Source organism: Bradyrhizobium brasilense (genome assembly GCF_029714345.1).
Classification (GTDB): Bacteria; Pseudomonadota; Alphaproteobacteria; order Rhizobiales; family Xanthobacteraceae; genus Bradyrhizobium; species Bradyrhizobium australafricanum.
In genome coordinates, this window is record NZ_CP121669.1 from 8633070 (window position 1) to 8689821 (window position 56752).

The window sequence follows — 56752 nt, forward strand, 5'->3', positions numbered from 1 at the left end:
CTTACGACTTCCCGGCCGACCTGCCCGGTTACACCCGCGGCGCCGTGGTCGAGCTCAACCGCAAGGATTGGGCGGTGCGCGCCGGCGTGTTCCAGGTGCCGAACGCACCGAACAGCGACGTTCTGGTGTTCAACACCGGCGGCGCGGTGGTCGAGTTCGAGGGCCGCTATTCGATCTTCGATCAGCCCGGCAAGCTGCGCGTCGGCGTGTTCGGCAACCGCGGCAACACCGGCAATTACGCCCAGGCGCTCGCGATCGAGGACGCCAATCCGGGGCTCGACATCAACGACGTGATGGCCGGCATCCGCAAGGACAATCTGAAATACGGCTTCTATCTGAACGGCGAGCAGCAGATCGCAAAGGATGTCGGCCTGTTCGGCCGCCTCAGCTGGAACGACGGTCAGAACGAAATCCTGTCGTTCACCGATGTCGATCGCAGCGTGTCGGGCGGCCTGTCGATCAAGGGCAGCAGGTGGGGACGGGCGAACGACACGATCGGCATCGGCGGCGCGATCAACGGGCTGTCATCAGCGCATCGCGACTACCTTGCCGCCGGCGGCCTCGGTCTGCTGATCGGTGACGGCGCGCTGAACTACAGCCCGGAGCGGATCTTCGAGACCTACTACGCTTATCAGGTGAACAAGAACCTGACGCTGACCGCGGACTATCAGTTCATCACCAACCCCGCCTACAACGCCGACCGCGGCCCGGTGCACATCTTCTCCGGCCGCATCCACGGCGAGTTCTGAGGTTCACCACATCCCACGTCGTCCCGGGCAAGCGCAGCGCGACCCGGGACCCATAACCACCGCTGATTGTCGTTAGAGCGAGCCGAGGCGACAGCGAATCCAACCACACGATCCTGTGGTTATGGGTCCCGACTTTCGTCGGGACGACAGCGAGTTTGCATCGCCAGCGCGCGTAGCCCGGATGAAGCGCAGCGAAATCCGGGGGCGCTCCATCCGCGCGCGAAAAACCCGGATTGCGCTCCGCTCCATCCGGGCTACAGACTCTTCTGGCAATGGGCTGAATTGGTTCGATAGAGCAAACGCCCTCTCCCCACTCAGATATATGTAGACCCCCCGGGCTTGCCGCAAGCCCGGGGTCATCCCGTAGAACGCGCGCCCAATCGAACGGAGGAGTGCGGGATGCGGGAACATGCTGTGGTGATTGCCGGCGGAGGTCCGACCGGGCTGATGCTGGCGGGCGAGTTGGCGCTGGCGGGAATAGATGTTGCGATCGTCGAGCGGCGCGCGAGGGAGGACCTGATCGGCGCGCGGGCCGGCGGCCTGCACGCGCGCACCATCGAGGTGCTCGATCAGCGCGGCATCGGCGATCGCTTCGTCGCGCTAGGAACGCGCCATCCGGCGGTGCTATTCCATTCGCATCTGGTTCCGCTTGAGATCACCGACTTTCCGACCCGGCGCAATTTCACGCTGGGGCTCCGGCAGAACCATATCGAGCGCCTGCTCGGCGAATGGGTCGGCGAACTGGCGGTGCCGATTATCCGCGCGCGCGACGTGACCGGCTTCACGCAGGACGACGCCGGCGTCGATGTCGAACTGTCGGACGGCCAATCGCTCCGGGCACAATATCTCGTCGGCTGCGACGGCGGCCGGAGCCTCGTCCGCAAAGCGGCCGGCATCGAATTCGCCGGGTGGGATCCGACCACGAGCTGGCTGATTGCCGAGGCCGAAATGGTGGGCGAGCCGGAATGGGGCTTTCGCCAGCACGACACCGGCACCTCAGCGATCGGCAAGGCGGAGGATGGCGGGCGGGTGCGGCTGGTGCTGACCGAGCGGCAACTCGGCACCGACCGGGAGCCGACCTTGCGCGACGTCAGCGAGGCACTGGTCGCCGCGTACGGCACCGATTTCGGCATCCACAGTCCGGTCTGGATCTCGCGCTTCACCGACATGACCCGGCAGGCCGTGACCTACCGCAAACAGCGCGTGCTGCTGGCCGGCGATGCCGCCCATGTGCATCCGCCGATGGGCGGCCAAGGCCTCAATATCGGCGTGCAGGACGCGGTGAATCTGGGCTGGAAGCTCGCCCAGGTGGTCAAGCAGATCGCGCCGGACAGCCTGCTCGACACCTACGAAGCCGAACGGCATCCGGTGGCGGCCCGCGTGCTGCGCAACACCATGGCGCATGTCGCGCTCAACCGCACCGATCCGCGCACCAAGGCGCTGAACGAGATCGTCTCCGACCTGCTGCGCATGGACGAGCCGCGCAGATGCTTTGCCGCGATGATGTCCGGCCTCGGCCTTCACTACGATCTTGACGACAGCCATCCGCTGCTCGGACGCCGCATGCCCGATCTCGATCTGGTCACGGCCGACGGCCCGATGCATGTCTTCGCGCTGCTGCACCGGGCGCGGCCAGTGCTGCTGAATTTCGGCGCGCCCGACGGCATCGCCATCACGGGATGGACCGACCGGGTTCAGCTGGTCGATGCCGAGTATCGCGGCGCATGGGAGCTTCCCGCGCACGGCTCGGTTTCGGCGCCGACCGCGGTGCTGGTGCGGCCCGATGGCTACGTGGCGTGGGTCGGCGAGGGAACGCAGGCCGGCCTAACCGAGGCGCTGACCAAATGGTTCGGCGCGTCCGCTGGTACGTAATGAGCGTAGCCCCTACCCCGCCGGCTGGAACGAACCCGCGCGCGCCATCGCCCAGGCGTCGCGGAAGCGGCGGTCCTGGGTGCCTTCGAGCAGTTCGCCGGGGCGCAGCGTCGGATAGAGCTCGGCGAAGGAAGAGACCTCGGTGGTCGAAGACCGCTGCGAGAAGTGGATCGGGCGCAGCTCCTTGGTGTGCTCGAGTCCGGCAGCGGCAAGCAGCTCGGTCAGCGCGTGCAGGGTCGAGTGGTGGTAGTTGTACACGCGGTCGATCTTGTCGGGAACATAGAGCGCGCGGTTGCGGATCGGGTCCTGCGAGGTGACGCCGGTCGGACAGCGATCGGTGTGGCAGCTCAGGGACTGGATGCAGCCGAGCGCGAACATGAAGCCGCGCGCCGAATTGCACCAGTCGGCCCCGATCGCCATCGCGCGCGCCATGTCGAACGCGGTCGCGATCTTGCCGGAGGCACCGATCTTGATGCGATCGCGCGCGCCGATGCCGATCAGCGCGTTGTGGACGAAATTGACGCCCTCGCGCATCGGCATGCCGAGATGGTCCATGAATTCGAGCGGCGCGGCGCCGGTGCCGCCTTCATTGCCGTCGACCACGATGAAGTCGGGATAGAGCCCGCTCTCGTGCATCGCCTTGCAGATCGCCAGGAACTCCCAGGGATGGCCGATGCACATCTTGAAGCCGGCCGGCTTGCCACCGGACAGCTGGCGCATCTGGGCGACGAATTCCATCATCTGCAGCGGAGTCGAGAACGCCTTGTGATAGGCCGGCGAGATGCAGTCCTCGCCCATCGGCACGCCCCGGATCTTGGAAATCTCCTCGGAAACCTTCGCCGCCGGCAGCACGCCGCCATGGCCGGGCTTGGCACCCTGGCTGATCTTGAGCTCGACCATCTTGATCTGATCGTCACCCGCGACGCGTGCGAACTCGTCGGGATTGAAGGTGCCGTCGCGGTTGCGGCAGCCGAAATAGCCGGAGCCGATCTCCCAGATGATGTCGCCGCCCATCTCGCGATGATAGGGGCTGACGCCGCCCTCACCGGTGTCGTGGGCGAAGCCGCCCTTCTTGGCGCCGGCATTGAGCGCCCGCACCGCGTTCGGGCTGAGCGCGCCAAAGCTCATCGCCGAGATATTGAAGACCGAGGCCGAATACGGCCTGGTGCAGTCCGGGCCGCCGACGGTGATGCGGAATTTCTGGTCGGCCCTCGGCTTCGGCGCCACCGAGTGGTGCATCCACTCATAGCCCTCGCGATAGACGTCCTCCTGGGTGCCGAACGGCCGCTTGTCGAGCACCATCTTGGCACGCTGGTAAACCACCGCGCGGGTGTCGCGGGAGAACGGCATGCCGTCCTTCTCGCTCTCGAAGAAATATTGCCGCATCTCCGGGCGGATTTCCTCGAGCAGGAAGCGGACATGCGCCGAGATCGGGTAGTTGCGCAGCACCGCGTGGTTCTTCTGGGTGAGGTCGCGGATGCCGAGCAATGTCAGCGCGCCGAAGATGACCAGCGGGATCAGGACGATCTTGAAGACCTTGTGATCGAAAATTCCAACCAGCAGCAGGAGCGCGGTGACGACGGCGCAGATCGTCAGCACGATGAAGCGTGGCGAGAACGGAAGCAGCACTGTATCCATGAAATTCCTCCGGTCTGCCCAAATGACCTGTCGGCCGCGAGCCTAATCCAACTCGCGGAACAAGTGCACTACGGTTATACGGCCGAGCAGTCACAGATGTGACAACCGCCCGAATGGGCGGGTGCTGATACCGGTCAAATTGAAACGGTATCGCCTTTTGCACTGCAATGGAGCGCAGCGGATCGGATGCGATAACCTGCCGTCGCGGGCGCACTACCAAAATATCGAAAACAACCCCATGCAAAGGAGCCGGCTGCGGCCGGCGCTCGACACAGCGACTTGACACGTCGGGCAACTCACCGGCACAATTCCACTATTCCGAAATCGTGATGTGGGTCTGCGGCTCCTCCAACCCGTCGTCCCTGCCTAGTGCGCACTTGCGCACGGGAGCAGGGACCCATAACCACAAATGCCAATTGTTGGGCCACGCTGGAACGACGAGTCCCTTCAACAAGGTCCGCCGCGGCGTATGGGTCGCTGCTTTCGCAGGGACGACGATGGGGATGGTTCTCGATTCGAGGCGTCGCACCACGCGGTGTCATCACCCGCGCATGTGAGTGCGCTTGCAGAGGAGATGAGGAGAGAGCACCGTTCGCCTAGTGCTCGTGCGGCTGCAATTCATGCGGGATGTGCCCCGGCTTCAGGCCGTCGCCGTCGAGCCAGGCGTTGGTGGTGTCGAGTGCCCGGGTAATGTGATCGGCAGTCCGCGAGAAATCGTAGGGCGAGCCGACCAGCGGGCAGAGCGGCGGCACCACGAAGTACTCGACATCGGGCCCGATGTTCTCGAGCTCGTTGACGAGCTGCCGCGCGATCAGGAGCGTCAGCGCGTGCAGGGCATTGGCGAGCGCGCCGACCGGCGGCGCCTGGTTGGCGCAGGCATGCCCGGTCGGCAGCACGATCAGGCGTTTGGCACCGTGCCTGACCGCGACGCGGACCGGCGTGTTGCTGGAGATCGCGCCATCGGCCAGGAAACGATCGCGGTAATGCACCGGCGTGAACGCGCCGGGGATCGCGGTCGATGCGACGATCGCCTCGGCGGTCGAACCTTCCGACAGCACCACGCTGTCGCCGCTGATGATGTCTGTGGTGACGATGTGGATCGGGATCCGCGCGTCCTCGAGATTGCGGAACGGGATGTAGTCGTCGATCAGCTTGCGGACGCCGTCATGCGGGATCAGGAAGTCGCGCCGCCACAAGAAGCTCACCAGCGTCCGCCAGGTCACCGGAAACACGTCCTGCCGGTTGAGGCCGCGCCAGATCTCGGCCAGCCGCGCGACGCCCGAGACCGTCGGGTCGCCGGCGTAGAACGCGCCGTTCAGTGCGCCGACGCTGGAGCCGACCACCATGTCGGCGACCACGCCATGCGCGGCCAGCGCCTGCAGCATGCCGACCTGGATCGCGCCAAAGCTGCCGCCGCCGGCAAACACAAAGGCGGTCTTCGGTGCATCCGGATCGGTGATAGACAAGGTGCTGCTCCCAGATCGCCGCGTTCGGGAAATGGCCGCGCGGCGTTGGGGGCGTTATAGCAGCGGGGGAATGGTACAGGCCACTCATACGGTCGTCGTCCCGGCGAAGGCCGGGACCCATAACCACAAATGCAAAAGGCTGAGGCCTGATGGGGCCTCAGCCTTCGTCAAATGAACAACGGTGGTAATGGGTCCCGGCCTTCGCCGGGACGACAGCCTATTATGACTGATTAACGCTCGACGAACGCCTTTTCGATCACGAAGTGACCAGGGGTGTTGCCGCTGCCTTCCTTGAAGCCGCGCGTCTCGAACAGCTGCTTCAGCTCTTCCAGCATCGCCGGGCTGCCGCACATCATGATGCGATCGGTCTCGATGTCGAGCGGGCCCTGATGCAGGTCGCTGAACAGCTGGTTGGAGGTGATCAGATCGGTGATGCGGCCGCGGTTGCGGAACGGCTCGCGCGTCACGGTCGGGTAGTACGAGAGCTTCTCGGACAGCAGCGGCCCGAACAGTTCGTCGTCGCGCAGCTTGGCGACCAGCTCCTCGCCATAGGCGAGCTCGGAGACCTGGCGGCAGCCATGCACCAGCAGGATCTGATCGTAGCGATCATAGACCTCGGGGTCCTTGATCAGGCTGGCGAACGGGGCGAGGCCGGTGCCGGTCGACAGCAGCATCAGCCGCTTGCCGGGAATCAGGTTGTCGGTGATCAGCGTGCCGGTCGCCTTGCGGCCGACCAGGATGGTGTCGCCCTCGCGGATCTTCTGCAGCTTGGAGGTGAGCGGGCCGTCCTGCACCTTGATCGAGAAGAACTCGAGCTCTTCCTCGTGATTGGCGCTCGCCATCGAATAGGCGCGCAGCAGCGGCCTGCCGTCGACCTCGAGGCCGATCATGGCAAACTGCCCGTTCTGGAAGCGGAAACCGGAATCGCGGGTCGCCCGGAAGCTGAAAAGCGTATCGGTCCAGTGCTGAACGGAAAGAACTTTCTCTCGATAGAACGCGCTCATGGGTTTTCGTTTTCTCGACTGACCAGAATTAGAATAGTTTGATTTCTAGACGGCTCGCGACGGCGCGGAAGTGGCCGAAATCACTGAAGATCTCGGGTGTCCATTGCGCCAATGCAGGAGATAGTCAAGATCAACTGGCGTGCAATTGCGATCTCAGAATGGCAGTCGTTCGATTTCGCGCAGAGGTTCAGCGACGTCATCGTTAACACGTGGGACTGCACGTAATTTACTTGCTGAGATCGGCGTCGATCTGGCAATTAATTGCTACGAAAACCGCGGTGAAGGGAAAATGATCTCGTGGTCCTGATCAGCCAGCGAATCTTCCTGGAAACCATCAAAAAATATTGTTTGGCGCACGCGATTGCCGTCGAGGTGCGGTCCGGCGGCTGGCTGGTCACCATGACCAAGGACAACGCGCGGCGGCTCGCGATCGGCTACGACGTCGGGCTGAACAGCGCGGTCGCGCATCAGGTCGCCAATGACAAATCGGCCTGCGCGGACGTGCTGGCATCGGCCGGCGTCCCCGTCATTCCGCATACGCTGTTTTTGGGCGCGAAGCTCAGCAAGCACATCCCGGGATCGGACTCTCTGGACGCGATGCAGCGTCTGCTCGAGCAGCATCCGCAGGGGCTCGTCATCAAACCCAATGAGGGGACCTCCGGCGAGCTCGTGTTCCGCGTGACGACGCGGGCGCAGCTGGAGACCGCGGTCGCGCGCGTCCTTGCCGCGCATCCAAGTCTCGCCATCTCGCCCTATGTCGAGATCGCGGACGAGGTGCGCGTCGTGCTGCTCGATGCGCGCGCGCTGATCGTCTACGGCAAGGCGCGCCCGTCGGTGACCGGCGACGGCATAAGGTCGCTGCGCGCGCTGGCGCAGGCGAGCGCGACGGCCGAACAGCTGAAGGCCCTCTCCGAGGATTTCGATGCCGCCGCGCTCGACGCCGTTCCGCCCGCCGGCGAACAGCTCCTGCTCAACTGGCGGCACAACCTCGATGCCGGCGCGGAGCCCGTGCTGCTCGCCGATGACGCAATGCGCGAGGCCTGCGTCGCGCTCGCGATCAAGGCCGCGCAAGCCGTCGGCATCCGCTTCGCCTCGATCGACGTCGTGCGCACGGATGGCGCGTGGAAAATCCTCGAGGTGAACTCCGGGGTGAAGATGGAAGCGCTGGGGCGCCGGCATCCGGCGCTGGTCGAGGCGGCGTATTCGGCGGCGCTGGACGAAGTATTCGCGTAGGCAGCGTTTCCCCGCCCGACGACGCGGGCTCGCCGGCGCGATCCTGCACTGTGAGCGCCCGATCAGTCTTGCGGGTGCTCCTTTTCATAGGCGGCGACGATCAATTCCGATTGCTCGATCTGTGCCGTGAGACGATCGATCTCGGCTTGCGTCTCTGGAAACACGTCAGCCCCCGCCGTATTTCCGGATTCCAATTCCGCGATCAGTTCCCGGTTCTTCGCAATCTGCTCCCGGTGCCAATCGATTTCGGGATCGTCTTGCATGGGCCACCCATCGGCGAGATCTACGACGCCAGCTCTCGCAGCAGCATGGGTGGATAAACCGGCTTCTCGAAAAACTTGACGCCCTCAGGCAGCGCGCTGTCCGGGGGCCGGCCCGAGATGACCATAACGCGCACGCCCGGATCGCAATCGACGGCCAAGCGTGCAAGCTCGACGCCATCCATTTTGCCCATGAGCTTGATGTCCGTGACCACCAGCGACGGATGACGCATCTTGATGGCCAGCGCTGCCGTCTCGGCGTCTTCGCACTGGATGACGTCGAAATGGCCTTCTTCCAACAACAGCGCAATCATGTCGCGCTGGATCGTGTCGTCTTCGACCACAATTGCTATTTGACGAATTGGTCTCGCGTAAGCCATGGCGACCTCCGAACGATTAACCAGAGTTAACGAATGAGGATGCTGATGGTTCTGGTTCCCGCTTCATGAGGGACTGTTCCGGCAGACCTTTGCAAGTTCCGTGCGGAACAAGTTTGGAGGTTTCAGCGTCATTGATGGGCGACGAGCCGGACGAGCCGAATGGTTCGGGCCTGAGCAAGTGAATTCTTGCGAGATAGTGCCAGGAGGCAGAGCTCATGAAGAACGTTGTGCAGTCGGATCAGGATTCTTGCGAGCCCTACGGCGCTGACGTGACGGCTGGCGCGACAGGCTATGCGTCCTCTCGACGATGGATCGAGGATCAGGCGCTTAAACGACCCGCGCTCACCAAGCAGCCCAGGATGCGGCACGAGACGACCGATCCGCATCGCGCTCGCCTGCCGCACGACGTCATTTCCGAAATGGAAGCAGAGCTGAAGCAACAGGTCGATCGACTTGTCGCCGAACGACATTAGCTGGTGAAGCGACGAGTTCGCAGACTTCAACAGCCGAATCTTGCCTGCCGATGATGCTCCAGAGATCGCGGCGCGTGGACACTCGAAGGAAGATCCCGCCGGATCGACGGAGCTTTGATGGGAGCGATTCTTGGGCGCGCGGTTTTCCAGGTCATGGTTGTTTTGACAGCGGTCGGCATCGTTGCCCTCGCATGCATGGCGGTTCGCGGCGGCTGACGCGGGGGCGGCGGTGCAGCCGGCACCGACGTTCCGGCCGTCATTTTGATCGATTCAGCGCCTTGCTCATCCTGCGCAAGGGAGTACGCTTCCGTGCATTGATTGATCCGGAAACAGATTATGCGCAAACTTCTTTTGAGCTTCGTCGCACTTGCGGCGTTCGCCGCCGCCTTCAATCCTCCGGCCGCCAACGCGGTGTTTTGGCGCGGCGTCACGGCCCCGACGAATATCGACATCCACGGCTACCCAATCATCAAGGAGCCGCCTCCGAGCACTTGCCAGTTGATCCATGTGAACGGATACTGGGTCCGGCAGTGCCTGGATTTGTCGCGCCGCTATTGGCGGTGAGCGAAGTCGCGCCGGAATTCAGACCTCTCCCGCGAGGGGAGAGGCCGAAATTCGCGGCTAGTTCGACCCGCCCGGAGAATCGTCGAGCGCCTTGAAGGCCTCTTCGAGCTGCGGTGACAGCGCGACGTTCAGCTTCTCGCCGGTCGGCAGCCGGGCGACGAACCATTTGTTGTAGAGCGGGACGATGTCGCGGTTCGAGGCCAGCCTGCGGAACGCACGCTCGACCACGTCCTTCATCTGCGGCTCGCCCTTGCGGTACATGATGCCGTAGGGATCGTAGGACAGGTAGTCACCGGTGACGCGGAATTTGTCCTGCGACTTGTGCCGCGCGATCAGGCCGTAGAGCAGGATGTCGTCGGTCGCGAACGCATCCGCCTTGCCGTCCACCAGCATCTGGTAGGACTGCTCGTGGTCGGGTGCGGTGACGATGTTGAGGCCGAGCTTTTGCTTGGCGTCGACATTGTGCATCGCCTGCTCGTTGGTGGTGCCCTTGGTCACCACCACCGTCTTGCCCTTGAGGTCGGCGACCTGGGTGACGCCGGAGGCCTTCGGCACCATCAGCTTGGTGCCGGCCACGAACATCAGCGGCGAGAACGCGACCAGCTTGCCGCGCTCGGCATTTGCCGTGGTCGATCCGCATTCGAGGTCGATCTTCTTGTCGACGACCGCCGGAATGCGGTCGTCGGAGGTGACCTTGACGTAGTCGACCTTGAGATTGGCGTCGTCGACCTCGGTCCCGATCTCCTCGACGATCGCATCGCACAGCTCGAGGCTGTAGCCGATCGGCCGGTTGGAGTGATCGAGGAACGAGAACGGCGGCGAGCTTTCGCGATAGCCGATCCGCACCGTGTGCGTAGCCTTGATGTTGGCGAGCGTGGGGCTGAGCCCCTCGCCCGCCGGCTGTGCGGACGCCGGTGCGGCGAGCAGGCCCGCCGCCAGCAGACACGCTGACAGCAGGCATGTCGACAGCAAAGGCGCCTCAGCCCGTATCGGCCTCCAGCGGGCGCGATGCATGCGTCCCTCCCGTCAATGGCCGGCCATCACGGCGCCGGGCACCGCATCCTGCGGCACCGCGTCGTCTGGCCCAAGCTCGTGCTCGGCCTTCAGCTCGCCCTCCCACTTCGCGACCACGGCGGTCGCCAGCGAGTTGCCGATCACGTTGGTGGCGCTGCGGCCCATGTCGAGGAAGGTGTCGATGCCCATGATCATCAGCAGGCCCGCCTCGGGGATGTTGAACTGCGCCAGCGTCGAGGCGATCACCACCAGCGACGCGCGCGGCACGCCGGCGACGCCCTTCGAGGTGATCATCAGCGTCGCCAGCATCGCGAGCTGCGTGCCGACCGACATCTCGATGTGGTAAGTCTGCGCGATGAAGATGCTCGCGAAGGTGCAGTACATCATCGTGCCGTCGAGGTTGAAGGAATAGCCGAGCGGCAGCACGAAGGCCGAGATGCGCGAGGAGGCGCCGAACCTGTTCAGCCCCTCCAGCGTCTTCGGATAGGCCGCCTCCGACGAGGCGGTCGAGAACGCGATCATCAGCGGCTCGCGGATCAGCCGCAAGAGATGGCTGTAGCGTGGCCCGATCACGATAAACCCGACGACGACCAGGATGCCCCACAGGATCAGGAGCGAGAGATAGAAGCCGCCCATGAAGACGATGAGCTTCCAGAGCACGCCGAGGCCGTTCTTCGAGACGGTCGCCATGATCGCGGCCCACACCGCGAGCGGCGCGAACAGCATCACATAGCCGGTGACCTTGAGCATGATGTGCGCGAGGTCGTCGATCAGGCTCATGATCGGCTTGGCCCGTTCAGGCATCGCACCGAGCGCAACCGCGAAGAACACCGCGAACACGACGATCTGCAGAATCTCGTTCTGCGCCATTGCGTCCGCGATCGAGGTCGGGATCAGATGGGTGAGGAATTTTTCGATCGAGAACGCCGACACCGGCAGCCCGGTCGATTGCGCCTTGTCGGGCAGCGTGCCGGGGAAGTTGGCGCCGGGCTGCAGCAGGTTGACCATCACGAGGCCGAGCAGCAGCGAGACGAAGGAGGCGGAGACGAACCAGCCCATGGTCTTGGCAAAGATGCGGCCGAGCTTGGCGCCGCTTCCCATATGGGCGATGCCGCCGACGAGGGTCGCGAAAACCAGCGGCGCGATGATCATCTTGATCAGGCGCAGGAACAGCATCGCGATCAGGTTGACGTCTGCTGCGATCTCGGCACGGCTGTCAGGAAAGTAGTTGAAGACAATCGTCCCCATCGCGATGCCAAGGACCATCGCAATCAGGATATACTGCGTAAACCTGCTGGACATTCTCTTACCCCCGTCAGTTCCCGGCGGAGGGCAAGTGTGGCAGATTTACGCAGCTACGCAACACGCTTCGCGTCCAACGCGACTTTGCCGAAACGTTCCCGTTGTGGAATGCCAGCGCGCGGACTAGCGTTCATGCAGCGCACAATCTGTGCAAGGCGCTGCGCGCGTCGCAGTCAATTGCATGCGAAACGACCAACGCCAAGGGAAGGCAAAGCGAAGGCAAAGGGGGAGACACCGCCAATGAACGACACCGTCAATCGCCAGATCCTGCTTGTCGAAAAGCCGACCGGCAAGCTTGGCCCCGAGCATTTTCGTCTGACCACGGGGACGATCCCCACGCCGAAGGACGGCGAGGCGCTGGTGCGGACGCGCTACATCTCGCTCGATGCCGCCAACCGCGCCTGGATGCACGGCGCCACTTACCGCGCTGCAGTGGAAGCCAACACCGTGATGGCCGGCGGCAGCATCGCCGAGGTGATCTCGTCGAAGGATCCCGGCCTGAAGCCCGGCGACATCGTGTTCGGCGACACCGGCTGGCAGGATTATGCCGCAGTACCCGCCAAGCATCTGGCGAAGATGCCGAAGCTCGAGCCGATGACGCATCTGCTCAGCGTCTACGGCGTTGCCGGCCTGACCGCCTATTTCGGCCTGCTCCACGTCGGCAAGCCCAGGGAAGGCGAGACCGTGGTGGTGTCGGCGGCCGCGGGCTCGGTCGGCTCGATCGTCGGCCAGATCGCCGGAATCAAGGGCTGCCGTGTCGTCGGCATCGCCGGCGGCAAGGACAAGTGCCATTGGCTGACCAGCGAGCTCGGCTTCGACGCCGCGGTCGACTACAAGGACGGCGCCACCTACAAGGCGCTGCGCGCGGCGGCGCCCAAGGGCATCGACGTCTATTTCGACAATGTCGGCGGCGACATTCTGGAAGCCTGCCTGGCGCAGATGAACAATCGCGGCCGGATCGCCTGCTGCGGCGCGATCTCGCAATATGACGGCGTCCCCTCCGCGCACGGCCCGCGCGGCGTGCCCGGCCTGATCGTGGTGAAGCGGCTGATCATGCAGGGCTTCATCGTGATGGACTACATGGACCAGCGCGACGCCGCACTCGCCGACCTGCAGTCCTGGGTCGCCTCGGGCAAGCTCAAGGTGCAGGAGGACGTCATCAACGGGATAGAGAACACGCCGCAGGCGCTGATCGGCCTGCTCGCCGGCGAAAACCGCGGCAAGCGCATGGTGAAGGTGTAGCTGGGGAACATCTCCGAACCCGTCATCCCCGCGCAAGGCTTCGCCTTTGCGCGGGGGTGACGGTGTGAGAGTTGTAGCGAGTGGCCTCCCAACGTCGTCCTGGCGAAAGCCAGGACCCATAACCACCGAATTCGATTGAGAGTGCAATAGTGGCCCCAGCGTCACACAACAACAAGCGGTTGGGGTAATGGGTCCTGGCTTTCGCCAGGACGACGGTGAATACATTCACATTCTCTCAGGGTGACGGGGAGAGATCTGAATGCACTCGGCGCAGACCTAATGCACCGTGCCCGACGCCTGCGGTGCGGCTTGCGGCGCCGTCTTGCCCTTCTTCGCCTTGCGCCAGTTCTCAAAACTCTGCACCACGACGAAGAACGCCGGCACGAACAGCACGGCGAGGCAGGTCGAGGCGATCATGCCGGAGAACACGGTGATGCCGATCGACTTGCGGGCGTTGGCGCCGGCGCCGGTCGCGATCACCAGCGGCAGCACGCCGAGGATGAAGGCGAACGACGTCATCAGGATCGGCCGGAATCTCGCGCGTGCCGCGTCGATCGCCGCATCCAGCACCGACCGTCCGTCGCGCAGATGGCGTTCCAGTGCGACCTCGACGATCAGGATTGCGTTCTTGGCCGACAGCGCGATCAGCAGGATGGTGCCGATCTGGGTGTAGAGGTTGTTCTCGATATTCAGGCTCAGCAGCACCAGCGTCGGGCCGAGCAGCGACAGCGGCACGGCGAGGATCACCGAGATCGGCGCGTACCAGCTCTCATATTGCCCGGCGAGCACCAGATAGACCAGGAGCAGCGCCAGCGCGAACACGTAGTAGATCTGGCTGCCGACCTCCTTCTCCTGGTACGACATCGCCGTCCACTCGAAGCCCGAGCCGGGCGGCAGCGTCTTTGCCGCGATCTCCTCCATCAGCGCCATCGACTGGCCGGACGAGTAACCCTGCGCCGGCAGCCCGATGATGGAGGCGGACGGATAGAGGTTGTAGAGGCTGATCAGCGACGGTCCGATCGAGGGCGTGATCTTGGCGACCGTGCCGAGCGGGATCATGTCGCCGTTGCTGTTGCGCACCATCATGTTCTCGATGTCGCGCAGGCTCAGGCGGTACTGTGCCTCGGCCTGGGTATAGACCTGGAAGGTGCGGCCGAACTTGGTGAACTGGTTGACGTAGCTGGCGCCGAGATAGGACGACAGCGCCGCGAAGATCTGGTCGGGGGTGACGTGCAGGGTCTGCGTCTTGATGCGATCGACGTCGACGTCGAACTGCGGCACCATCGAGCGGAACGACGACTGGACCCGCTGCAGCGCGCTCTGGGTCTGCGCATTGGCCACGATCGCGCCGGTGACCGCCTGCAGCTTGCCGTAATCGGCATTGCCGTCGCGCAGCTCGACCTGCATGGCAAAGCCGGCGGCGTTGCCGATGCCCTGGATCGGCGGCGGCGGGATCACCAGGATGCGCGCCTCCGGAATCACCGCGAGCTTGTCGTTGAGCCCGTAGACCAGCGAGCGCAGGTCCTCGCCCGGCCCGCGCGCGCTCCAGTCTTTCAGGATCAGATAGGCGACGCCGGCATTGGCGAGGCTCGAGGAATTGTCCAGCGCCGAGATGCCGGCGATGCTGATCACCTGGTCGACGCCGGGGGTCTTGCCGGCGATCGTGGTGACCTCGTCGAGCACGTGCTGGGTGCGGTCGAGGGCCGCGCCGTCGGGCAATTGCACCGCGGCGAGCAGATAGCCCTGGTCCTCGATCGGAATGAAGCCGGTCGGCACCCGCGACAGGCCGTAGCCGGCAAGCCCGATGATGACAAGCGCAACGGCGACCGAGGTCTTGGCATGCCCGGCGATGCCGCTGACCAGCCGTGTGTAACCGCGCTCCAGCCGGTCATAGACCGCGTTGAAGCCGCGATAGAAGAAATTGCGCTGCTCGGGCGGCGCGGGAGGACGCAGCCATAGCGCGCACTGTGTCGGCTTCAGCGTCGCGGCGTTGACGGCGCTGAGCAGCGCGGTGGCGGCGATCACCAGCGCGAATTGCGCGTACATCCGCCCGGTCAACCCTGGCAGGAACGCCGCCGGCAGGAACACCGAGATCAAGACCAGCGTGATGCCGACGATCGGCGCGAACAATTCGTCCATCGCCTTGATCGCGGCGTCGTGGCCCGACATGCCGCGCTCGATATTGTGCGCCGCGCCCTCGACCACGACGATGGCGTCGTCGACCACGATGCCGATCGCCAGCACGATCGCAAACAGCGTCGACAGGTTGATGGTGAAGCCGAGCGCCGCCATGGCCGCGAACGCGCCGATGATCGTGACCGGCACGGTGGTCGCCGGCACCAGCATCGCCCGCCAGTCCTGCAGGAAAACCAGGATCACGACCAGCACCAGGAGGCCGGCCTCGAACAGGGTCTTGTAGACCTCCTCGATCGAGGCGTTGACGAATTTGGTGGTGTCGAACGGCGTGTCGTATTTGATGTCCTGCGGGAACTGCCTGGCGAGTTCCGCCATCTTCTTCTCGACGGCCTTTTCGACCTGCAAGGCATTGGCGCCCGGCGACTGGAACACGCCGATGCCGGTCGCGGGCTTCTGGTTCAGCGAGAAGATCTGGCTGTAGGTCTGCGCGCCGAGTTCGACCCAGCCGACGTCGCGGACCCGGGTGACGTCGCCGACATTGCCTGTCTTGACGATGATGTCCTCGAACTGGCTCTTGTCGTCGAGCCGGCCGTTGACGTTCAGCGTGTACTGGAACGCCTGGCCCGCCGGCGTCGGCGGCGCGCCGACCTGGCCGGCGGTGACCTGCTGACTCTGCTGCTGGATCGCCTGGATGACGTCCTGCGGCACCAGCCCGCGCACCTGCAGCTTGTTCGGATCGAGCCAGACCCGCATCGAATATTGCCCGGCGCCGAACACCGTGACGTTGCCGACGCCCGGCAGGCGCGACAGTTCGTCCCGGATGTTGATGGTGGCGTAGTTCGACAGGAACAGGCTGTCATAGGTCTTGTTCGGCGAGGTCAGCGTCACGAACAGCAGGATCGAGGTCGACCGCTTCTGGACCGTGACGCCCTGGTTCTGCACCGAAGTCGGCAGCTGTGACAGCGCGCTGGAGACACGGTTCTGCACCAGCACCTGCGCGAAATTGAGATCGGTGCCGATCTTGAAGGTCACCGTCAGCGTATAGGTGCCGTCGGCGCCGCTGTAGGACTGCATGTACAGCATGTCCTCGACGCCGTTGACCTGCTGCTCGATCGGCAGCGCCACGGTGTCGACCACCGTCTTGGCCGAGGCGCCGGGATAGCGCGTCGTCACCTGCACCGTCGGCGGCACCACGTCGGGATATTGCGCGACCGCGAGATTATACAGCGCCACGCCGCCGATCAGGATCATCAGGATCGCGATGACGTTGGAAAGGACCGGGCGCTCGATGAAGAATTTCGAGATCATGGCGCGTGCGTCCTATTTGGCGGCAGTGGGCGCCGCGTCGGCCTTCTGTACCTGCGGATCGACCTTCTGCCCGGGGATCGCGCGCAGCAATCCGGCGGTCACGATGCGGTCATCCGGCTTCAGGCCGCTCTCGATGACGCGCAGCCCCTCATCGAGCGGACCGGTCGTCACCTTGCGCTGCTCGACCACGTTCTCGGCATTGACGACCAGCACGTAGCGGCCGGCCTGGTCGCTGCCGATCGCGACGTCGGGCACCAGCAGCGCCTTGTCCTGCTTGTCGAACGGCACGCGAACGCGGACGTAGAAGCCGGGCAGCAAGGTCCGATCCGGATTTGGGAACACGCCGCGGACCGCGAGCGTGCCGGTCGACTGATTGAGGGTCGGCGAGATGTAATCAAGCTTGCCCTTGTGCGGAAAGCCGGTCTCGGTCTGCAGGCCGACCTCGACCGGCAACTGCCTGAGCTCGTTGACCGTCAGACCACGACGGCGCGCTTCATCCCGCACGCGCTGCACGTCCTGTTCGTTGACGTTGAAATTCACATAGATCGGATCGAGCTGCACGATGGTGGCAAGCTGCGTCGGCGACGTCACGCCGACCAGCTCGCCGATCGAGACCAGGTGATTGCTGACGATGCCGTCGAACGGCGCGGCCACGTTGGTGTAGCCGTAGTTGACCGCCGCGATCCTGGTGTTGACCTGGGCCTGCTGCAGGCTGGCCTGGGCGTTGTCCCGGGTAGACGTCGAGGTATCAAGGGTCGCCTGCGAGACCGCCTGCCGCTGCACCAGATCGGTCTGCCGCTTGAAGTCGAGCTCGGCCTGCTTCAGCGTCGCTTGCGCGCCGACCTCTGCGGCCTGCGCCTGTTCCAGCTTCAGCTTGTAGGTCTCCGGCTCGATCGTGAACAGCGTGGTCCCCGCCTTCACGAAGGAGCCGTCCTGATAGTTGATCGCCTGCAGGAAGCCCTGCACGCGCGCGACCAGATCGACGGTCTGGATCGGCGCGGTGTTTCCGGTGGCGTCCAGATAACGTGTGATGGCGCGCTGCACCGGCGGCGCAACCTCGACCTTGGGCGGCGGCGGCGCAACAAAACTGTTTTGCTCGCAGGCACTTAAACTGACGAAGGCCGATACGACGAACGCGATGCGCGCAAGCGGTACATTTCGCAGCCGCACAAAACTGCTCCCACCGAAATGTGCCGACGCGAGCGCATGCCTCATGTCCGAGCCTCGATTCAAATGACTAAATTTAAAGATCTCGTGACGGGCAAAAAATCCGCCTGCTTCATCCATAGCAACAATCCGCTTGCAGCGGAACTCGAAAGCGAAAATGATGCCGCTCGCCGAGGTTGCTACAATAAGACTTTTTCAGAACTCAGTTCAGTTGAGCCGGAGGCATCCGGCGCGACCAGAGGATTTATTCAGATGATCAATGCGTTGACACGAGCAACGAAGCTGTCCGCATGGCTTGCGCTTGCAGCATTCATGAGCACTGCACCGGCCTTGTCGCAGGCGCCGACCCAAGCGCAGCGCGACGCCATCAAGTCGCAATGCCGCAACGACTACATCGCCTATTGCTCAAGCGTACCGCCGGGCGGCGAAGCCTCGCTGCAATGTCTGCAGAAGAACATGGCAAGCCTCGGACCGGGCTGCGCCAGCGCGGTGAAGGCCGTCGAAACTCCGGCTGCCGCACCGAAGGCAGACTCCGCGCCCGCGGCGGCCAAGACCGAGGCTGCTCCCGCGGCAACGGCCAAGCCCGCCACCGAAGCCGCCGCACCGAAGGCGGCCGGGACGCCGTCCAACACGCAGATCTCCGCAATCCGCAGCGCATGCCGCTCCGACTATCCCAAGGTCTGCGCGGGCGTGCCGACCGGCGGCGCGGCGGCGCTGCAGTGCCTCGAAAAAAACAAGGGCAAGCTTTCGCCGGCCTGCGAGAAGGCCGTCGCCGCCGCTGGCGGCGGCGCCGCCGCGACGGCAGCACCAGCCGCGGCCCCGGCGGCTGCGCCTGCCGTGATCGCGTTGCGGCCACTGCGACCGCGCGAAGAGCTGTTCGTGCTGCGCTCGGCCTGCGGCACCGACGTCCGCTCGATCTGTGGCGGCGTCCAGCCGGGCGGCGGGCGGATCGTGCAGTGCCTTGCGACCAATGCCGGCTCGCTGTCGCCGGCGTGCCGCGACGTGCTGGCGCCGTTCGCGGCGCGATAATCCTGCTGTCACGCGACTGACCGGAGAAGGGAGCGAACAATGCTGCGTATTGCCTGACCGCCGCGCTGCTCTGCGGCGCAACCGCTGTCTACGCCCAGGAGCTGACCACCGCGCAACGCGACGCCTGCACAGGCGACTACGAGAAGTTTTGCAAAAGCGTGACGCCCGGCGGCGGCCGCATCATCGCCTGTCTTGCCAAGCAGAGCGACAAGCTGGCGCCCGCCTGCAAGAAGGTGCTGGCGGAAGCGGAAAAGAAATAGCCGCGCCGGCGGTGAGACGACAGGTGCCCGGCGATCGCCGGGGCACGGAACCGTAGCACCTTGTTGTCACCTACAGGCCAAGCATACCTCACCCGGGAGAAGGAATTTCATGCGTTCAATATTGCTGATCGCCGCAGCCCTGCTGTCCTTTGCCGCGACGATGACCTTCGAGTCCTCCGACGCCAACGCGGTCGTTTGCGCGCGCGGCGTCTATCGCGCCGGCTGCGCCGGTCCCAACGGCGCGGTCGTCGCCCGCAAACCCGTCGCCGCCGGCTGCCGCTGGGTGTGGGTCGACGGGGTCAAGGTCCGCCGCTGCTACTGAACCCTTCGGCTCCAAGCGGCTAGTCGCCGCACGCATTTTCCCTCTGGCGTTCCCGCCGGAGGGCGATTAGTCTGGACCCAAATTGTAAGTACACTGTCAATCTGGGAGGCAGACGTTGCGGATCGCCGTGATCGGCGGAGGGCCCGGCGGGCTCTATTTCGCCTATCTCTGGAAGAAGCGTCATCCCGACGCCGAGATCGACCTGTTCGAGCAGAACGCGGCCGGCGCCACCTGGGGCTTCGGCGTGGTGTTCTCCGAACAGGCGCTGGACTTCCTGCGCGCCGACGACCCCGAGACGGTCGACACCATCGCCCCGCTTATGGAGAGCTGGAAGAACATCACCCTCAATCTGCGCGGCGAGAGCGTCGAGATCGACGGCGTCGGGTTCTCCTCGATCGGCCGGCTGGCGCTGCTGACGATCCTGCAGGAGCGCGTCCGCAGCACGGGTGTCACGCCGCGCTTCGACACCGTGGTGCAATCGGTCGACGAGCTCAGGGATTACGACCTGATCGTTGCCGCCGACGGGCTGAACTCGATGGTCCGCCGCGACTTCGAGGCCGCGTTCGGCGCGTCGGTCTCGCATTCCTCAAACAAGTTCGCCTGGTACGGCACCACGAAAACCTTCGCAACGCTGTCGCAAAGCTTTGTGGCAACCGAGCGCGGCAGCTTCAACGCCCATCACTATCGCTATGCGAAGGACATGAGCACCTTCCTGGTCGAGTGCGATGCGGCGACCTGGGCCGCCTACGGCTTCGCCGACAAGAGCATCGAGCAATCGCAGGCGATTTGCGAAGACGTATTCGCCGCGACGCTGGACGGCCACCGGCTGATCTCGAACAAATCGGTGTGGCGCAATTTCCCGTGGATCTGGAACGAGCGCTGGTCGCACGGCAACATGGTGCTGATCGGCGATGCGCTGCATTCCGCGCATTTCTCGATCGGCTCGGGCACGCGGCTTGCGATCGAGGATGCGATCGCGCTGACCAAGGCGCTGGAGACCGAGAGCGACATTGGCGCCGCGCTGGCCCGCTACGAGAGCGAGCGCAAGCCGATCGTGAAGAAGCTCGTCACCGCGGCGCGGACCAGCGCCGACTGGTATGAGCATTTTCCCGCGCACATGAAGCTCGACCTGATGGATTTCGCCTACAGCTACATCACCCGCTCCGGCCGGATCGACGACGCGCGGCTGCGCGCGATGTCGCCCGTCTTCATGGCCCGCTACGCAGCCGCAAAGGGACAATCATGACCGGGATCGCCGACCAGGTTCCGCTGGACAATCCCGGTGCGCGCGAGATCGGCTTTACGATCCCCGAGCGCTACAATGCGAGCCGCATCCTGTTCGACAATCTCGGTAACGGGAATGCCGAGCGCATGGCGCTGACCGGCCCGGCCGGCACGCGGACCTATCGCGAGCTCTGCACTGAGGCCGCACGCTGGGGCCACGCCTTCCGATCGCTCGGACTGCAGCGCGGCGACCGCGTCCTGCTGTTCCTCGACGACACCCCGGCCTATCCGGCGGCATTCTTCGGCGCGGTGCGCGCCGGCTTCGTGCCACTGCTCATCAACACGCTGACGACGCCCGAGCTGCTGCAATTCTACCTGTCCGACGCCGGCGCGCAGGTCGCGGTCACCGATGCGGAATTCTGTGCGCGCTTCAACGCGGAAGCCTGCAAGGACACGCCGCTGCGTACGCTGGTCGTGGTCAACGGCGCCGCCGGCGATCACGCGGCTGCCGAAACGCGCAACGCCGCCGACTGGCTGCAAGGATTTCCGATCGAGCTCGACGCGGCCGACACGCACCGCAACGAGATGGCGTTCTGGATGTATTCGTCGGGCTCGACCGGCCGTCCCAAGGGCATCGTGCATCTGCAGCACGACATGGCCTATAGCGAGCGCGCCTTTGCCCGCAATGTGCTGAACCTAAAGCCCGGCGACATCTGCTTCTCGGTGCCGAAGATCTTCTTCGCCTATGGCTTCGGCAATTCGATCACGTTTCCCTTCTCGGTCGGCGCCGCGACGCTGCTGCTGCCGGGCCAGCCGAAGCCGGCCGCGATCTTCGCGGCCATCGGACAATATCGCCCGACCGTGTTCTTCGGCCTGCCGACGCTCTACATCTCGCTGACCAAGGCCGAGGGCGCCGAGCAAACCGATTTCTCCTCGCTGCGGATGGCGGTCTCGGCCGCCGAGGTGCTCTCGGCCGACGTGTTCAACGGCTGGAAGCGGCTCACAGGGCTCGAGATCATCGAAGGCCTCGGCTCGACCGAGGTGCTGCACGTCTATCTCAGCAACCGCGCGGAGCGAAAGAAGCTCGGCGCCGCCGGCCTGCGCGTGCCCGGCTACGAGATCATGCTGCGCGACAGCGACGGCAGCGAGGTCGGCGACAATGAGGAAGGCATCTTGTGGGTGCGCGGCGATTCCGCGACCCCGCTGTACTGGAACCGGCCGGACAAGACCGCCGAGACCGTGCGCGAGGACGGCTGGATCTACACCGGCGACCGCTTCATGCGCGACAGCGACGGCTTCCACTTCTTCCGCGGCCGCGCCGACGATCTGATCAAGATCTCCGGCCAGTGGGTCTATCCGCTGGAGGTCGAGCTCTGCCTCGCCGATCACCCCGACGTCCGCGAATGCGCCGTCTACGCCGCCGAATTGCCGGACCGGCGCATGACGCTGCGCGCCGTGGTGGTCATGAACAAGGCCGGCTTCGACACAGCCGAAGCGACGCGGCGGCTGCAGGACTACGTCAAGACAAGGCTGTTGCCGTACAAATATCCGCGCGAGGTCAAATTCATCGACGAGCTGCCGAAGACCGGCACCGGCAAGATCGACCGGCAGGCGGTGATGCGGATGTAGGGCGCCATACTTGCTGTCGTCCCTGCGAAAGCAGGGACCCATAACCACAAATGCTTGCGGCGCGAAGGCTGGGGCCCCAGCCTGCCATAGCAACAGCCTTCGGTGGTTATGGGTCCCGGATCGCGCTCGCTACGCTCGCTTGTCCGGGACGACGAGCATTAGCTGCCCCGCCATCCAGCCTCACATTCGATGTCGTCCCGGCGAAGGCCGGGACCCATAACCACAATGCTTGCGGCGCGAAGGCTGGGGCCCCAGCCTGCCATCACAACAGCCTTCGGTGGTTATGGGTCCCGGATCGCGCTCACTTCGCTCGCTTGTCCGGGACGACGAGCATTAGCTGCCCGCCATCCAGCCAAACATTCGATGTCGTCCCGGCGAAGGCCGGGACCCATAACCACAAATGCTTGCGGCGCGAAGGCTGGGGCCCCAGCCTGCCATAACAATAGCCTTCGGTGGTTATGGGTCCCGGATCGCGCTCGCTCCGCTCGCTTGTCCGGGACGACGAGTAATTAGCTGCCCAGCCCCGTGCCGCCATACAGCCAGGCGATGTCATCGCACCATTGATCCTGCGATTTCGCGCTCATGATCGCGTTGCGGATGCGGGCGTGCTCGCCTGAGGGATGGTAGACGTGTTCGCCGATCGCGCGTGACATCAGCTGCACGCGCGCGGTGCGCGGGAAGCGTTGCGCGCTGTAGGCCGCCAGCGCCGCTGCCTGGTCGTCGTGACTGGCCAGCATGTGCGACAGGCAGACCGCGTCCTCCATCGCCTGGCAGGCGCCCTGCGCAAAATATTGCAACATCGGATGCGCGGCGTCGCCGAGCAGCACCACGCGGCCGTCGATCCACTGCTCGTTCGGATCGCGGTCGCACAGCACCCAGAGCTTCCAGTTGGTGCCGTGGCGGATGATGTTCTGCGCCCGCTCATGGACGTGGGTAAAACCCTTCATCACCTCGGCCTCGGACACCGGCTTGCCGGCAACCGGCTCCGGCGCATTGTTGTGATAGGTGACGACGAGGTTGAACACTTTCCAGCCCGACAGCGGATAATGCACGATGTGGCATTTCGGCCCGGCCCACAGCGTCGCCGCGTTCCAGCGCAGGTCCTCCGGCATCTGCTCGGTCGGGATCACCGAGCGATAGGTGGTGTGGCCGGAGACGCGCGGCGGACCATCCGCCGTGACTTGCTTGCGGATGTTCGACCACAAGCCATCGGCGCCGATCAGGAGACGGCCGCCGATGCGCTCCCCACTCGCGAGCGTAGCGGTCACCGACGAACCATCCTGCTCGTAGCCTGTCACCTCGCTGGACACGCGCAGCTCGATCAGCTCGTGATTCTGGCAGGCGCGCAGGAACACACCGTGCAGATCGCCGCGATGCACCACGGCATAGGGATTGCCGAACCGCGCGCGAAAGGCATCGCCGAGATCGATATGGGTGATCTCGTCGGCGGTCAGCGCATCCATCAGCCTGAGTTGATCGATATAGACGGCCATGTTGCGCGCGGCCTCGCCGACGCCGAGATAGTCGAAGGCGTGGAACGCGTTCGGGCCGAGCTGGATGCCGGCGCCGATCTCGCCGAGCGCGGCGGCCTTCTCCAGCAGGATCGAGCGGATGCCTTTTTGCGCAAGGCCCAGCGCCACGGCGAGGCCGCCGATGCCGCCGCCCGCGATCAGGACAGGTCTCGTCTCCGCCATCAGCCTGACCTCCCGAGATGTTCGAGCGCATCCTCGGCGCGCAGCGGCACCCGCGACGCCTCGTTGTTGAGGTCGACGAGCTGGGTCAACAGCGCCAGCAACGTCTTGCGGTCGGCCGGCTTCAGCGGCTGCAGCATCCGCGCCTGCGCCTTGTCGACCGAGGGCATGATGTCGCTCAGCACCGCCGCGCCGGCCTTGGTAAGATAGAGCAGCTTGACCCGCTTGTCCTCGGGCGCCGGCTTGCGCACGATGAACTCCTTGGCCTGCAGCCGTTCGATCACATTGCCGAGCGTGGAACGGTCGAACGCGATCACCGCCGAGAGCCTCGTGGCATCGATGCCGGGATGGGTCGAGATCGTGACCAGCGCGGCATATTGCACCGGCGTCAGGTCGAACGCCCTGCACTCCTCGATGAACAGCGCGACCGCGATCTGCTGCATCCGCCGGAACAGATAGCCGGGCGCGGTATAGACCGCGTCCATGGTGACGGGCGCTGGTTTGTTATTCGGCATCGGGTTGCTTGTCCGGGGCGGCGTCGGCGAACGCCTTGATTTGCTTTGCCGCGGCCTCGGCCTCGAGCAGGCGCGGATAGGCCGAGACGTCGACACCGAAGCGCCGCGCATTGGCGAGCTGCGGCACCAGGCAGAGATCGGCCAGCGTCGGCGCATCGCCAAAGCAGAACGGGCCGGACTCCGCCGCGATCAGGGTCTCGCAGGCCGACAGTCCCTCGCGATTGGCCCAGGCCGCCCATTCCGTCACCTGCTCCTCGGGCAGGGCGAGCTGACGCAGCCGCGCCAGCACCTTCAAATTCTGCACCGGATGCGTGTCACAGGCGATCGCCTGCGCAAACGCCCGCACCTTTGCGCGCCGCAGCGGATCTTTCGGCAAGAGCGGCGGGTTGGGATTGGTCTCGTCGAGCCATTCGATGATCGCGAGCGACTGGGTGAGGATCGCGCCGGCATCGCTTTCCAGGGTCGGCACCAGCCCCTGCGGATTGATCGCGAGATAGGCTGGCGCGCACTGCTCGCCCTTACGCAGATGATGCGGCAGATGCTCCGAGGTGAGCCCCTTCAGGTTGAGGGCGATCCGGACCCGGTAGGACGCGCTGCTCCGGAAATAGCCATGCAGCTTCATCGGAACCTCCCTTGCATTATTCTGGTTTGACGCGTTTTCTTTGCGCGAACCGGTATCCGCTTCGCTCGAAAACGCCATGGCTTGCTTCATTGACGCTAGCCATATTGTCAGTATACTGTCAATTAAATTGCACCGACAAGAATGATGGGAGGCTTGCCATGGAAGCCGTGCAGAAGACCCCGGAGCGCGAGGCATTCTACAAGAAGATCGACGGCCAGAACCTCTCGGCGCTGTGGAACGTGATGAACGACCTGATCACGCCGGAGCCGAAAAGCGCCTGCCGTCCTCACTTGTGGAAGTTCGACCAGATCCGCGACTACATGAACGAGGCCGGCAAGCTGATCACGGCCAAGGAAGCCGAGCGCCGCGTGCTGGTGCTGGAAAATCCCGGCCTGCGCGGCCAGTCCAAGATCACGACCTCGCTGTTCGCCGGCGTGCAGATGGTGGTGCCGGGCGACATCGCTCCCGCCCATCGCCATGCCCAATCGGCGCTGCGCTTCGTGCTCGAGGGCAAGGGCGCGTTCACCGCCGTCGACGGCGAGCGCACCGCGATGTCGCCGGGCGATTTCGTCATCACCCCGTCGATGACCTGGCACGACCATTCCAACGAAACCAACGAGCCGATGTTCTGGCTCGACGGGCTCGACATCCCGATGGTGCAGTTCTTCGACTGCTCGTTTGCCGAAGGCGCCAAGGAAGATCAGCAGTCGATCTCCAAGCCGGCCGGCGCCAGCTTCGCGCGCTACGGACACAATCTGCTGCCGATCGACCAGAAGCGAACCTCGAAAACCTCGCCGATCTTCAACTATCCCTATGAATACACCCGCGAGGCGCTGGAGAAGGCCAAGGTCAGCGACGAGTGGGACGCCTGCCACGGGCTGAAGCTGAAATTCTCGAACCCCGAGACCGGCGATTTCGCGATGCCGACCATCGGCACCTTCATCCAGCTGCTGCCGAAGGGTTTCAAGACCGCGCGCTATCGCGCAACCGATGCGACCGTGTTCGCCGCGATCGAGGGCAAGGGCCGCACAAGGATCGGCGACCAGACCTTCGAGTGGGGACCGCGCGACCTGTTCGTGGTGCCGAGCTGGCACTGGGTCACCCACGAGGCCGATGCCGATTCCGTGCTGTTCTCGTTCTCGGATCGTCCGGTGCAGCAGAAGCTCGACCTGTTCCGCGAGGACAGGGGCAACGCGTAACAGGCGCGGCAAAGTGTAATGCTGTCGTCCCGGGCAAGCGAAGCGCGACCCGTTTCGCGGGGACAGGGGGAAGTCTCGTCGTCCCGGCGAAAGCCGGGACCCATAACCACCGCCCTCGGTGGTTAAGACGCTGCGGCCCCAGCCTGTTCTAACGACCACGCCCCGTGGTTATGGGTCCCTGCTTTCGCAGGGACGACAGCAGGGGTTGTGGCCAGCGGGGGTTGCGGCGGCAGCGTGCCCTCACCGCCAGTGCAGCAACCGCGTCTCCAGCAAATTGATCAGCTTCCCCACCGCAAGCCCGAACAGCGACAGGATCACGACGCCGGCGAGCAGCTGATCGGTCTGCATCAGATTGCCGGCCTGCAGCACGAAGGCGCCGATGCCGTATTGCGCGCCGATCATCTCGGCGCTGACGACGAGCAGCAGTGCCACTGACGCGGTGATGCGGAAGCCGGCGAGGATCGAGGGCAGCGCGCCCGGCCAGATCACGCGGCGCACGATGGCGTGGAACGGCACGTTGAAGCTTTGCGCCATCCGGATCAGGTTGCGCGGCACCGCATCGACACCGCTATAGACCGAGATCGCGGTCGAGAAGAACACGCCAAGCGCAATGGTCGCGATCTTCGGCTCCTCGCCGATCCCGAGCCACAGAATGAGCAACGGCAGCAGCGCGATCTTCGGAACTGGAAACAGCGCCGAGATGAAAGTGATGCCGACGCCGCGCGCCATCGTCGACAGCCCGATCGCGAAGCCGACCACGACGCCGGCGGCCGTGCCGATGATCCAACCGGTGCCGATCCGCATGATCGACCACGACAAGTGCTGCCACAGCGCGCCCGACATCGCGAGCTTATAGATCGCGACCGCGATCGCCGACGGCGCCGGCAGGAACAGCGGATTGACCCACCCTGCGCTGCCGGCGAGCTGCCAGACCGCGATCACAAGCGCGAGCGCGATCCAGCCGGCATGGCGGCTGCCGCCAGACGTGAAGCCGGCGCCGCGAAACGCGACCGGGCGCGTCGCTTCCGCCGATTGGTCTTTCGCTTCCTGCGGCGCGCGGTCAAGCATGCTGGACCTCGCGTTCGGCATCGATCGCTTCTTTCCGGATCAGCGACCACAGCTCACCCTGTAGCGCGGCCATCGGCCCGCGCGCATCCGTCGTGCCGCGCTCGGCGCGGGTCATCGGGATGGTCACGATTTCCCGGATGCGGCCAGGGCGGCGCGACAGCACCACGACGCGGTCGGCGAGCCGCACCGCTTCCTCGAGATTATGCGTGACATAGACCGCGCCCATCGCGCCGTCGGCGAGCAGACGCACGAAATCCTCCATCAGGAGCTCGCGGGTCTGCGAATCCAGCGCCGACAGCGGCTCGTCCATCAGCAGAATCGCGGGGCGAACCGCGAGTGCGCGCGCAATGCCGACGCGCTGGCGCATGCCGCCGGACAGTTGCTTCGGATAGGCCGCGCGAAAATCCGACAGCCCGGTGCGGCGCAGCGCATCGTCGATCACGGCGCGGCGCTCGCCGGCACTCAAGCCCGTATGCAGCAGCGGAAACGCGACATTATCCTCGACCGTGTTCCACGGCAGCAGCGCAAAATCCTGGAACACGAAGGTCAGCGGATTGAGGCTATCAGCCGGCGCCGCGCCGCGCAGTTCGGCCGCGCCTCCAGCCGGCCGCAGCAGGCCGCCGAGGATCGACAGCAGCGTGCTCTTGCCGCAGCCGGACGGACCGACGATCGCGACGATCTCGCCGGCGCGGACCGTGAAGGAGACATCGTCGAGCACGTCGAGTGCGCCGAAGCGATGGCTGATATGGTCGGCGATCAGGTCCATGGCGTCATGAACTCACTGCCAGACCCGTCACCCTGAGGAGCCGCGCAGCGGCGTCTCGAAGGGTCGACGGCCCGGATGTAGCAGTTCGGCCGTCGACCCTTCGAGACGCGCGCAAGTGCGCGCTCCTCAGGGTGACGGGGATAGAGTTGTGCACGCGGTCCCACATCAATCCGCCTTCACATAATCCTTGGCGATGATCGCGTTGGCATCGAAGCCCTTGTCCACGAAACCCTGCCCCTGCAGCCATTTGATCTGGTTGTCGAGGTTCTTCACGTCGAGCTTGCCGTCGGGATCGATATAGGCGCAATTGCCGACCACCTGCGCGACTGGCAGGTTGGTGTATTTGGCGATGATCTCGAGCAGCGGCCTGGTCTTGTCGTTGATCGGCGCCACGCCGTCCTTGATCGCAGTCAGGATCACGTCGTGATATTCGTGGTCGGCACGGGTGAGCGCGGTGAGCAGCCTGGTCACCAGCGGTGCGTTGGTCAGCGCCTTCGGCGACGCGAAGATGGCACCCAGCTGCCACGGCGTCTCGTCGCCGACCCAGCCCAAAAGTTTCGCGCCGTTGGAATCCATCAGCGTCCGCGCGGTCGAGACCGGCAGCAGCGCGGCGTCGACGGTTTCACCCTTCAGCGCCGCGGCCGCGTTCGACAGCGACTGCAGCGGCACCACCTTCACGTCGGACAGCTTGAAGCCGTATTTGTCGGCAAGCAGGCCGAGCGAATAATGGAAGCTGGAGCCGACCTGGGTCACCGCGACGCGCTTGCCGGCAAGATCCTTCGGCGTCTTGAGGCCGGCGGCGTAGGCGTTGTTGCTGGCGAAGTAGCCGATCAGGGGATAGCCGGCCTTCTCGCGGCTCATGCCGCCGATCACCTTCAGCGTGCCCTTGCCGGCGAGATTGTAGAGGCCGGCGGTGACGGCGGTGATGCCGAAATCGACATCGCCCGACGCGGTCGCGACCGCGATCGGCTGCGCCGCGTCGAAGAATTTGAGCTCGACGTCGAGCCCGGCGTCGCGGAAGTAGCCCTTGTCCTGCGCGATGAACACCGGCGCCGAGGACGACAGCCGCAAGACGCCGATCTTCGCCTTCAGGAGATCATCGGCCCGCGCGAGACCGCTCGCGGCCCACACCAGGAGACCCGCGACTGCGAGCCGCGCCCAACCCTTCATTCCGTCCTCCGCCTAGATTCCTTCGGGCACGGCCTGATCGCGGCCGATGAACGCGCCCTGTGTGCCGAGCTGTTGTTGCAACTTTTCGACGGAAATGTCGCGCGGAATCGTATTGCCCGACAGCGCCAGCGCGGCTGCGGTTCCCGCCGCCTCGCCCATCACAAAGCAGGCACCGGAGACGCGCGCCGCCGATTGCCCCTCATGGGTCATCGAGGCGCAGCGGCCCGCGACCAGGAGATTGTCGACGCCCTCCGGTACCAGCATGCGGTACGGCAACTCGTTATAGCCGCGGCTCTCCGGGATCGGCGGAAACTCGAAGATCACATCACCCGGCACATGGGATTCCTTCGGCCAACCATTGACGCCGATCGAATCCTCGAACGAGGCGCAGCCCAGCACGTCCTCGCCTGACAGCATGTAGCCGCCGATCACGCGCCGCGTCTCGCGGATGCCGAGCTGCGGCGGCAGATCGACGATGTAGGAATTCTCGAAGCCCGGCACCGTGCGCAGGAACTTGAACGCTTCGACCGCCTGGCGGCGGCCCTCGATCTCGCCGCGCGTCATGTCATCAGGATCAATACCGGAAATGGCGCCGCCATCGCTTCGCGTCACCTGGGTGAAATTCACCCGCCATTCGATCTGCGATTTCTGCGGCCGCACGATCGCCGACTTGCGCGGGAATCTGTGGGTGCCGGCGGCCTCGGCCTCAGCCATCAGCGCCGGGATGGTGCGCCAGGCATCGCCGGCCTTCGCCGGATCGATGCCGTTGAGGCGGAACATCATCGAGGGGTAGAGCATGCCGCCCTGGTTGTCGCCGACCTCATGGGGCGCCCCCGCCCACACCGCGAGATCGCCGTCACCGGAGCAATCGATGAAGATGCTGGCGCGCACCGCCTGACGCCCGGCCTTGGTTTCGACCATCAGCGCACAAATTTGCGCGCCATCCATGACGACGCCGGCGCCGAGCGCGTGGAACAGGATATCGACCTTGTGATGCGCGAGCAGATCGTCGGCTGCGATCTTGTAGGCTGCGGTGTCGTAGGCCTGCGCGAGGATCTTGCCGAGGATCAGATGCGGCGCGTTCAGCCCGCCGAGCCGGTCGATCCGCGCCAGGAGGTCGGAGGCGATGCCCTGCACCACGCGGTGCATCTCGCCGAAGATGTTGGCGTGCAGCCCGCAGAAGTTGGTCACGCCGGCCGCGGTGCCCATGCCGCCGAGAAATCCGTAACGCTCGATCAGGAGCGTCCGCCGTCCGGCACGTGCCGCGCCGACCGCTGCCGCGATGCCGGCCGGTCCGCCGCCAAGCACCACCACGTCATATTCGCCATAGACCGGGACCTGCCGCGCAGGTTCTTCGATCGTGCTCGCTCGCATCATTTCCGCCCTGAACAAAGTTGATTGGGCCAACTATGAATTGATGCAGATTACAGTACAATCCACCAAATTATGTAATCAGCTTTCGCGAATCGAGAAAGGCGAGCAAGGCAGATGGATACGCTGGTCAATCTCGAAGCCTTCCTTGCCACCGCCGATGCCGGCGGCTTCTCCGCCGCTGCGCGCAAGCTCAATGTGGCGACTTCCGTCGTCGCCAAGCGCGTCACCCAGCTCGAGGAGCGGATAGGCACCGCGCTGTTCCACCGCTCGACCCGCCAGTTGCGGCTGACCGAGGCCGGGCAGCAATATGTGCATCGCGCCCGCGGCGTGGTTGCCGATGTCGGCGATCTCTTGTCGCGGATGGGCGAGAAGCAGCGCGACCTCTCCGATCATCTGCGCGTCAAGGCGCCGACCTCGCTGACCGTGGCGCGGCTCGCCGATGCCTTCACGATCTTCCAGAAGCAGAACACAAGCGTGAAGCTCGAGATCGTGATGATCGATCGTCCGGTCGATCCGGTGACCGAAGGTTTCGACATCGCGATCGGCGCCTTCCCGCACTCCTTTGGCGGCGTGGTCGACGAGCCCTTGTGCCGGCTGCCGCGCCTCGTGTGCGCCTCACCGGCCTATCTGAAGAAGCACGGCATGCCGAAGCATCCGCGCGACCTGGTCGATCATCGCTGCCTCAGCTTCCTGCCGACCGGACCGGAATGGCCGTTCGAGGGACCGCGCGGCCGCATCAATATCCAGGTCCGCCCGATTCTCTCTTCGAACGAAGGCCGCGTGCTGACGCAAAGCGCGATCGCCGGCAACGGCATCGCGCTGCTCTCGCATTATCTGGTCGCGGACGCGCTGCGCGCCGGCGCGTTGCAACCGGTACTCACCGACTTTCCGATCCCCGAATTGTGGGTCAAGGCCGCCGTTCCCGAGCGCCGCATCGATGCCGCCGCGGTGCAGGCGCTGCTGAAGACATTGAAGAAATCGCTGTCGCAGCCGCTGTGATGCGACGCCGGCCTTGCCGTTGGCATGCCGAGCTGAGACAAGGACGCGAAAGGATCGCCCGCTTGAAACGCCTGATCTCGATGTCGTTTGGTCTCATCATCGTCGCGACGCCCGCGGCGGCGATCGAGACCTGCCGCTTCATTGAGGCCAAGGCGGAGCGCGAGGCCTGCTACCATCGGCAAGAGCAGGAGCTCGCGGCCAAGCGCAAGCCCGAGCCGACGGCGACGCGGTCGAGCGAATCGAAGACGTTCGATCAGCTGCAGCAGATGCGCCGCGACGACGAAGAGGTCTATCGCAGCATGCGCGGCATCTGCCGCGGCTGCTGAGCTTACGCGCCGCCGCCCCACCGGCCGGCGCGCTTCTCGGCGAAGGATGCAAGCCCCTCGGCTGCCTCCGCGGTCTGGCGCTTGGCCGAATGCAGATGAACGAGGCGTTTGTAGGCGTCATCGTCCACGCCCATGCCGCCGAACGAGCTTTCCATCGCGAGCTTCTTGGTCTCGGCCATCGCGTCCGGCGCGTTGCCGAGCAGCTGCTCGACGACCTTGGCGCCGGCGCTGTCGAGATCGGCAAGCGGCACCACCTCATGGACGAGGCCGATGCGGCGGGCATCCTCGGCGCCGAACCGTTCGCCGGTCAGCGCATAGCGGCGCACCTGGCGGACGCCGATCGCGTCGCAGAGCTGCGGGATGATGATCGCCGCGGTCAGGCCCCAGCGCACCTCGGTGATCGAGAACAGCGCATTGTCGGCCGCGATCACGATATCGCAGGCCGAGATCACGCCGGTGCCGCCGCCGAAGCAGCCGCCCTGCACCAGCGCAACGGTCGGGACCGGTAGCGTGTTGAGGCGCTGCACCGCCTCGAAGGTGGCGCGCGATGCCGCCTCGTTCTCCTCGAACGATTTCGGCCGCACGCCGTTGATCCATTTCAAATCGGCGCCGGCCTGGAAATGCTTGCCGTTGCCGTTCAGCACGACGACGCGCACCGGCTTGGTCGAGAGATCGTCGATCGCGGCCAGCACGCCCGCAATCAGCGCGCCGTCATAGGCATTGTTGACCTCGGGACGATTCAGCGTGACGGTCGCGACACCCCGCGCATCGAGGCTCCACAGGACTGGGCTGGCCGACATGACGTTGCTCCCTCGTTCGGCATTGCTGTTATCTTGTACTGGCCTTGCACTATGGCGAGAGCGGATGCCTTGATCCATCACTTTCGAGCGCGCGCGACCGCGCCACGCGCATGACGGGTTGCGCGATGCCCCGCGCTTGTGGAAACTGACGGGGCACGTTGCGGAGAATTGTTCCACTCATGCGTATTTGCATTTTCGGCGCGGGCGCCGTCGGCAGCCACTTCGCGGTCCGGCTCGCGCGCGCCGGCCACGATGTGGCCTGCGTGATGCGCGGGCCACATCTCGACGCGGTCAGGACCAGCGGACTGACGCTGAAGGTCGGCGATAGCAGCATCACCGCGAAGGTGAAGGCCTCAGCCGATCCTGCCGATCTGGGGCCGCAAGACATCGTCATCAGCACACTGAAGGCGACCGGCATCGGCGCGCTCGCAGCCGGGCTCCCGCCGCTGCTTCAGCGCGACACATCAATCGTGTTCGCGCAGAACGGCATTCCCTGGTGGTACGATCTCGGCCTGCCGCCGCAGCATCCCGCGATCCCGGATCTCGGCTTCCTCGATCCCGGCGGGCATTTGCGCAGCGCCGTCCCGAAGCAGCGGATCATCGGCGGTGTGATCTTTTCCTCCAACGAGGTGGTCGCGCCCGGGGTCGTCGCGAACCTGTCGCCGGACCGCAACCGCCTCTTGATCGGCGAATGCGACGACCGCCAGAGCGAGCGCATCGCCCGCCTGCGCGCGGCGCTCAACGACGCCGCGATCGAATCGCCCGAGGTCAAGCAGATTCGCGAGACGATCTGGTCGAAGCTGTTGACCAACATGTCGATGTCGGTGCTCTGCCTGCTGACCGGGCTGACCGCGCGCGGCGTCCGCGACGATCCTGACATGCAGGACGTGATCCCGCGCCTGCTCGACGAGGCCAATGCGGTGGCGACACACTATATTCCCGAGGTCAAGCGCGTCACCCGCTCAGGGCCGGCGCCGGACCACAAGCCGTCGATCCTGCAGGACTACGAACTCGGGCGCGCCATGGAGATCGACGTGCTGGTGCGCGCACCGGCGGCATTTGCCCGCGCAGCGGACATTTCGACCCCGATGCTCGACCTGATGGCCGCGCTCGCGATCCAGAAGGCGCGTGACAAGGGCCTGTATCAGGGCTGACAATCCGACCCACCACGATAACAAGCAGGGACATCGAACCATGCAAGTCAAGGACAAGGTCTGCGTCGTCACCGGCGGCGCGAGCGGGATCGGCGAGGCGGTGGCGCGGGCCTATGCGGACGCCGGTGCTCGCGGCGTCGTGGTCGCCGATCTCAAGACCTCGCGCGACCGGCTCGCCAGCGTCGCCGGCGATATCGACGGACTCGCGGTCACCGCCGACGTCGGGCTCGAGGAGGACATCAAGGCGTTGATCGCCGCCGCCGAGGACAAATATGGTCCGGTCGACGTGTTCTTCTCCAATGCCGGGCTCTCGCGCAAGGGACAAGAGACCGCGTCCGATGCCGACTGGGACGTGAGTTGGCGCGTGCATGTGATGAGCCACGTGTACGCGGCGCGCGCGCTGGTGCCCGGCATGCTCGCGCGCGGCTCCGGCTATCTCATCAACACCGCATCCGCCGCGGGGCTGCTGGCCTCGCTGAACTCGATGCCTTACGGCGTGACCAAGAACGCCGCGGTCGCGCTCGCCGAGCATCTCGCCATCCAGTATGGCGATCGCGGCATCCGCGTCTCCGTGCTCTGTCCGCAATCGGTGCAGACGGGCATGACGACGCCGGGTCCGAGTGCCGCGCGCGTCGACGGCGTGCTGCAGCCGGGCGAGGTCGCGCGCATGGTGATCGAGGCGATGGCCGAAGAACGCTTCCTGATTCTCTCGCATCCGCAGGTGCAGGAATACATGCAGCGCAAGGCCACCAACCGCGAGCGCTGGCTGTCCGGCATGCGCCGCCTGCGCGACCGGATCTATGGCGGGGTAGCGTCATAAAAACTTCGTCCGTCATTGCGAGGAGCGATAGCGACGAAGCAATCCATTTCTCGGCATGCGGCACCATGGATTGCTTCGCTTCGCTCGCAATGACGAAACTTAGTCTTCTGGAGCCGGCGCGAATCCTTCGAGCAAACCCGTGTATCTTTTCGCCCCAGGTGAGGCATAGGCACCGCGGCGCGACGTCGTCAGCTTGAGGCCGGCAAGCGCTTCCGCCTGCTTCACCGCGGCGGCCACGCCGTCGACCACGGGCACGCCGAATTGCACCGACAGCTCATGGGCAAGATCGGCCATGCCGGCGCAGCCGAGCACGATGGCGTCCGCGCCCTTGTCCAGCGCGCGGGCGATCTCCGCCTCCAGCTTGGCCTTAGCGCCCGAGCCCGGCTTCTCGAGATCGAGCACCGCGACGTCGCAGGCGGTGACCATCGCGCGGTCGGCAAAGCCGTAACGGCGCACCAGTTCCTCCAGCGGCACGATCGAGCGCGGCAGCGTGGTGACGATGCCGATGCGCTTGGCGACCTGCCCGGCGGTGACCAAGGCCGCTTCGCAGATGCCGACCACCGGATAGCGCGCCGCCGACCGCGCGGCATCCAGCCCGGTGTCGTCGAAACATGCGACGATGCCGGCATCGGCATCGGGCGTCTTCAGCAGCGCCTCGATCAGCCCGGGCACGGCGAAGGCCTCGTCATAAAAGCCTTCGATCGAGGCCGGTCCCATCGCAGATGTGACGGCGACGATCTCGGTGCTAGGTGCGGCCACCGCTTGCGCCGCGGCCGCGATGGTCGCGGTCATCGACGCGGTGGTGTTGGGATTGACGATCAGGATTCTGGTCATGGGTGGAGATTAGTAGCCCGGATGGAGCGAAGCGCAATCCGGGACGGTGTCACAGGGCGGAAGGGCCTGTCCCGGATTTCGCTTCGCTCATCCGGGCTACGCACCTACGCGTGTTTCGCTACCCATGCCGCGAAGGCATCGAGCACCTCGGCCATCACCTCGCGGTCGTTGCGGCCGGAGCGCTTGAGGACATGGAAGGAGTGGTCGGCCTCCTGCACCAGATGCAGCGTCGCCCGCGCGCCCAACCCCTTCACCACGGGCTCGAGCAGGTCGAGCTCGGCCAGCGCATCGCGCGTGCCCTGCAGGAACAGCATCGGGACCTCGACCTCGGCGAGATGCTTGGCGCGCTCGCTCGACGGCTTGCCGGCGGGATGCAGCGGAAAGCCGAGAAACACCAGCCCGCGCACGCCGGCGAGCGACGCCTTGGCCTGTGCCTGCGAGGTCATGCGTCCGCCGAACGACTTGCCGCCGGCGAACAGCGGCAGTTCGCCGCAATGACGCGCGGCCTCCCCCACCGCGGCACGCACCGTTGCCTGCGCGACGGCGGGCGGATCGGGCCGCTTGCTGCCCTTCTCCATGTAGGGAAACTGATAGCGCAATGTCGCGATGCCGCGCTCCGCCAGGCCCTCCGCGATCACGGCCATCGACGGATGCGTCATGCCAGCGCCGGCGCCGTGGGCAAACACATAGGCGCTACGGGCCTGCGCCGGCCGCAGCAGCAGCGCGGACACCGTGCTATCGTCCGAGACGGTGATCGAAAGCGGTTGTGCAGCTGACGCGTTCAAGATGACATCTCGAAGAATTGTTGCGCCGTTGTTTCTAGCCGCAGGCTTCGATGCGCGCAAATGCCGCCGCGGAGGGAACGCCGCAAGTGAACTGGCTCACAGCCAATCAACATTTCCGTTGTTAGACCAAGCGCCGCCACTGTAGGATGGCGCACATAGCATCACACGCTTAACGCGAACTCGTTTTTCGGCGAATTTTAACATCTCATCCATATCACGCGCGGGTACCGCGAACTGGGGGAACGGGGCATGCCTCGCAAGACGATATTCGTCATCGGACTGTTGATTGTCGCCGGCGTGCTCTATTTCAAGGACGACATCGAGACGGTGGCGAGCGGTTTCCGCGTCAAGGTCGTCGACTACCAGCCGCCGGCAAAGACCGTGTGGCTGGATCAGAATGTCAGCGCCGAGCGGCTGCGCTGGTTCTATCACGCCGACCAGGGCACACGGACCTTCGGCATTCCCCATGAATGGTTCATGGCGCTGGAGCAGCCGACGGTCTGGCCGCTGTTCACCGCGGCGCCGCGACTCAGCGAGACCAATTATCTCGGCCGTTTCGGCTTTATTCCGGACACGGTGATTCCGGGCAAACCCGATGCGCTGCCGATCGGCTTCGCGCAGGGCGGCCCGATGGCCGATGCCAACGGCGCGCCCTGGCGCAATCCGCACAGCAAGGCCGACATGACCGGGGTCGGCCTGACCTGCGCCGCCTGCCACACCGGCAGCTTCAGCTACCGCGGCACCGAGATCGTGATCGACGGCGGACCGGCCAACACCAATCTGTTCGAATTCCAGAAGGGCGTCGGCGTCTCGCTGCTGCTGACGCGCTTCTGGCCGGGGCGCTTCTCGCGCTTTGCCGACGAGATCCTCGGCAAGGATGCCAGCCTCGACGAGCGCATGGCGCTGCGCGGCCAGCTCGACCTCGTGCTGAAGCAATACGCCAACATCAATTCGCTGGAGAACAAGGTCGCCGCCAACAGCGTCGAGGAAGGCTATGCGCGCCTCGACGCGCTGAACCGGATCGGCAACCAGGTGTTCTCGATCGACCTGAACAATCCGAACAACTATGCCTCGCATTCGGCGCCGGTGCATTTCCCGCGGATCTGGAACGCACCGTGGTTCAGCTGGGTGCAATATGACGGCTCGATCATGCAGCCGATGGTGCGCAACGCCGGCGAGGCGCTCGGCGTCAGCGCCGAGCTCAACCTGCTCGACGAATCCAAGGGGCTTTACAAGTCGAGCGCGCGGATCGACGTGCTGCACGAGATGGAGCGGATGATCGCCGGCGAGCCGCCCAGCGAGGACAGGGGTTTTGGCGGACTTGCGTCGCCGAAATGGCCGGAGAACATCCTGCCGCCAATCAACATGGATCTCGCGAAGAAGGGCGGCGAGCTCTACAAGACGCATTGCCAGGGCTGCCACGGCCCGGCGATCGACAGCAAGGCGCTGCCCGCGAGCGAAGCCTTTGCGCTGTTCAAGGACAAGAAGCGCTGGACCAGGAACGAGGCCGGCCAGCCGCTGCTCGATGTCGAGATGATTCCGATCAGCCATATCGGCACCGACAGCGCGCAAGCCGAGGGCCTCGCGCACCGCACCGTCGAGACGCCGGCCAATCTGAACATCAAGGACGGCAGTTTCGGTCCGGCGCTCGGCGATCTCGTCGAGAAGACCGTCGACTATTGGTACGACCAGAACAAGACCCCGCCGGAAGATCGCAAGCGCATCAACGGCTACCGGCCGAACGAGATCCAGGCGCCGCTCGCCTACAAGGTCCGGCCGCTCAACGGCATCTGGGCGACCCCGCCCTATCTGCACAACGGCTCGGTCCCGACCATCTACGCACTGCTGTCGCCGGTGAAGGATCGTCCCGCAACCTTCTATCTCGGCAGCCGGGAGTATGATCCGAAGGATCTCGGCTACGTCTGGAAGGACAAGATCAAGAACGCCTTCATGCTCGACACCACCAAGCGCGGCAACGGCAATTCCGGCCACGAATTCTCCAACGAGAAGCGCACCGGCGTGATCGGGCCGGAGCTGAAGGAAGACGAACGCCGCGCCCTGATCGAGTTCATCAAGACGCTGTAGGCCCTGAAGGGACTGCGCCCCCTCTCCCGCTTGCGGGCAGGACTATCGCATATGTCCCCTGGCGACCGGGCTAGTGTTTGGCCTCGTGGTTCGAGACGCGCCGCAAGCGGCGCTCCTCACCATGAGGGTCTACTATTGTGCCGCAAAACAAGACCTCATCCTGAGGGCCCGCCGAAGGCGGGCGTCTCGAAGGATGGCCACGAGGGCACCGCCACGAAATGCGATAGCCCTGCGCTTGCGGGAGAGGGAGCGCAATTGCTGCACCTCGCCCTCAACTCCTCGGCACCGGCTGCCGGCGCGCCGGGCGGGTCATGGCCTCGAGCTCGAGCAGCTGGTTGAGCTGCGCCTCGGTCAGCAGCTTTTCCTCCAGCACGATGTCGGCGACCGAGCGGTTCTCCTTGAGCGCACGGCGCGCCACGCGCGATGAAGCTTCGTAGCCGAGCGACGGCGCCAGCGCCGTGATCAGGCCGATCGAGCCCTGCACCAGGCTGCGGCAACGCTCGCGATCGGCCTCGATGCCGTCGACACAGCGCTTGGTCAGCGTATCGACCGCCGCCGTCAACATGCGCAACGAGCTCAAGACGCAATAGCCGATGGTCGGCTCGAACGCGTTGAGCTGCAACTGGCCGCCTTCGGCGCACATCGTGACCGTGAGGTCGTGCCCGATCACCAGGAATGCCACCTGGTTGACCACCTCGGGAATGACAGGATTGACCTTGCCGGGCATGATCGACGAGCCGGCCTGCACGGCGGGCAGGCGGATTTCGCCAATGCCGGTGCGCGGCCCCGACGACAGCAGCCGCAGGTCGTTGCAGATCTTGGACAGCTTGACCGCAACGCGCTTGAGCACGCCGGAGAACAGCACGAAGGCGCCGAGATCGGACGTCGCCTCGATCAGGTTGGAGGCAAGCACCATCGGCTGGCCGGACAGCCGCGACAATTCCTCGACCGCGAGCGCCGCATAGCGCGGATCGGCATTGATGCCGGTGCCGATCGCGGTGGCGCCGAGATTGACCTCGCGGAACAGCGCGGAAATCTCGTTCAGGCGCGCGACGTCCTCCTTCACGGTCACGTGGAAGGCGTCGAATTCCTGGCCGAGCGTCATCGGCACCGCATCCTGAAGCTGGGTCCGCCCCATCTTCAACACGTCGGCGAACTCCACCGCCTTGCCCTTGAGGGAGTAGGCGAGATCGTCCAGTGCGCGCACCAGCGGCTGGGTGGCGAAGATCACCGCGAGCCGCAGCGCGGTCGGATAGGCGTCGTTGGTCGACTGCGCCATGTTGACGTCGTCGTTCGGATGCAGCGCGTGATAGTCACCCGGCTTGCGCCCCATCAGCCGCAGCGCGACGTTGGCGATCACCTCATTGGCGTTCATGTTGGTCGACGTGCCGGCACCGCCCTGGATCGCGTCGACGACGAAGGATTCGGCATAGACCTTTTCGGTCGCAATCTGGGTGCAGGCCGCCTCGATCGCATCCGCCTTCTCGGGTGCGAGATAGCCGAGCCGCTTGTTGGCGCGCGCGGCGGCTTGCTTCACCAGCGCCAGCGCGCGGACGAATTCCGGGAAGTGCCCGACCGGCACGCCGGTGATCGGAAAGTTCATCACCGCGCGCTTGGTGTGAATGCCCCACAGCGCATTGGCCGGCACGTCGTCCTCGCCGAGCAGATCGTGCTCGGTGCGGGACTGCGCCTGCTCGATCGGCACGGTGCGGACGGTCGCGACCGCGAGCTCGCTGGGGCCGCCACTCTCGCCGGAGGCGGACGCGGCAGCTTCAGTGTTGGCGGTCTCAACCTTCGATTCGGCCATGGTACCTCCGTTACCTCTCGCAGATCTTGTCGTCAGCGACGCCGACGATGATGCGCCCGGCGGGCGTCGAAAGCCAATGCCTATCGGCAGAGTCTTGCACACCGGTGAGCGGCAAGACGCGGAAAACCGGCATTGGCGCGCGCCGAACCGGGAGATTGAGGGCTTTGCCTTATCCGTCATGATAACAACAACTTATAGCTCGATATCGTGGCTCGCTTCGCGACCGATGCGGCTGCTTTCTCCGCCCCGTCGTCGCGTGCTAGACGAGCATCGACTGGCGCAAGGGCGCCGCCGACACTGAACGAACCAAGGACCAAAGCCGTGTCCAACAACAACGAAGCGATCACCATCAAATTCCGCTGCCCGGCGGAACTCGAGGGCAAGATTCCGCCGCCGATGCCTGCGTCGTTGGGGCTGCCCGGATGGCTCAAGGCGATGCCGACGCAGGCCTTCAATACGATGAGCAATCGCGAAGAGGATACCGTCAAGCGCTGCCCGCCATTCGTCGATGCGATGACATCGGGTTTCCTTTTGCCGCTGATCTGCGATCTCAAGGTCGAGAATGGCGCGATCACCTGGGACAACGACCTTCCGGCCGGCGGCGCGCTCGAATTCCCGCGCTCGCCGGTCGGCTTCCACGACGAAAGCCAGGTGGTCGGCTCGCCGCTGTTCGAGCCCGACCGCTTCGTCATCAAGTTCGTCAATCTGTGGACCATCGAGGCGCCGCCGGGCTACTCGCTGTTCTTCACCCATCCGGTCAACCGGTTCGACCTGCCGTTCACCACGCTGACCGGCATGGTCGATTGCGATCTGTTTCACGACAGCTGGGTTCATTTCCCGGCACGCTGGCACGACACCAGTTTCAATGGCGTATTGCCCAAGGGCACGCCGGTTGCGCAATGCTTCCCGGTGAAGCGCGAAAACTGGGTCGCGCAGACCGCGGCGATGACGCCGGATGAAACATCGCGCGCCCAGGAACTGACCAACAGGATGGCCCGCGAGTCCGGACTCTATCGGCGCCAATTCCGGACGTAGAGCGGGCGCGCGAAGCTCCGCTGCGGCCTCCTCCATCATTGCGAACCACCCGATGGGAGGCTCGGCATCCACCGCCGTCGTCCTGGCGAAAGCCAGGACCCATAGCCACCGTCTTCGGTGATGAGCGGGATCGCGGCCCGGTGTCGCTCAACAATTGAGATTTGGGGTAATGGGTCCTGGCTTTCGCCAGGACGACACCGAATATGTGGCGCGATCCTGAGCCCGTTCGGTGTCATCACCGGCGCATGCGGGCGATCCAGTATTCCGAGACGCTTGTGCTTGAGCGCAGAGGCCGCGGCTTGTCTCGGCTGTCGTCCCTGCGAAAGCAGGGATCCATACGCCGCAGCGGGTGTTGTGAGCCCGACTCATCGTTCCAACGCCGCGGAACAAGCAGTATTTGAAAACGCCCTAGCTCAGAAATTCCGCAAAGGCGCTGCGGCGGAAGAAGAAGCGGCCGTGCGATGACATGATGAGCGCGGCGGTCGTGCGGCCGATCATTTGCGGCCGGCCGCGCAACGCGAGACGCAGATTGGCCTCGCCGGCCGCGCGGTCACCCATTTCCAGAAGACTGGCGGAGAAGCTGAGACGCGTCAGCGGGTCGTCGGGGCGCTGCGCCACCACCTGGCGGTAGAGATCCGCCGCGGCGGCATATTCGCCATCGAGCAGCAGCACACGCGCGAGCGCGCCCAGAACATCGGGATGTCCCGGTGCCGCGTTGCGCAGCTTCTCCAGAATCTCGCGCGCCCGGCCACGCTCATTGCGCTGGGGCAGCAGCTGCGCCAGCAGGAGCTGGAACTCGAGGCTCCCCGGCGCGAGAACGAGCGCACTTTCAATGACGGCAACCGCCTCGTCGATGCGACCGGCCGAGTGCAATTGCCCTGCCAGCGCCTGGAATGCGGGCAGGTACGGCGGCCGCCGCGCGGTGGTTCGCCGCAGCACATCGATCGCCTCGCTGCCGCGACCAGCGCCGCCGAGCGCTGCGCCAAGCAGGGTCTCGAGGCCGGGATCCTCGACGCGGCGTACGGCTCGCTCGAGCGGTGCGATCGCTTCCTCGTTGCGGTTCTGGATCATCAGCGCCCGTGCCAGGATCGAGGCCGCGCCAACATCGGTCCGGTTTGCCTTCAAGACCTCCGCCGCCAGCCGCTCGGCTTCGACGACCTGTCCCATCTGCAATGCGACCACGGCGCGTTGCAGTACCGGGGATGGGCTGGGCCCGCGATTGGAAGGAGGCGGCGGTTTCGGCATGCGGTCCGTCGTGAGATGGTTCTTGTCAGCCGTTATCACTGCCGCCGACGGAGCGTCCAGCGAAAGTCGCATCCGGACACCGAGATACCGTCCGGTTCCAGCCTCCACCGACCGATTTCATACATCCCTGCGGCTGTCAGGCGACAGGGGATCCACCCTCTCCCTGCAATTTTTCGACTGCTTAACCTATTCAATCTAGCTTGGGTTGCCATAACAGGGCCCGGCCTGATGCTCGCAACAACGCTCGAAACAATTCAGTCGACGGACTCGAAGCGCGCCAACTACACACGCGGAATCCTCGTGATGCTGGTCGCCGCCCTCCTGTTCAAGGTTGTGTGGTTCTCCCAGCTGGGGCTGGGGCACGGCCGCGAACTGGTCGACTTCGCCGCCTTCTACATCACCGCAAAGCTGGTGTGGCTCGGCGACCTCGACCAGGCCTATCAATTCGCGAAGCTCGCGATCATCGAGAAGCAGGCGTCGGGCGGGCACGACGGCTTCATGCCATGGACCTATCCGCCGCAATTCAACCTGCTGCTGGCTCCGTTCGCGCTGGTCCCGTTCGGAATGGCCTATCTGTTGTTCATGGCCTCGACGCTGGCTCTTTATCTCGCCGTGCTGCGGCGTATTGCCGGAAATCGGTTCGTGCTCGTGCTGATCGTTTTCTTTCCAACGATCGGGGTCACGCTGGCATGCGGTCAGAACAGCTTCCTTACCGCCGCACTGATCGGACTGGTGTGCCTGTACTTCGAAGAGCGCCCGATGCTCGCGGGCGTGGCCCTTGGTCTCATGATCATCAAGCCGCATTTCGCCGTTGCCTTCGCACTCTATGCCATCCTGCGGCGCTCGTGGATCGTCGTGATGACGGCGGGCGCCGTCGTGCTGATCAGCTCGGCGATCTGCACAGTGCTGTTCGGCATGCAGATCTGGGCCGTGATGCTGCAGAGCGTGCATGATTCGTCGGTATTCCTGCGGGAAGCCTATTATCCGCTGTATCGAATGGTCTCGACCTATGCCGCGCTGCGAACCACGGGGTTCTCCGCATCGGCAGCGTTTATCGGCCAGGGCATCGTCGCCGTCCTTGCGCTCGGCGTGGTGCTGGTCGCGGTCTACCGCAAGATGCCGGTGCGCGAGAGTCTCGGCCTGACCGCGATCGTATCGGTCTGCATCAGCCCCTATGCGTATGATTATGACTTCCTGATCTTCAGTGTCGGAATGGCGCTGCTGTTGCCGGCGCTTCAGGCCAAGGCCCGCGAGTGGGAACGTGCGATCATCTATGCCGCGCCGATACCGATCGGAGCCTTCGGCTACATGCACACGGTCCATAACAACACGCCCCGCACAGACGTCCATTGGGTCGACGTGCTTTCGATCGGAGGCTTCGGGATCGCGGCGCTGATCACGCTGATCGTCGCAATCCTGCTGCTGCGCGAGTCAAGCAGCGGCTCTCCCGTTCCGGCGCAGGGGCCTCTTGCGAGGATTTGAGCACCCGGCGCGCCCCCACGATCACGCAACGCTCACGGCGCCACCATTTCGAGACGATCGCGCGCCGGCAGGGTCGAAGCGAAGGCCTTCAGCGCGCCGGCAACGAGTTGTGGCTCCGCGGCCGGCGTGACGTAGAAGCTTACGTCACCCCGCGCGCCGGTCACCGGAATCGTGTGCAAGATCGCGACCTTCCTCCAGCTCGCCGGCACGCCCTGCGCAAACCAGCTGTCGTAGATCATGGCGACGCCGACATGATGCCCGTCGGCGAGCGCGGCCATCTCGGCCGGGCCGTAGCGGCCGGCGCGCTTCGCCTTGCGCACGCGCTCCGAACCGAGCCCCCACAGATCCAGGACAAAGTTCGGATTTCCCCAGGCAACGAGCCCAAGATCGTTCACGGCAACCGGCCGCCGGTAGAGCTGCTGGGCGAAGCGCCCCAACTGATAATGCTGCTCGTAGACACCGCGCGAGGCAAACGGCGTCTCCAGGGCGGCGCTGACATAGCCCACGCTGGCAAAACCGGCCAGCCCGACGGTGGCGAGCGTTGCGGCGCTCCATTGCGGGACGCTCAGGACCGCTCGCGCGCGTGCAACCGCGTAGAGCAGCGCCAGCACCGCAAGCGCAACGATGTAAACCTCATACCGGTAGAACCAGCCATATTGGCCAAAGCCGAGATGCGCAGCGATCGCGGCGAGCACCGTCGCACAGACGATCAGCGCGCCCCGGTCGGCGCGCAGCAACGCCATCGCGCCGGCGAGCGCAAGACCGAGCAGCATCAGCCTGAAGCCGGCGGGATCAGCGAAGCTGTCGCCGAGATTGCGGAGGATGGAGGCGAACACGCCGGTTCCTTCATAGCCGGATTCGGCGATGCGCGATTTGAGCAATACCGAGCTCGGCAACAGCGGGAGACCGAGCGAGGCCATTCGCGCGAAATACGCGGCGAACGCGCAGAGCGTGACGGCAGCGGCCGCGGCCGCAAAACGGCGCTGACCGAGCAGAGCAAAACCGACCATCGCCGCGAGGGCAAACGCGATTCCCTCGAAGCGAATCAGCGGCAGCAGCACCAGCGCCGCGAAATGCATGGCGGTCGGCGACCGTCCGCGCGCGGCTTCGGTCAGGCCGCCGAAGGTCGCGACCGTGGCCCAAACGTGAAGACTGTGCTCCATGCCGGTCATCGGCAGGGCGATCGCGCTTGACGAAAAAATGGCGAGCAACGCGACGAAAAACAGCAGCGACTTCTCCCGGCCGGGGTCGAGCAGTTCAGCCGATTCAAGGATGCGCAGGAAAGCCACGACGGTCGCTGCCGCGGCCGCGGCATTGATCAGGAGCGGACCGAATGCGCCAAGATGCAGCATCTCCGTCACGGCCAGCAGATAGGGCCAGATGATCGACGAGCTTGGCGACGAGACCTCGGACGCATTGACGCCGTAGCCGCCGGACCGGATGTGATCGGCGACGGCGAGGTGGATGTAGGGATCGTCGAGGGTGAAGATCAACCGGCCGTCGCAGAGCGTGACGCTGAAGATCAGCGTCGCCGCGAACAGCATGAGCCACAGCGATGCCGTCACAAGCGGGACGCTCTGCCGGATCGCGCTGGATCGCGGGAACGACGCGTGGTTGGCGGCGACGCCGGGCATCAGACACGCATCCGTTTGAAGATCGTCTCCGGCAGCGCGCAGATGATCGCCATCACCAGGCGGAAGCGGCGCGCCACATAGATCACGTCACGCGGCCTCGTCACATCGGCCCGGAAGATATCCTCCGCGACCCGATCCGGCTGCACCGTCAAGGGAGCCGGCAGCTTCATATGCGCCGTCATCCTGGTCCGCACGAATCCCGGCTTGACGGTGACGACACGGACCTTGCCCGCAAGCGCCAGGCGATTGCGCAAGCCGGACAGGAATTGCGAGAAGCCGGCCTTGGCCGCGCCGTAATAATAGTTCGAGGCCCGGCCGCGATCGCCAGCGACCGAGCTCACGCCGACGATGGTTCCCGAGCCGCGCGTCGCGAAGGCTTGCGCGAACAGTTCGAGCAGCAGGCTGGGCGCCTCGAAATTGGTGCGCACGATCTTCGTCGCAAGCTCGGAATCGGTCTCGGCACGCGATTGATCGCCGAGCTCTCCGACAACGCATACGACGGTGTCGGGAAGTGGCGAAAGACCGGCGACGAAGCCGGCAAGCTGCCCGGTCTGCAGCACGTCGAGCGCGACAACCGAGGTGTCGGTACCGCTTCGCGTCTTGATGTCGCCCGCATTGCGCTGTGCCGCGCCGATATCGCGGGCGGCAAGCATCACGCGCCATCCCTCCCTCGCATAGCGCAGCGCGATCGCGTGCCCGATGTCCGAACTGCCGCCAATCACCAGAATTGATTTTGTGCCTGTCATCAAATTCCAAGCCGTGCTGAAAGATGGGACACGAGGCGGCTGTTCGCCCCGGTCTGCTGGCGGATGTCACGCAAGGCCGCAAGGCCGGGATATCCGGATTCGAATGTCGCGCGGGACTGCCGCGCGTCCTTGGCGAGATAGAGCCGGCCGCCGGCATCGACCACCAGCGCGTCGAGTTGGTCAAGAAACCCGAACAGCGCGTCGCTGACGGGAAAATCCATCGTCAGCGTGTAGCCGCGGAGCGGAAACGACATCGGCCCGCTGCCTTCGCCAAGCTGCTTGAGCACCGCAAGAAACGACGCATCGCCGCGCCGTGACACACGATCGAGAATTTCGGCGAGAACGCGGCGCGCGCGGTCGAGCGGGATCACGCATTGATATTGCACGAAGCCGCACCGGCCGTAGATCCTGTTCCAGTCGGCGATCGCATCGAGCGGAAAGAAATACGGGTCCCAATGGACCAGCCGCGGCTTGCCCGGATGCGCGGCGCCGCGGCGGAAGTACAGCTCGTTGAACACCCGCATCGATGCGCGATTGAGCAGCCATCCCGGAAACAGCTCCGGGACCGCGAGCCGCGACGTGCGAAGCCTGGGGAACGTCTCGAGGCCGGGCCCCAGCATATCCTTGTCGCGCCGCGTGGCGTGCTCGGCGAGATAGACCAGCGACCGGCCGAGCGCCGCGCCGCGCGCAAGGCAATCGATCCAGGCCACCGAATAGGTGGTCGATGCGCTGCTTTCCAGCTGATCGATCGCCGCGTCGAGATTGCCGGCGACGCGAGTGTCCTGCCGCAGCCAGGCGGTCTCGATCGGCAGCAGTTGCAGCGTCGCGTCGAGGATCATGCCCGTCAGGCCCATGCCTCCCAGTGTCGCCGCGAACAGCGCGGCGTTTTCCGATCGCGAGCAGGTGACGATCTCGCCGCCCGGCAGCGCGAGACGGAACGAATCGACGATGGTGCCGAAGCCGCCATCGCGATGATGGTTCTTGCCGTGAACGTCGGCCGCGATCGCGCCGCCGACCGTCACGAATTTGGTGCCGGGCACGACTTTGAGGAAGAAGCCGCGCGGCTCGAAAACGGCAAGGATGTCGGCGATGGTCACGCCGGCTTCGACCGTCAATCGCGCGGTTGCGGCATCGAAGCTCCGCATCCGGTTCAGGCCGCGCGACGAAATCGTAGATTGCGTTCCGATCGCGGCATCGCCGTAGGCCCGCCCGGCCCCGCGCGCGACGACGCCGGACCGCGCAAGCAGGTGGTCCCGCGCGCCCGCGGGCGTCTGCGGCGCCAGCAGTTCGGACGACGCCTTTGGATAGTTGCCCCAGCCGGACAGGCCAATGCCGCCCGGACTGGAGGTCGACATCACAGCTCCTGGTAACGCAGCCGCCGGCATCGCTAGATGGCGGCGAGCATGATGGCGCCGATCGCGCCGAGCGCGACCCAGCTGACGCGATCCCTCAGCGCAAAGATGACCGGATCGTCGTCGATCAATCCGCGCTGCGCGAACAACATCACGCGGCCGATCCAGTACATCAAGATCGGGCAACCGACCCAGAGCAGTTGCGGATGGCTGTAAAGCGCGCGCACCGTATCGGACGAGATGTAGAGCGTGAAGATCACGACGGCGTTGAAGCCTGACGCGGCGGCGAGGATCGCGATCATCGATTTGTCGTCGACCTGGTAACCGCGCGCCGCCAGCACGGCGCCGTCCGGCTGGCCGGCGAGCTCGATATAGCGCTTCACCAGCGCCAGCGACATGAAGATGAACAGCGAGAAAGCGAGCAGCCATTCCGACATCGGCACGCTGATCGCGACGGCGCCGCCGATCACGCGGACGGTGTAAAGCGTGGCGAGCACGACGACGTCGACGGTCGCGATGCGCTTGAGCCAGAACGAATAGGAGGTGGTCAGCGCGAAATAGCCGAGCAGGACGCCGCCGAACTCGATCGATATCGACAAGGCGATCGCAAATGCGGCGACCAGCGCCAGGGCTATCGCGCCAACGGCCCGCGATGCCAGGATGGCGCCGCTTGCGATCGGGCGGTTGCGCTTGGTCGGATGCGCGCGGTCGGCCTCGACGTCGAGAAGATCGTTCAGGACGTAGGCGCCCGACGCGCAGAGCGAGAATGCAATCACCGCAAATAGCGACGTCGCCGCCGATCCCAATGCGAATTTGTGCGCGGTCAGCAGCGGCACCAGCACGAGAGCGTTCTTGGCGTATTGATGCACCCTGAACAGCTTCAGCCAGCTGTGCATACTGACGCGCATACTGACCCGCGCGGGCGTGGGCGCCTCGGATCGAGCGGGGCGCGCGAGGCGCGATGCGGAATCGGGCAACGCGACCGCCGCGCTGCCGATATAGTCAAAGCCCTGGCGAAGCACGGGCGGCAGCTCTTCGCGCTGCGCCGCCGGCAATTGACCTCCCGGCGCGGCGGCCCAGGCGGTGAAGACGCCAAGATGCTGGGCAACCGCGCTGACGAACGGCTCGGGATAGGTTTCCGAGCAAAGGTAGACCGGGCGGCCTTCGCCCAGCACCTGTAGCAGGAACCTCACCGCGTCGTGGTCAAATTGCGCCCGGGATAGATCGAACCCCGATGGATCTGCACCATGCGCTGATCGCGGTTGCGACCCGAAGGAAGCGGTGATCGCCGCGGCGAAAGCGCGAAGGCGGCGGATCAGATCGGATGCGATATCGGCCGGGACGGAGCTTCCCCGCACCATGACCTCGTCGACATCGACGACGAGCGGCCGGCCCTTCGAACGCAGCGGATCGCGAAGGGCATCGCCGCCCCCCTGCTCAACCCGTTCTGGAACGCTAGCTCGCATACGCGCGGTCTTCCGGTGCCCCCTCCCCATTGTCCCGGGCTTTCCCTAATTTGGGGTGAACTTGATCTCGGGTGAACTTGGGGGAGCGAACGCCGGGCAGATGGCGCCGAAATGCGTGTTGAAAAGCCTCGCCGACGGCGAGCGGCGAGCGGCGAGCGGCGAGCGAAAAATGGCGATCCCGGGAAGACTCGAACTTCCGACCTACGGTTTAGGAAACCGTCGCTCTATCCGGCTGAGCTACGGGACCGCACGGCCCGCAGCGAAAGCATGCGGGCGTCGCCATCCCATAGCAGAGCTGCCGGGTGATCGCCAGCCCGCGCCACATCGGGCGCGCGCGAAGTTGCGCAGCGGTTGGCGCGTCGCGCGTTACGCCACCTGCCGGGCCGGATTCGAGGCGGCATCCGCGCTCGCCCGACTTGCCGGGAGAAATTCGATGGCCTCATCCTTCAGCGAGCCGAAGCGCAGCGTCACGATATCGAGTGCATAATTCTGGTAGAGCCGCCACGGCCGGCGCGAGCCCTGCTTGGGGAACCTGGCGGCGGCGCGCTGGATATAGCCCGATGAGAAATCCACCCAGGGCAGTTCGGCGACATCAGGATCGTTCCGCCGCGGCGTGACCTGCGCGTAGCCGTTCGCCTTCATGTGGTTGAGCATGCGGCAGACATATTCGCAGGTCAGGTCGCATTTCAGCGTCCATGACGCATTGGTGTAGCCGAAGGCGGCGGCGAGGTTCGGCACGCCCGAGTACATCAGCCCCTTGTAGTTCATGGTCTTCGACAGATCGACTCGCGCGCCGTCGACATTGATCTCGAGTCCGCCGAGCACCTGCAGATCGAGGCCGGTCGCGGTCACCACGATGTCGGCGTCGAGCACATTGCCGCTCTTGAGCTTGATGCCCCCACGCGTGAAGGTCTCGATCTGATCGGTGACGACGGACGATCTGCCGTTGCGCAGCGATTGGAAGAGATCGCCGTTCGGCACCAGGCAAAGCCGCTGGTCCCACGGATTGTAGCGCGGCGTGAAATGGGTGGCGATGTCGTAGTCGGGGCCGAGCGCGTGACGCACGCCGCCGAGGATCAGCTTCTTCACGCGCTCCGGATCGCGCTTGCAGAGCCGGTAGAAATACATGCCGAACAGCACGTTCTTCCAGCGGGTGAGGCCGTAGGCGAGTTTCGCGGGCAGCCGCGCGCGCAGCCAGTTGGCGACCTTGTCCTCGTCCGGACGCGCCACGACATAGGTCGGCGAACGCTGCAGCATCGTGACATGGGCGGCGGTCTTGGCCATTTCCGGCACCAGCGTCACCGCGGTCGCGCCGCTGCCGATCACCACCACCTTCTTGGCCGTATAGTCGATGTCGTCGGTCCATTTCTGCGGATGGACGACGCGGCCGGCGAAGTCGGCGATGCCGGGGAAGTCGGGCGTGTAGCCGTGTTCATATTTGTAGTAGCCGCTGCACATGAACAGGAAGCTGCAGGTGAAGCGCTCGATCGTCTTCTCCGGCCCGCGCTCGACCTCGACCGTCCATTGCGAGTCGGCGGACGACCAGTCGGCGCGCACGACGCGATGGTTGAAGCGGATGTTCTTGTCGATGCCGTAGACGCGCGCGGTCTCGCGCACATAGTTCAGGATCGACGGGCCATCGGCGATCGCCTTCGGCTCGGTCCACGGCCGGAACGAATAGCCGAGCGTGTACATGTCGGAGTCGGAGCGGATGCCGGGATAGCGGAACAGGTCCCAGGTGCCGCCGATGCAGTCGCGGCCTTCAAGAATGGCGTAGCTGCGGTCCGGGCAGTTGGCCTGCAAATGATAGCCGGCGCCGATGCCCGACAGTCCCGCGCCCACGATCAACACGTCGAAATGAACGGACACGCCCTGACCCTCCCGTGGCAGCATTGACAATACATATTGTCAGATAACTTGACATCTGACAATGCCTCGTGTCAATACACTTTCATGGCAAGCAGCCGGAAAGCCCGCCTCTATGGCGGTATGGACGCCGAGGAACGCCGCGCCGAGCGGCGGTTGAAGCTGATCGATGCGGCGATCGAGGTCTATGGCGAGGTCGGCTATCGCGGCGCCACCGTGAAGGCGATCTGCGAGGCGGCCGAGCTGACCGAGCGCTATTTCTACGAGTCCTTTGCGAACAGCGAGGCTCTGCTGATCGCCGCCTACGGCCATGTCGTCGGCCACCTGCACGAGGAAATGACCGCGGCCGCTGCAGCCGCAGGCGACGATGCCGAGATGAGGCTGCGCGCGGCGCTGACGCTCTATTTCACGCGGCTGAAGGAGCACCCGAAGCCCGCCCGGGTCTTTCTGCTGGAAATTTCAGGCATCAGTCCGGCGGTCGATGCCGTCAAGCTCGACGCCTTGCGCGTCTTCAGCGACATCCTGGTGCCGCCGGCGCTCGACCCGAAGCGCAGCGGCAAGGGCGCGGCCGCCTCGCTGCTCTCGGTCGGCATGGTGGGCGCCGTCATCTCGATCGCGCTGCGCTGGGTGTCGAAGCAATATCCGCAGGCCGTGGAAGAGGTCGTCGCGATCGCCGCCAGCTTCTGCCGCGTGGCGCTGACCGAGGCCGGCCACCGTGAGGATGGTCACTTATCGTAGCGGCCGGATCGCACCGGCCAGCGGGACCCGCCGATTTTCGATCATGTTTCGCCAGCGCTTGCGGACCCGGCCCCTAGCCTGTCGCTGATTTAACTTGCATATCGGGCCCCTGGGTTTTCTTATGCCCGGTACCGGGCGCAACGAGGCGCAGCCTGTTTCGCCTGACAAAACAACGCTGTTTGCATCGGCGGAGCTGAATTTTGGTCGATCTGCACAGGCTTGACGATGTGACCGCGCGCCTCGGCGATGTGGTTCTCGATCCCTCGACCTGGCCGTCCTTCATGGACGAGGTCTGCGCCGCCGTCGGCGCGACCGGCGCTGCGATGCTTCAGAGCGATATCCGCACTGAAGACATTCCGCGCACGGACTCGATCACCGAGTATTTCACCAAGACCTACTTCCCGCACAATCTTCACCTCACCGACATCCGCGCGGCCCGCGGCGTGCCGCTGATGCATGCTGGCGTCGATGTCATCACCGATGCGGATCTGTTCGAATCCGAAACCGAGATGCTGCGCGATCCGCTCTACGCCACGCTCGGCGAGTTCGGACTGAAATGGTTCGCGGCGATCGGCTTCCACTCCGGCCCGGCGTTGTGGGCACTGACGATCCAGCGTTCGCCCAGGGAAGGCTTGTTCGACGCCGACGAGATCAAGGCGCTGCAAAGGGTGTCGGCGCCGCTCACGGAAGCCGCGACGCTCTCCGCCGTCGTCGGCCGCTCCGCGCTCTCGGGCATCACCGGCGCGCTCGATCTGATCCAGGTCGCTGCGATTGCCGTCGGCCGCTTCGGCACCATCATCGGCATGAACAGCCAGGCGGAACGCTGCCTCGGCTACGACCTTGCGATCCGCAACAATCGCCTCACCCTGCTCGACCGACAGGCCAATGCCGATCTGAGCAGGCTGATCGATCAGTTGGCCCACAGCTCGGACCTGCACCCATTGCCGTCGTCGCCGATCGTGGTGCGCAGGATCGACAAGCGGCCGATCGTGATCCAGATCCAACCGGTGCCTCCGGCGGCGCGCTCGCCGTTCCTCGGGGCACGCGCGATCCTGTTGATCCGCGATCTCGAAGGCAGCGCCGCGTTCGATCAGGCGCTGCTGGCGGCGACGTTCGAGCTGACGCCGGCGCAGGCACGCCTCGCCGCGCGGCTTGCGCGCGGCGATTCAGTCGAAGCGGCCGCGCAGGCGGCCGGCGTTGCCCTTGCCACCGCGCGCAATCAGCTCAAGACGATCTTCCAGAAGACCGGCACCCACCGGCAGGCGGAACTGGTTGCGTTGCTGCACAGGGTGAAGTGAACGATTAAAGGCGAATTGTTCTGATCTCCGGCCCGTTCGATGAGATTCTTCAATTATTCCAATCACGAAGGCTGTGTTCCATCAGCCGCGGCAACATTCCACAGGTCAGGAAAATCGTCGGGTTCCCGGGTGACAAGTGTCACTAAAATGGCGACAATCTGCTCACTCTGTGTCGTTCGAGTTTGGTCTCAATGTCCGTGATGCCGTCACGATCATCGACGTTGGCTGTTGCCGCTTTCGCCATCGCTTGCGTGCTGGCGCCGATGAGCGCGCACGCGCAATGGTGGCGCGGCGGCCCGAAGGACTTCGAGGACTGCGCCGACCTCGCCGAGAAGGCGAAGACCAGGGAAGACAAGACCGCGCAACTCGCCGATTGCAACGCCAAGTTCGCCGGCCGTCGCAAGCCTGGCGGTGGCTACACCTATTACGACTTCATGCAGGACCGCAGCTTCGACATCGCCGGTCCCAATCCGACGCCGGACGAGCAGAAGAAGATCGACCAGGAATATACCGGCTATCTCGAGCAGCAGCGCCGCTCGCGTATCGTCGCGGCGTTCAATGCGAAACAGCTCGAGCGACAGGAGACACAGCCGGTGCGTCCGCCGCAGGTCCAGCAGGCGTCGTTGCACAATGAGCCGGTGCGCAGTGAGACTGCGAAGGTCCCCGTCCCTGCTGCAAGGCCGGTCAAGCCGCGGGGCGCTGCCGTCCCCATTCCTGAGCCGCGGCCGCGGGCAAGCAACTGCGTGAAGGGTACGTTCTCCTGCGAATGGCCGCGGCTTTCCGAGGGATTGGACGGCCTGAAGAAGCTGTTCACGCCGACACCGCCGCCACCGACCAAGGTTGCGAAGCGAAACTGACGGTTCGCTTAGTTATTCCGGGGCTCGCGCAAGCGAGAACCCGGAATCTCTCTGCCATTTCCGTCGAGATTCCGGGTTCGTCGCTTCGCTCCGCCCCGGAATGACACCGCAGGCTCAATCGGTAATCACCATCGCCCAGAACCTGCGATACGGCGACTTCGGATTGTCGACGAAGGCGACGCCGACGCGCTTGGCGCCCGGCATCAGCAGGTTCTCGCGATGGCCCGGCGAATTCTCCCACTGCTTCAGCATCTCGGCGAAGGCGATGAAGCCGGCGCCGATATTCTCGGCGGCGCGCTGCTTCTTGAGCGGCGCGATGCGCGTGAAGAAGCTGCCGCCCGCGGAGTGGCTGACCGATCCGGTCGCCGACATCGCCTGGGCCTGCTTCAGCGCCATCGCGTTCAGCTTCGCGTCGAGCTTCACGGCGGGCATGCGATTGGCACGCCGGTAGGCACTGATCGAGCCGGCATAGTCGGCGGCGCCTGCGGCCGTGATGAAGCCAAACACGAAGGTGAGCGCGAGGAACAGCAGCTTCATCTGAGGTCGTCTCTGTGATGGATCAGTGCGCGCGGGTGCGCTTGTGGTGTCGGGGTGCGACCGATTTGTGCGCAGGCGTGGCCGCTCGGCTGGCCGCCGCAGCCGCCGCGCGTTGCTCCTGCAAGCGCGCATCATAGCCAGGCGACGGTGTCACGGTCGGCGGCGCCGCACGGACCGGGCCGGCCGCAAGCGCAACAAGCGTGAGCAACATGATGCTGGACCGTTTCATGAAGTCACCTCCTCTGTTGTTCGATCGACGTGGTGGATGATCATCGGCGTTCATGGTCACTGCCGTCGCGGATCTGTTCGGGCGTCAGCCCCGGCGAGCCCTTGCCGTCCGCCTCCGCCTTTCGGATCAGCGCGATGACGCGGCGCGACAATGGCGCCTCGAGCCCGCGGCGATCCGCGATCGCGGTGATCACGCCCTGCAAATAGTCGATCTCGGTGCGGCGGCCGCGCTGCAGATCCTCCCACATCGAGGAGCGCGCCTCGGGATCGATCTTCATGGTGCGGCCGAGCAGCATGTCGAACAGCGCATCGGGCAGCCGCAGCAAAGGCGGCATCCAGCTCGACGGCAGCGGCGTCGGCGACACCGGCGCAATGCCTTCGGCCCGCACCGCGGCCAGGCCCTCGGCCATCTGATCGGCAAGCAGTCGTCGCCAGCCGCGCTGCGCGAGCTGTTGCCGCAGCGGAATATTGGACAGCGCATTGAGCGCATTGTTGAGATTGACGATCAGCTTGCCCCACTGCACGCCGTCGATATCGCCGGTGGGCTTGATCGCAAGGCCCGGCACCGACAGCCGCGCCGCGGTGCCCGCGTCATCCTGCGCGATCACGATGTCGCCGGAGGTCGAGCGATGGAAGCGGCCGTCGCCGAGCGCGACCACGTTGAACGGCACCATGCCGCCGAGCACCCTGCGGCCCGGCAAACGGTCGCGCAGCAAGGGCACATTGCCGACGCCATTCTGCAGGCTGATCACCGCGGCATCGTCAGGCGCGTGGCGCGCGATCACGTCGGCCATCGCAGCGGTGTCGGCGCTCTTCACCGTCACCAGCACGGTCTGGACGTCAGACAAGATCGACGGATCGTCGGACACAATGAGCCGGTCCGCAGATACCGTCCGCTCGGAGCCGTCAAAGCTGCTGACCCGCAAGCCGCTGCCTGCGATCTCCTGGATCAGCCGCGGCCGCGCCAGCAGCACGACACGGCGCCCCGCAGCCGCGAGCGTGCCGCCGACGAAGCAGCCGATGCTTCCCGCGCCCGCAATGCCGATCGGCCGGTCCTCGTTCATGTGGCCAAACGTCCATTCATCATTGGCTCGATAGCAGACCTTGGGTTGCCTGCCTATTTCGACGCACCGCGGGCCGGGTGGCCCGCCTTGTAACCGTCATGGGCGGAAGCTATGTTTCCCGCTCGGGGCACGGTTGCGGCAGGAGACGATCATGGGTTTACTCGACGTACTCAACGGCATGCAGAACGGCCCGCGCGGTCCGAGCGCGCCAAGCACATCATCCGACAGCTCCAGCGGCGGCGGAATGTCGCCGATGACGATGGCTATCCTCGCGCTGCTCGCCTGGAAGGCGGTCAAGCATTTCTCCGGCGGCCAGGCGGACGCGAGCGCCCCTGAGCCGAAGCCGGCGCAGGCGCCGCCGCTTCCTCCCGGCAACGTCACCGCAGGCCTGCCCGGCGGCGCCGGTGGCGGCGGGCTCAGCGATCTGCTGAAGGGCGGCCTCGGCGGCCTGCTCGCCGGCGGCGCAGCCGGCACCGTGCTCAGCGGCGGCCTCGGCGATCTGCTCAATCAATTGCAGCAGAAGGGCCATGGCGACGCGGCCAATTCCTGGGTCAGCAACGGTCCCAACAAGCAGATCGCGCCCGGCGATCTCGCCAACGCGCTCGGCGCCGACCAGATCAACTCGCTGGCATCGCAGAGCGGCTTGTCGCGCGACGAACTGCTGCAGGGCCTCAGCCAGTATCTGCCCGACGCGATCAATCATCTGACGCCGGACGGCCGGCTGCCGAGCGGCGACGAGCTGCACCGCAGGCTCTGACGGCAGCGTTGATTCCATCTGAGGAGGACGACAGTCATGGGCGGCATCATCTGGGTCATCATCGTCGGCTTTGTCGCGGGGATCATCGCGCGATTCCTGTCGCCGGGACCGAACAATCCAAGCGGCTTTATTCTCACCACCGTGCTCGGCATCGCCGGCG

53 protein-coding genes and 1 tRNA gene (2 of these 54 only partly in view) are annotated in these 56752 nt (G+C 65.1%); 24 read left to right on the forward strand and 30 right to left on the reverse strand.

Annotation, left to right across the window (positions count from 1 at the left end):
- Both QA635_RS40025 and QA635_RS40030 read left to right on the forward strand, forming a co-directional pair.
- Positions 1–749, forward strand: the final stretch of a protein-coding gene (locus QA635_RS40025) for a carbohydrate porin (protein ID WP_283065504.1). The gene continues 1240 nt to the left of window position 1, outside the view; 749 of the gene's 1989 nt are visible here — the last part of the coding sequence; the start codon falls outside the window, past its left edge; it ends in the stop codon at positions 747–749.
- Positions 750–1148: 399 nt separating this feature from the next.
- The gene (locus tag QA635_RS40030; protein WP_283065505.1) at positions 1149–2621 is read left to right on the forward strand and encodes an FAD-dependent monooxygenase; all 1473 of its coding nucleotides are present in this window, start codon (positions 1149–1151) and stop codon (positions 2619–2621) included.
- A gap of 12 nt (positions 2622–2633) precedes the next feature.
- Here QA635_RS40030 and QA635_RS40035 read toward each other — a convergent pair whose 3' ends face one another.
- The 3 genes from QA635_RS40035 to QA635_RS40045 form a co-directional block, all read right to left on the reverse strand.
- Entirely contained in the window at positions 2634–4259 is a 1626-nt protein-coding gene (locus QA635_RS40035) for an FMN-binding glutamate synthase family protein (protein WP_283065507.1), read from the reverse strand.
- Between the two features lie 596 nt (positions 4260–4855).
- Positions 4856–5725 carry a patatin-like phospholipase family protein gene (locus QA635_RS40040; RefSeq protein WP_225163096.1) on the reverse strand — a complete coding sequence of 290 codons (870 nt, stop codon included), beginning with the start codon at positions 5723–5725 and terminating at the stop codon, positions 4856–4858.
- Positions 5726–5955: 230 nt separating this feature from the next.
- Positions 5956–6729, reverse strand: coding sequence for a ferredoxin--NADP reductase (locus QA635_RS40045; protein WP_076832718.1), 774 nt, complete (start codon positions 6727–6729; stop codon positions 5956–5958).
- A 297-nt stretch (positions 6730–7026) separates the two neighbouring features.
- Between QA635_RS40045 and QA635_RS40050 the strand changes: the two genes are divergently transcribed.
- Positions 7027–7962 carry an ATP-grasp domain-containing protein gene (locus QA635_RS40050; protein ID WP_283065511.1) on the forward strand — a complete coding sequence of 312 codons (936 nt, stop codon included), beginning with the start codon at positions 7027–7029 and terminating at the stop codon, positions 7960–7962.
- A gap of 62 nt (positions 7963–8024) precedes the next feature.
- On the opposite strand, the gene QA635_RS40055 is transcribed toward QA635_RS40050, so the two are convergent.
- Together QA635_RS40055 and QA635_RS40060 are read right to left on the reverse strand one after the other, a co-directional pair.
- Positions 8025–8225, reverse strand: a complete 201-nt coding sequence (locus tag QA635_RS40055) for a hypothetical protein (RefSeq protein WP_283065513.1) — start codon at positions 8223–8225, stop codon at positions 8025–8027.
- Positions 8226–8245: 20 nt separating this feature from the next.
- On the reverse strand, positions 8246–8602 hold the full coding sequence (locus QA635_RS40060) for a response regulator (protein ID WP_076832727.1): 357 nt from the start codon (positions 8600–8602) through the stop codon (positions 8246–8248).
- Between the two features lie 215 nt (positions 8603–8817).
- On the opposite strand from QA635_RS40060, the gene QA635_RS40065 reads away from it, so the two are divergent.
- Both QA635_RS40065 and QA635_RS40070 read left to right on the forward strand, forming a co-directional pair.
- On the forward strand, positions 8818–9075 hold the full coding sequence (locus QA635_RS40065) for a hypothetical protein (protein ID WP_283065515.1): 258 nt from the start codon (positions 8818–8820) through the stop codon (positions 9073–9075).
- Positions 9076–9411: 336 nt separating this feature from the next.
- On the forward strand, positions 9412–9639 hold the full coding sequence (locus tag QA635_RS40070) for a hypothetical protein (protein WP_028337614.1): 228 nt from the start codon (positions 9412–9414) through the stop codon (positions 9637–9639).
- A 57-nt stretch (positions 9640–9696) separates the two neighbouring features.
- Here QA635_RS40070 and QA635_RS40075 read toward each other — a convergent pair whose 3' ends face one another.
- Both QA635_RS40075 and QA635_RS40080 read right to left on the reverse strand, forming a co-directional pair.
- Complete coding sequence (locus QA635_RS40075) at positions 9697–10653, reverse strand: amino acid ABC transporter substrate-binding protein (RefSeq protein WP_283065518.1); 957 nt, start codon at positions 10651–10653, stop codon at positions 9697–9699.
- A 12-nt stretch (positions 10654–10665) separates the two neighbouring features.
- A complete protein-coding gene (locus tag QA635_RS40080; RefSeq protein ID WP_028336266.1) occupies positions 10666–11955 on the reverse strand; it encodes a dicarboxylate/amino acid:cation symporter in 1290 nt (429 codons plus the stop codon).
- 240 nt (positions 11956–12195) lie between these two features.
- On the opposite strand from QA635_RS40080, the gene QA635_RS40085 reads away from it, so the two are divergent.
- Positions 12196–13197, forward strand: coding sequence for an NADP-dependent oxidoreductase (locus tag QA635_RS40085; RefSeq protein ID WP_283065521.1), 1002 nt, complete (start codon positions 12196–12198; stop codon positions 13195–13197).
- A 276-nt stretch (positions 13198–13473) separates the two neighbouring features.
- On the opposite strand, the gene QA635_RS40090 is transcribed toward QA635_RS40085, so the two are convergent.
- Together QA635_RS40090 and QA635_RS40095 are read right to left on the reverse strand one after the other, a co-directional pair.
- Entirely contained in the window at positions 13474–16641 is a 3168-nt protein-coding gene (locus QA635_RS40090) for an efflux RND transporter permease subunit (RefSeq protein ID WP_283065523.1), read from the reverse strand.
- 12 nt (positions 16642–16653) lie between these two features.
- Positions 16654–17811, reverse strand: coding sequence for an efflux RND transporter periplasmic adaptor subunit (locus tag QA635_RS40095; protein ID WP_283065525.1), 1158 nt, complete (start codon positions 17809–17811; stop codon positions 16654–16656).
- Between the two features lie 249 nt (positions 17812–18060).
- On the opposite strand from QA635_RS40095, the gene QA635_RS40100 reads away from it, so the two are divergent.
- The 5 genes from QA635_RS40100 (at position 18061) to QA635_RS40120 (ending at position 22272) form a co-directional block, all read left to right on the forward strand.
- Entirely contained in the window at positions 18061–18837 is a 777-nt protein-coding gene (locus tag QA635_RS40100; RefSeq protein WP_283065527.1) for a cysteine rich repeat-containing protein, read from the forward strand.
- A gap of 53 nt (positions 18838–18890) precedes the next feature.
- Positions 18891–19097 carry a cysteine rich repeat-containing protein gene (locus QA635_RS40105; protein WP_283072093.1) on the forward strand — a complete coding sequence of 69 codons (207 nt, stop codon included), beginning with the start codon at positions 18891–18893 and terminating at the stop codon, positions 19095–19097.
- Between the two features lie 109 nt (positions 19098–19206).
- Positions 19207–19419 carry a hypothetical protein gene (locus tag QA635_RS40110; protein ID WP_168858957.1) on the forward strand — a complete coding sequence of 71 codons (213 nt, stop codon included), beginning with the start codon at positions 19207–19209 and terminating at the stop codon, positions 19417–19419.
- A gap of 115 nt (positions 19420–19534) precedes the next feature.
- Positions 19535–20665, forward strand: a complete 1131-nt coding sequence (locus tag QA635_RS40115) for an FAD-dependent monooxygenase (protein WP_283065531.1) — start codon at positions 19535–19537, stop codon at positions 20663–20665.
- Positions 20662–22272, forward strand: coding sequence for a benzoate-CoA ligase family protein (locus tag QA635_RS40120; protein WP_425249108.1), 1611 nt, complete (start codon positions 20662–20664; stop codon positions 22270–22272). Before QA635_RS40115 ends, QA635_RS40120 begins: the two co-directional genes overlap by 4 nt.
- A 509-nt stretch (positions 22273–22781) precedes the next feature.
- Here the strand turns inward: QA635_RS40120 and QA635_RS40125 are convergent.
- From QA635_RS40125 to maiA, 3 genes are read right to left on the reverse strand one after another with little or no spacing between them, the layout of a single operon-like run.
- Positions 22782–23966, reverse strand: coding sequence for a 3-hydroxybenzoate 6-monooxygenase (locus tag QA635_RS40125; protein WP_283065533.1), 1185 nt, complete (start codon positions 23964–23966; stop codon positions 22782–22784).
- Complete coding sequence (locus QA635_RS40130) at positions 23966–24478, reverse strand: MarR family winged helix-turn-helix transcriptional regulator (protein ID WP_057020139.1); 513 nt, start codon at positions 24476–24478, stop codon at positions 23966–23968. Before QA635_RS40130 ends, QA635_RS40125 begins: the two co-directional genes overlap by 1 nt.
- Entirely contained in the window at positions 24468–25100 is a 633-nt protein-coding gene (gene maiA, locus QA635_RS40135; protein WP_283065535.1) for a maleylacetoacetate isomerase, read from the reverse strand. The genes QA635_RS40130 and maiA overlap by 11 nt, the downstream gene beginning before the upstream one ends.
- A gap of 158 nt (positions 25101–25258) precedes the next feature.
- Between maiA and gtdA the strand changes: the two genes are divergently transcribed.
- A complete protein-coding gene (gene gtdA, locus QA635_RS40140) occupies positions 25259–26299 on the forward strand; it encodes a gentisate 1,2-dioxygenase (protein WP_057020140.1) in 1041 nt (346 codons plus the stop codon).
- 240 nt (positions 26300–26539) lie between these two features.
- On the opposite strand, the gene QA635_RS40145 is transcribed toward gtdA, so the two are convergent.
- From QA635_RS40145 to QA635_RS40160, 4 genes are all read right to left on the reverse strand, one after another.
- Positions 26540–27367 carry an ABC transporter permease gene (locus QA635_RS40145; RefSeq protein ID WP_283065538.1) on the reverse strand — a complete coding sequence of 276 codons (828 nt, stop codon included), beginning with the start codon at positions 27365–27367 and terminating at the stop codon, positions 26540–26542.
- Positions 27360–28133 (reverse strand): ABC transporter ATP-binding protein, encoded by a 774-nt coding sequence (locus QA635_RS40150; RefSeq protein ID WP_283065540.1) that lies wholly within the window; start codon positions 28131–28133, stop codon positions 27360–27362. The genes QA635_RS40145 and QA635_RS40150 overlap by 8 nt, the downstream gene beginning before the upstream one ends.
- Before the next feature lie 165 nt (positions 28134–28298).
- Positions 28299–29303 carry an ABC transporter substrate-binding protein gene (locus tag QA635_RS40155; RefSeq protein ID WP_283065549.1) on the reverse strand — a complete coding sequence of 335 codons (1005 nt, stop codon included), beginning with the start codon at positions 29301–29303 and terminating at the stop codon, positions 28299–28301.
- A 12-nt stretch (positions 29304–29315) separates the two neighbouring features.
- A complete protein-coding gene (locus QA635_RS40160) occupies positions 29316–30677 on the reverse strand; it encodes an FAD-dependent oxidoreductase (protein ID WP_283072097.1) in 1362 nt (453 codons plus the stop codon).
- 114 nt (positions 30678–30791) lie between these two features.
- Here QA635_RS40160 and QA635_RS40165 point away from each other — a divergent pair, with 114 nt between their 5' ends.
- Together QA635_RS40165 and QA635_RS40170 are read left to right on the forward strand one after the other, a co-directional pair.
- Positions 30792–31676, forward strand: coding sequence for a LysR family transcriptional regulator (locus tag QA635_RS40165; protein WP_283065551.1), 885 nt, complete (start codon positions 30792–30794; stop codon positions 31674–31676).
- Positions 31677–31738: 62 nt separating this feature from the next.
- On the forward strand, positions 31739–32002 hold the full coding sequence (locus QA635_RS40170; RefSeq protein WP_283065554.1) for a hypothetical protein: 264 nt from the start codon (positions 31739–31741) through the stop codon (positions 32000–32002).
- Positions 32003–32004: 2 nt separating this feature from the next.
- Here QA635_RS40170 and QA635_RS40175 read toward each other — a convergent pair whose 3' ends face one another.
- Positions 32005–32802, reverse strand: coding sequence for an enoyl-CoA hydratase-related protein (locus QA635_RS40175; RefSeq protein ID WP_283065555.1), 798 nt, complete (start codon positions 32800–32802; stop codon positions 32005–32007).
- A gap of 179 nt (positions 32803–32981) precedes the next feature.
- Between QA635_RS40175 and QA635_RS40180 the strand changes: the two genes are divergently transcribed.
- Positions 32982–33956: a ketopantoate reductase family protein gene (locus QA635_RS40180; RefSeq protein ID WP_283065556.1), complete on the forward strand. Its 975-nt coding sequence runs from the start codon at positions 32982–32984 to the stop codon at positions 33954–33956.
- A 40-nt stretch (positions 33957–33996) separates the two neighbouring features.
- Complete coding sequence (locus tag QA635_RS40185; RefSeq protein ID WP_283065557.1) at positions 33997–34776, forward strand: SDR family oxidoreductase; 780 nt, start codon at positions 33997–33999, stop codon at positions 34774–34776.
- Positions 34777–34875: 99 nt separating this feature from the next.
- On the opposite strand, the gene QA635_RS40190 is transcribed toward QA635_RS40185, so the two are convergent.
- Together QA635_RS40190 and QA635_RS40195 are read right to left on the reverse strand one after the other, a co-directional pair.
- The gene (locus tag QA635_RS40190) at positions 34876–35610 is read right to left on the reverse strand and encodes an aspartate/glutamate racemase family protein (RefSeq protein WP_283065559.1); all 735 of its coding nucleotides are present in this window, start codon (positions 35608–35610) and stop codon (positions 34876–34878) included.
- A 104-nt stretch (positions 35611–35714) separates the two neighbouring features.
- Positions 35715–36395 (reverse strand): alpha/beta hydrolase family protein, encoded by a 681-nt coding sequence (locus QA635_RS40195; protein ID WP_283065561.1) that lies wholly within the window; start codon positions 36393–36395, stop codon positions 35715–35717.
- 249 nt (positions 36396–36644) lie between these two features.
- Between QA635_RS40195 and QA635_RS40200 the strand changes: the two genes are divergently transcribed.
- Positions 36645–38480 carry a c-type cytochrome gene (locus tag QA635_RS40200; protein WP_283065563.1) on the forward strand — a complete coding sequence of 612 codons (1836 nt, stop codon included), beginning with the start codon at positions 36645–36647 and terminating at the stop codon, positions 38478–38480.
- A gap of 271 nt (positions 38481–38751) precedes the next feature.
- On the opposite strand, the gene QA635_RS40205 is transcribed toward QA635_RS40200, so the two are convergent.
- Positions 38752–40287: an aspartate ammonia-lyase gene (locus QA635_RS40205; RefSeq protein WP_283065565.1), complete on the reverse strand. Its 1536-nt coding sequence runs from the start codon at positions 40285–40287 to the stop codon at positions 38752–38754.
- A 321-nt stretch (positions 40288–40608) separates the two neighbouring features.
- Between QA635_RS40205 and QA635_RS40210 the strand changes: the two genes are divergently transcribed.
- On the forward strand, positions 40609–41322 hold the full coding sequence (locus QA635_RS40210) for a hypothetical protein (RefSeq protein WP_028336241.1): 714 nt from the start codon (positions 40609–40611) through the stop codon (positions 41320–41322).
- A gap of 408 nt (positions 41323–41730) precedes the next feature.
- On the opposite strand, the gene QA635_RS40215 is transcribed toward QA635_RS40210, so the two are convergent.
- A complete protein-coding gene (locus QA635_RS40215) occupies positions 41731–42489 on the reverse strand; it encodes a tetratricopeptide repeat protein (protein ID WP_283072098.1) in 759 nt (252 codons plus the stop codon).
- A 306-nt stretch (positions 42490–42795) separates the two neighbouring features.
- Between QA635_RS40215 and QA635_RS40220 the strand changes: the two genes are divergently transcribed.
- Complete coding sequence (locus QA635_RS40220; protein ID WP_283065569.1) at positions 42796–44049, forward strand: glycosyltransferase family 87 protein; 1254 nt, start codon at positions 42796–42798, stop codon at positions 44047–44049.
- 32 nt (positions 44050–44081) lie between these two features.
- On the opposite strand, the gene QA635_RS40225 is transcribed toward QA635_RS40220, so the two are convergent.
- The 6 genes from QA635_RS40225 to QA635_RS40250 form a co-directional block, all read right to left on the reverse strand.
- On the reverse strand, positions 44082–45683 hold the full coding sequence (locus QA635_RS40225; RefSeq protein ID WP_283065571.1) for a hypothetical protein: 1602 nt from the start codon (positions 45681–45683) through the stop codon (positions 44082–44084).
- Complete coding sequence (locus QA635_RS40230; RefSeq protein WP_283065573.1) at positions 45683–46429, reverse strand: SDR family oxidoreductase; 747 nt, start codon at positions 46427–46429, stop codon at positions 45683–45685. The genes QA635_RS40225 and QA635_RS40230 overlap by 1 nt, the downstream gene beginning before the upstream one ends.
- Positions 46429–47784 (reverse strand): FAD-binding oxidoreductase, encoded by a 1356-nt coding sequence (locus QA635_RS40235; RefSeq protein ID WP_283065575.1) that lies wholly within the window; start codon positions 47782–47784, stop codon positions 46429–46431. The genes QA635_RS40230 and QA635_RS40235 overlap by 1 nt, the downstream gene beginning before the upstream one ends.
- A 32-nt stretch (positions 47785–47816) precedes the next feature.
- The gene (locus QA635_RS40240) at positions 47817–49277 is read right to left on the reverse strand and encodes a UbiA family prenyltransferase (RefSeq protein ID WP_341850412.1); all 1461 of its coding nucleotides are present in this window, start codon (positions 49275–49277) and stop codon (positions 47817–47819) included.
- 140 nt (positions 49278–49417) lie between these two features.
- Positions 49418–49494 (reverse strand) — tRNA-Arg (locus QA635_RS40245).
- A 119-nt stretch (positions 49495–49613) separates the two neighbouring features.
- On the reverse strand, positions 49614–51140 hold the full coding sequence (locus tag QA635_RS40250; RefSeq protein WP_425249109.1) for a flavin-containing monooxygenase: 1527 nt from the start codon (positions 51138–51140) through the stop codon (positions 49614–49616).
- A gap of 60 nt (positions 51141–51200) precedes the next feature.
- Between QA635_RS40250 and QA635_RS40255 the strand changes: the two genes are divergently transcribed.
- The 3 genes from QA635_RS40255 to QA635_RS40265 all read left to right on the forward strand — a co-directional run bounded on the left by QA635_RS40255 (position 51201) and on the right by QA635_RS40265 (position 54006).
- The gene (locus QA635_RS40255) at positions 51201–51851 is read left to right on the forward strand and encodes a TetR/AcrR family transcriptional regulator (RefSeq protein WP_283065581.1); all 651 of its coding nucleotides are present in this window, start codon (positions 51201–51203) and stop codon (positions 51849–51851) included.
- 200 nt (positions 51852–52051) lie between these two features.
- On the forward strand, positions 52052–53149 hold the full coding sequence (locus QA635_RS40260; RefSeq protein WP_283065583.1) for a helix-turn-helix transcriptional regulator: 1098 nt from the start codon (positions 52052–52054) through the stop codon (positions 53147–53149).
- Between the two features lie 191 nt (positions 53150–53340).
- Positions 53341–54006: a hypothetical protein gene (locus QA635_RS40265; RefSeq protein WP_283065585.1), complete on the forward strand. Its 666-nt coding sequence runs from the start codon at positions 53341–53343 to the stop codon at positions 54004–54006.
- Between the two features lie 114 nt (positions 54007–54120).
- Here QA635_RS40265 and QA635_RS40270 read toward each other — a convergent pair whose 3' ends face one another.
- The 3 genes from QA635_RS40270 to QA635_RS40280 are packed head-to-tail and all read right to left on the reverse strand — an operon-like array spanning position 54121 to position 55835.
- Positions 54121–54543, reverse strand: a complete 423-nt coding sequence (locus tag QA635_RS40270; protein WP_283065587.1) for a CAP domain-containing protein — start codon at positions 54541–54543, stop codon at positions 54121–54123.
- Between the two features lie 22 nt (positions 54544–54565).
- On the reverse strand, positions 54566–54772 hold the full coding sequence (locus QA635_RS40275) for a hypothetical protein (RefSeq protein ID WP_225164104.1): 207 nt from the start codon (positions 54770–54772) through the stop codon (positions 54566–54568).
- Between the two features lie 40 nt (positions 54773–54812).
- Positions 54813–55835 carry a 2-dehydropantoate 2-reductase gene (locus QA635_RS40280; protein WP_283065590.1) on the reverse strand — a complete coding sequence of 341 codons (1023 nt, stop codon included), beginning with the start codon at positions 55833–55835 and terminating at the stop codon, positions 54813–54815.
- Between the two features lie 151 nt (positions 55836–55986).
- On the opposite strand from QA635_RS40280, the gene QA635_RS40285 reads away from it, so the two are divergent.
- A complete protein-coding gene (locus QA635_RS40285) occupies positions 55987–56592 on the forward strand; it encodes a YidB family protein (RefSeq protein ID WP_168858718.1) in 606 nt (201 codons plus the stop codon).
- A gap of 36 nt (positions 56593–56628) precedes the next feature.
- Positions 56629–56752: the start of a GlsB/YeaQ/YmgE family stress response membrane protein gene (locus QA635_RS40290; protein WP_024582682.1), read on the forward strand. It continues 155 nt past the right edge of the window; the window shows 124 of its 279 coding nt (coding positions 1–124); it begins with the start codon at positions 56629–56631; the stop codon falls past the right edge of the window.

Excerpts from the sequence above, each read along its gene's own strand:
- QA635_RS40225 (WP_283065571.1), bottom strand. The coding sequence starts at position 45,683 with ATGCCCGGCGTCGCCGCCAACCACGCGTCGTTCCCGCGATCCAGCGCG.
- QA635_RS40285 (WP_168858718.1), top strand. The coding sequence starts at position 55,987 with ATGGGTTTACTCGACGTACTCAACGGCATGCAGAACGGCCCGCGCGGT.
- QA635_RS40215 (WP_283072098.1), bottom strand. The coding sequence starts at position 42,489 with ATGGGACAGGTCGTCGAAGCCGAGCGGCTGGCGGCGGAGGTCTTGAAG.
- QA635_RS40130 (WP_057020139.1), bottom strand. The coding sequence starts at position 24,478 with ATGCCGAATAACAAACCAGCGCCCGTCACCATGGACGCGGTCTATACC.
- QA635_RS40080 (WP_028336266.1), bottom strand. The coding sequence starts at position 11,955 with ATGTCCAGCAGGTTTACGCAGTATATCCTGATTGCGATGGTCCTTGGC.
- QA635_RS40280 (WP_283065590.1), bottom strand. The coding sequence starts at position 55,835 with ATGAACGAGGACCGGCCGATCGGCATTGCGGGCGCGGGAAGCATCGGC.
- QA635_RS40065 (WP_283065515.1), top strand. The coding sequence starts at position 8,818 with ATGAAGAACGTTGTGCAGTCGGATCAGGATTCTTGCGAGCCCTACGGC.
- QA635_RS40235 (WP_283065575.1), bottom strand. The coding sequence starts at position 47,784 with ATGTCGACCTCCAGTCCGGGCGGCATTGGCCTGTCCGGCTGGGGCAAC.
- QA635_RS40265 (WP_283065585.1), top strand. The coding sequence starts at position 53,341 with ATGTCCGTGATGCCGTCACGATCATCGACGTTGGCTGTTGCCGCTTTC.
- QA635_RS40180 (WP_283065556.1), top strand. The coding sequence starts at position 32,982 with ATGCGTATTTGCATTTTCGGCGCGGGCGCCGTCGGCAGCCACTTCGCG.
- QA635_RS40070 (WP_028337614.1), top strand. The coding sequence starts at position 9,412 with ATGCGCAAACTTCTTTTGAGCTTCGTCGCACTTGCGGCGTTCGCCGCC.
- QA635_RS40205 (WP_283065565.1), bottom strand. The coding sequence starts at position 40,287 with ATGGCCGAATCGAAGGTTGAGACCGCCAACACTGAAGCTGCCGCGTCC.
- QA635_RS40110 (WP_168858957.1), top strand. The coding sequence starts at position 19,207 with ATGCGTTCAATATTGCTGATCGCCGCAGCCCTGCTGTCCTTTGCCGCG.
- QA635_RS40125 (WP_283065533.1), bottom strand. The coding sequence starts at position 23,966 with ATGGCGGAGACGAGACCTGTCCTGATCGCGGGCGGCGGCATCGGCGGC.
- QA635_RS40075 (WP_283065518.1), bottom strand. The coding sequence starts at position 10,653 with ATGCATCGCGCCCGCTGGAGGCCGATACGGGCTGAGGCGCCTTTGCTG.
- QA635_RS40175 (WP_283065555.1), bottom strand. The coding sequence starts at position 32,802 with ATGTCGGCCAGCCCAGTCCTGTGGAGCCTCGATGCGCGGGGTGTCGCG.
- QA635_RS40255 (WP_283065581.1), top strand. The coding sequence starts at position 51,201 with ATGGCAAGCAGCCGGAAAGCCCGCCTCTATGGCGGTATGGACGCCGAG.
- QA635_RS40035 (WP_283065507.1), bottom strand. The coding sequence starts at position 4,259 with ATGGATACAGTGCTGCTTCCGTTCTCGCCACGCTTCATCGTGCTGACG.
- QA635_RS40055 (WP_283065513.1), bottom strand. The coding sequence starts at position 8,225 with ATGCAAGACGATCCCGAAATCGATTGGCACCGGGAGCAGATTGCGAAG.
- QA635_RS40090 (WP_283065523.1), bottom strand. The coding sequence starts at position 16,641 with ATGATCTCGAAATTCTTCATCGAGCGCCCGGTCCTTTCCAACGTCATC.
- QA635_RS40275 (WP_225164104.1), bottom strand. The coding sequence starts at position 54,772 with ATGAAACGGTCCAGCATCATGTTGCTCACGCTTGTTGCGCTTGCGGCC.
- QA635_RS40185 (WP_283065557.1), top strand. The coding sequence starts at position 33,997 with ATGCAAGTCAAGGACAAGGTCTGCGTCGTCACCGGCGGCGCGAGCGGG.
- QA635_RS40200 (WP_283065563.1), top strand. The coding sequence starts at position 36,645 with ATGCCTCGCAAGACGATATTCGTCATCGGACTGTTGATTGTCGCCGGC.
- QA635_RS40045 (WP_076832718.1), bottom strand. The coding sequence starts at position 6,729 with ATGAGCGCGTTCTATCGAGAGAAAGTTCTTTCCGTTCAGCACTGGACC.
- QA635_RS40240 (WP_341850412.1), bottom strand. The coding sequence starts at position 49,277 with ATGGGGAGGGGGCACCGGAAGACCGCGCGTATGCGAGCTAGCGTTCCA.
- QA635_RS40100 (WP_283065527.1), top strand. The coding sequence starts at position 18,061 with ATGATCAATGCGTTGACACGAGCAACGAAGCTGTCCGCATGGCTTGCG.
- QA635_RS40220 (WP_283065569.1), top strand. The coding sequence starts at position 42,796 with ATGCTCGCAACAACGCTCGAAACAATTCAGTCGACGGACTCGAAGCGC.
- maiA (WP_283065535.1), bottom strand. The coding sequence starts at position 25,100 with ATGAAGCTGCATGGCTATTTCCGGAGCAGCGCGTCCTACCGGGTCCGG.
- QA635_RS40270 (WP_283065587.1), bottom strand. The coding sequence starts at position 54,543 with ATGAAGCTGCTGTTCCTCGCGCTCACCTTCGTGTTTGGCTTCATCACG.
- QA635_RS40230 (WP_283065573.1), bottom strand. The coding sequence starts at position 46,429 with ATGACAGGCACAAAATCAATTCTGGTGATTGGCGGCAGTTCGGACATC.
- QA635_RS40145 (WP_283065538.1), bottom strand. The coding sequence starts at position 27,367 with ATGCTTGACCGCGCGCCGCAGGAAGCGAAAGACCAATCGGCGGAAGCG.
- QA635_RS40060 (WP_076832727.1), bottom strand. The coding sequence starts at position 8,602 with ATGGCTTACGCGAGACCAATTCGTCAAATAGCAATTGTGGTCGAAGAC.
- QA635_RS40165 (WP_283065551.1), top strand. The coding sequence starts at position 30,792 with ATGGATACGCTGGTCAATCTCGAAGCCTTCCTTGCCACCGCCGATGCC.
- QA635_RS40190 (WP_283065559.1), bottom strand. The coding sequence starts at position 35,610 with ATGACCAGAATCCTGATCGTCAATCCCAACACCACCGCGTCGATGACC.
- QA635_RS40160 (WP_283072097.1), bottom strand. The coding sequence starts at position 30,677 with ATGCGAGCGAGCACGATCGAAGAACCTGCGCGGCAGGTCCCGGTCTAT.
- QA635_RS40120 (WP_425249108.1), top strand. The coding sequence starts at position 20,662 with ATGACCGGGATCGCCGACCAGGTTCCGCTGGACAATCCCGGTGCGCGC.
- QA635_RS40150 (WP_283065540.1), bottom strand. The coding sequence starts at position 28,133 with ATGGACCTGATCGCCGACCATATCAGCCATCGCTTCGGCGCACTCGAC.
- QA635_RS40250 (WP_425249109.1), bottom strand. The coding sequence starts at position 51,140 with ATGCTGCCACGGGAGGGTCAGGGCGTGTCCGTTCATTTCGACGTGTTG.
- QA635_RS40030 (WP_283065505.1), top strand. The coding sequence starts at position 1,149 with ATGCGGGAACATGCTGTGGTGATTGCCGGCGGAGGTCCGACCGGGCTG.
- QA635_RS40085 (WP_283065521.1), top strand. The coding sequence starts at position 12,196 with ATGAACGACACCGTCAATCGCCAGATCCTGCTTGTCGAAAAGCCGACC.
- gtdA (WP_057020140.1), top strand. The coding sequence starts at position 25,259 with ATGGAAGCCGTGCAGAAGACCCCGGAGCGCGAGGCATTCTACAAGAAG.
- QA635_RS40155 (WP_283065549.1), bottom strand. The coding sequence starts at position 29,303 with ATGAAGGGTTGGGCGCGGCTCGCAGTCGCGGGTCTCCTGGTGTGGGCC.